This is a genomic window from Rhizobium ruizarguesonis (genome assembly GCF_012349115.1).
Taxonomy (GTDB): Bacteria; Pseudomonadota; Alphaproteobacteria; order Rhizobiales; family Rhizobiaceae; genus Rhizobium; species Rhizobium ruizarguesonis.
On sequence record NZ_PQIG01000071.1, the window covers coordinates 1 to 52,090 of the forward strand.

Consider the following 52,090-nt stretch of genomic DNA (forward strand, 5'->3'; position numbering starts at 1 on the left):
GCTGCTCGGCCGCGGCATCGAACGCTTCAGGGAAAAGCGATGGTTTCCGATCGGCCCCGCAGCGCTCGACCGTGCGCAGGGCTGGTATCGCCGCTTCGGCAAGTGGTCGCTGCTCGCAAGCTGGCTGCCGATCGTCGGCGATCCGATCACTGTGATGGCCGGCGTCCTGCGGGAGCCGCTGCCGACCTTCCTGGTGCTGGTGGCGATCGCCAAGGTGGGGCGATATCTCGTGCTTGCAGCAGCGACGACGGGGCTTGCGTAATGTTCCAGCAGATCGTCGACGTCCAGCGTGAGATCTACCTCGCCTTCGCCGGCCACATAAAGGAATTTGCTGCGGGCGGCGGCTGGGCCTCGTTCCTCGCCTTCCTGCCGATGGGCATCGTTTTCGGCGCCGTCCATGCAATGACGCCCGGCCACAGCAAGTCCGTTCTTGCCACCTACCTTGCCGGATCCTCTACCAGGGCGCACGGGGCGCTCCTTGTATCGCTCGCGCTTTCCTTCACGCACGTGACGATGGCAGTCCTCATAGCGCTTCTTGCCCTGCCGCTGGTGTCACATTCCTTCGTCGACGCCGGATCGTCTCCGACCCTTGAAGTCGTCAGCCGGGCCCTGCTGGGCGTCATCGGCCTCTGGATGCTGGCATCGGCTCTGTTCCGGCACGATCACTCGCATGCGGAGGGCGAAGGGCCGTTGATGGGGGTAGCAGCCGGGCTGGTGCCGTGCCCGCTCACCCTGTTCGTGATGACCTTCGCCATGATCCATCAGGTCGTCGTCACCGGCCTGCTGTTCGCCTTCACTATGATGATAGGAGTCGGGCTGACGCTCTCCGTGGTCGCCCTCCTGACCGTGGTTTTCCGCGACCGCATCGCCTATCTGATGAGGACGTGGCCGCGGCTGCTCGGTTTTGTATCCCGCGCGACGGGTGCACTCGCGGGGCTGGTGCTGGTTGCCGTCGCTGCGGTCGAGATAGCGAACTGGCTGGCAATTACATGAGGGCAATGATGCGTCGAACAAAAATGGTGCTGATTGGCGCGACGGCAGCGCTACTGGTATTGGCAAGCGGCGCCCAGTGCGAGGAGACGAAGTCGCCGTTCCAGCGTTTCGCCGAGCGGTGCCTCGAACTCGGGCCGCGCTACGACCAGACGGTCGCACTTGCTAGGGAAAGCGGCTGGCCGGATCTGGCGGACGACATGACGATGGGCATTCAGCCTCTCGGGGTACCAGCGACCTTTCAAGGCTGGCTGGTGAATTCGGATGGCGCTTCTCCTTTCGAGGCGGTGGTGGTCGCACGTGGGGCGGTTGGTCCAAAGACTGTCGAGAGTTGCACCATGGCGTTCGCCGGGACCGACGCGGCCGCATTCGAGCGGAGTTTCGCCTCGACAGAAGCAGCGCGGCCTTCTGGAGAGCAAAAGGGACAAGGCCGGGTGCGGAAGTTCTTTGCGATCGAGCGCGAGGGCGTGAAGGAAGCGCTAACGCTCGACCTTCCAATCTATCCGAACGGCGCCGACGAGGTTGTGGCGAGCGTCGTCTCCGAGCAGCGGATTGAAAACTGAAGCCGCTTGACAGGGCGATCCTGCTTTGAGAGTTTCGGGACATGGGGCAGCGATCGCCCCACGAGGCTACGGCCGAAGAATCGCGTCCTTGAACCCGCACCAACGGAGGACGCGCCGCGATGTCGTCATTTCTTGAAATCACACCTGACAAGCTGAATCGGATCATCGGCACCTCAGGCGCCCAGATGCTGATAGACGTCCGCTGCCAGCAGGGACGCAAGCTCAGTCAAGGCGTCTTCGCCTATCGCCTGTCGTTCGAGTTGCACCCATGAAGAACTCGCCCCCACGAATTGCGATCGTCTGGCGCGGTGACCGGCAAGCCCGGCGAGCGGCGACGCCACAGAACAACCGCTTCCACCGGATCTTCGAAGAACTCGCGGCAGTCGGCCTTGCGCCGGAGCCCGCCGTCTTCGACGAAGAATTCGCCGACGATGTTCTCGAACAGCTCCTTGCAGTCGACGCCGTGCTTGTCTGGGTGAACCCGCTCGACGACGGAAAGACGAGAAAGATCCTCGATCCGCTTCTGCGACAGGTGGCGGAAGCCGGCCGATTTGTAAGTGCGCATCCGGACGTCATCCTCAAGATGGGCGTCAAGGAGGTGCTCTACGAGACCAGGCATATAGGCTGGGGCGTCGACACACGGCTCTATCGCACCGCCGCGGACTTCCGCCAGGCGTTCGTTCCAACGTTCCTAGCCGCCGGGCCGCGCGTGTTGAAGCAGAACCGTGGCAACGGCGGACAAGGTATCTGGAAGGTCGAACTCGCTGGAGCGCCTGCCGGCGGTGCGACCTCGATCAGTGTGCTGGAAGCGAAATCAGGCAGTGTCCCTGAAACGATTGACCTGTCCGACTTCATTTCCCGCTGCGAGAGCTACTTCACCGAAGGTGGCTGCATCGTCGATCAGCCGTTTCAGTCCCGTCTGCCCGAGGGCATGATCCGCTGCTACATGTCTGGAAGCAGGGTCGTGGGCTTCGGACAACAGTTGGTCAAGGCGCTGGTGACGCCGCCGTCGGGACCTGGCCGGGAACCACTTCAGCCTGGTCCACGGATCATGCATCCGGCATCCGCAGAACCGTTCCATACTTTGAGGACAAGAATGGAAAGTGAGTGGACGCCGCAAATGATGTCGACGCTTGGGATCGAAGCAACGTCGTTGCCGATCATCTGGGACGCCGATTTCCTTTACGGGCCACCAGACGCTTCAGGCAACGACACCTACGTTCTCTGCGAGATCAACGTCAGCTCCGTCTTCGCCATTCCTGACGAAGCCCCTGCGGAGATTGCACGCGCAATGGCGTCGCGGCTGCGCGGGTCCGCAGTGTAACTCTGTCGCCGGCGCATTGATCCCGGATATCAACTCATGTATATTATGAGGTACGTACATCATATCCGTGGCTTGCGGACGGAGACGCGCGAGGTCAGGGTTCCAGACCTGCAGTTCGGCCATGCGATGAGAGGGATTTCGGGAGGGGATTATGACGGCCTTGCAACTCAATCCAGATTTTGCCATCGCGGATGAGCAGTCGCTTCGGGCGCTGTTCGAGCCGACCCACGCTCTGGCAATCGTGAAGTGTCAGAATTCTCTTGGCGAGCACGCGCAGGAATTCATTCGGCGCTCGCCGTTCTTCTGCATCGGCACGCAGAGCTCGGAGGGAAAGGCCGACGTCAGTCCTCGCGGCGACCCTCCGGGGTTCGTCAAGGTTCTTGACGAGCGCACCCTGGCGATCCCGGATCGACCTGGCAACAATCGTCTTGATACCCTCAGCAACATCATCGCCAACCCGAACGTTGGGCTATTATTTCTTGTCCCCGGTTTCGACGACACATTGCGCGTCAACGGGCGGGCAAGTCTGAGCAATGATCCTCAACTGCTGACGAGCATGAGCGTCGCTGATCGTCTCCCGAAACTCGCTATCATCGTCAATATAAGCGAAGTTTTCATGTATTGCGCCAAGGCGTTCAGACGGTCCCGCCTGTGGAGCCCGGATCATTTCCAGGACCGCACGGAGATGCCCTCGCTCATGAAGATCATTCTGGATGAGACGACAGGGGCGCCGAAGGACGGGGATGAAATGCGAAAGATGGACGAAGACCTGGAACAAGCCTACCGAAGGACACTTTATTAGCTGCCCGGCGCGGGCCGAAGACGGTCGAGCCCAAACCGTCATCAGCGGAATTTGGCTCAGCCCGTCGACACGACACCCAAGCTGAGAACCCACATTTCGCGATAGCAGAAGTCGGGATCGGAAATCAGACGCTCTGGCTCTTCGCCGATCGCCTTCCATTGGTGATGGTCCGCCTCCGCCAAGTCGCACCTTTGGGCAAGTCCGGATAAAAATTCGAGATTGTTGCGAATATATTCGCGCTCCACGGGCCTGAGTGGTTGACGGCGCTCCGCGAGCGTGGTGATGGCAGAGACCTTCTCAAGGCCGGCTGCTCGAAACCACGCCGTTACGCGCGTTCCCCTCATCGCCCCGGACATCTGCACGTCATCAGACAGCGCGTCGAGCAGACGCCACGTCAGTTTAGGATCTTGGGGCTGATACTGCCAGACCGAGATATCAACCTCCTTGACAGCAACAAGTCCGCCGGGTTTTACGACGCGGCGGAACTCGCCGATTGCTTGGGTCAGCTCTTCGTCATTCAGATACTGGACGACGTTTGCGCTCCAGACTGCGTCGAACGTGCCGGTTTCATACGGCAGCGCAGCAATGTCTCCGATCCGCGTGCTTATCGGACAGACAAACCGTTGGTTTGCGATCAAGGTTTCGATTGCCTCGACATTTTCCCGTGCCAAATCAAAGGCCTCGATATGTCCCTCGCTGCCCAGCAACTCCGCCATCAAAGGCAGGAAGACCCCATTGCCAGCACCTGCGTCAAGCACTGACCATCCGGGTCGAATACCGGCGGCGCGAAGAGTGGCATCGTACTCGTCCTTTAATGCCAGGTAGTGAACGTCAAGATGTCCGCCAGCGCTGAGCTTATGCCCAGTCGATGTAATCTGTTCGGAGTTTGATGCGGTGTTCATTTTGTCTGCCCGTCCTGGTTCCGAACGACGGCGTTCATAGGCATGGACTTATGCACAGGTTCGTCAGCCTTGCGCCCTAGCCATGATATAAAATCCGGCTCGCAGCTCTCATCATCCTATTGACGCAGCGAAAAGATACCGCTTTTCGAGGACTGTCAACGGCCATCCAACCGACAGCCTCGCTTCCCCATTCCTGTGCCCTGCGTATTCCGCCATCAGCCAGATGTGGCGGACGATCGCAAAGAGATGGGTGGCTTCGACGTCGTCTAAAGCACGTCGCGCAAAAGTGTGCAGCGGTTTTGCGATAACGACATGCGTAAAAACAAGGACCTAAAGCGCGACGCGCTTTAGCGTTCAGGGATTGACCCAGCGGGAGGAGGTCAGCGCGCCCAGTTTGTCGTAGGCAAAGACTGCGCGTCGGTTGTCGGCGTGGCGCAGCTGGAACCAGTCCAGCGTCTCGGCCCGGAATATCAGCAGTCCGAAGAAGGCCCGTCCATCGGCGTCTGCGACCGCTGCCTCACTCGCCGGCCGCTCGCCGATGTCGTCGCCCGGCGGCCCGCCCATATAGGTACTGCGCGTCGATCGCGGCAGCAGGCTCCAGGCCTCGGCCGCAAGTTCGCTGGCCGGTCCATGGAGTTCGGCCGATCCCTGAAGGCGAAGCTGCACTCTCGGCTGCGGGCCAAAGCCGAGGATGGTGACCAAAGGATTGGCCGATATTTCCTGCCATTTCGGGCTTCTGACATCCGTATGGATTTCCAGGACGCGTCGCGCCACATCCACGCGCCTCAGCACCACCATGCGGGCCTGCGGCCGCCCGCCGGCGTCGACCGAACAGAGGTTCAGGTAGCGGAAGGCCGACTGCGGATCGGCGGCAGCACCTTCCAGCTCTGCCCAGGCCGATGCATCGACCTCGGCGAGGTTCACTGTGTCGCCTCAGCGTTCTTTATCTCGCCGGCCTTGACGTAGTCGCAGCGCATCGCTGTTCTCCCTGGCGTTGAGAGCGATCCCATCAGACGGACCGGGTAAGGCCACCGTCGATCTTGAGGCTCTGGCCGGTGATATAACCCGCCCCTTCGGAAACCAGGAAGGAAATCGTCGCGGCCACTTCGGCGCTGGTGCCGTAGCGCTTCATCGGCACGCTGTCGCGGCGCTCCTCCGTCGCCGGCAGGCTGTCGATCCAGCCCGGCAGCACATTGTTGATGCGGATGCCGTCGCCCGCATAGGTATCGGCATAGATCTTCGTGTAGGCGGCGAGCCCTGCACGGAACACCGCCGAGGTCGGGAACATCGCCGACGGTTCGGACACCCAGGCGGTGGAGATATTGACGATTGCACCCGACTTCTGCGCCAGCATGATCGGCGTGACCAGCCGCACGGGACGAACCACGTTCATGAAATAAATGTCCATGCCCGCGTGCCACTGTTCGTCGGTGACCTCGGTGATCGGCGCACGGGGACCGTGGCCGGCGCTGTTGACGAGAGCGTCGACGCGGCCCCATTTCTCCATCGTGGCGTCGACCAGGCGCTTGAGGTCGTCGTTCGACTGGTTCGAGCCGGTGACGCCGATGCCGCCCAGTTCGGCGGCAAGCGCTTCGCCTTTGCCTGACGAAGACAGGATGGCGACCTTGAAGCCATCGGCCGCCAGCCGCCTCGCGGCTTCCGCACCCATGCCACTGCCGCCAGCCGTAATGATCGCTACCTTTTCTACTGCCATCGTCGCTCTCCCTGTTCGATTTGCACCCATTGCCGGGCGTTGATCCCCGGAATATCATGGGCTCCAAGCGAGAGCGAACCAGTTTTCGTGACATATCCCAGTAGAAAAACTATCGAATGTCCATGCTGATCGGCAATCTTCCATCCCTCAACGGCCTCAAGGCCTTCGACGTGGCGGCGCGTCATCTGAACTTCCGGCTCGCCGCCGAAGAGCTCGGCGTCACCCAAGGTGCTGTCGCCCAGCACGTGCGCGGGCTTGAGGCGGAACTCGGGGTGACATTGTTCGAGCGCCTGCCGAAGTCATTGGCGCTGACGGGCGAGGGGCGAAGCTACGTCGCCGACGTCAGGCGCGCCTTCGAACTGCTCGCAAACGCGACGGCGAACCTGAAGCCTCAGCCGGTCAAACTGGTGGTCAGCACGACACCAACCTTCGCCTCGAGATGGCTGATCCCGCGTCTTCCTGATTTCACCTCGAGACATCCCGATCTCGATCTCCACATCCTGGCGACGGACCGTATTTCCGTCTTCCAGACAGACGGCGTCGATCTCGCCGTCCGATATGGCAGCCCTCCCTTCGGTCCCGGCCTTGCCGCCGAACTGCTGTTCGAGCAGGAGATCATCGCCATCTGCAATCCGAACCTCGTCGCCGTGGGAGCCGAGCCCAACAACGCAGAAGAACTCTCGCACTATACGCTGCTTCACGATGCCCATAATTCCTGGCCCGAATATATCGATCGCTTCCTCGGCGGCGGCGATGCCACGCTGTTTCGGGGCATCAGCTTCTCGCAGACATCGCACGCGATCGAAGCTGCAATCGCCGGACAGGGCATCGCCGTGGCGACCCGCGCTTTCGTCTCGACCGACATCGAGGCGGGCAGGCTGAGGCAGGTCTTCGACGGCGCCCTCAAAACGCGGTCGCACTTCTATCTGGTGAAGCCGCGATATCGGAAGTCCGAAGCGGTGGACAAGCTTCAGGACTGGCTGCGGTCAGAGGTGCAGAGCTGATGGTCGTACAGCCATCGCTCAAGGAATGGACCAACTGCGGCAGGTTTGCGCCAACAGCAGACCAAGGCCAAACAGCTTTGGTCGGTTCGAAACGATGGTATGATGTGTTTCGTTCATTTAAGGTTTGGGCTCGCTTTATGGATCCGTTGCCGGATTTTCAAGATTTATTGGATCGCATGACAGCCTCTTATCGGGCAGGGGACGCGGCTGCTTGCGCCGCAATGTTCACTCTCGATGCTCAGTTGTATTCGCCCTACGCGGCTCCTGCTTTTGGCCGCGAAGCGATAGAGGCGCTTCACCATGAGTGGACCCATGGGGGAGTGCCGGACAAGAAGTTGCAAGTTCTCCAGTCGGGAGGATCGAATGACACAGCGTGGACCCTCAATGCATACTCCGAGGACGGGGGGAAAGTTCGAGGAAATTCCCTGGCCGTCTGGCAGCGGGGTCGTGACAGAGTGTGGCGCATCCGAATTTGCTCTCTAAACGACGACCAGCGCGAAGTTAACCATGGGCCTACCAAATCTTAAGGCTTGTTGGGGATGGAACAGTGAGCGGCATGCTTCGGGCACGACAGCCGAGCGATTAAGACCGGATCGCGCCACAAGCGATCATTGCCCCAGGACGAGTTTTGCTTAGACTGGCCAAACTGATCATTTTGAAGTTGGACGGCATCTATGATTTCTCTGAAAGGTGCTGGGGTGCGATTGAGACCCGCTTCGCCTGATGATGCCGAGGCTCGGTTTTCGTTGGGAACGGACGCCGACATTTCGAGAATGTTCGGAGTGAGCCAGTCAGATGTAAAACCAATCACGAGAGATGCAGCCGAAGAATGGGCCCAAGGCCAAGCCCAAAATCCCTACGCCTGGATGATCGAACTCGAACAGCGCCTAATCGGGGAAATCAAACTTCATAGCCTAAATTTCCAGGATCGGCGGGCATCAATGGCGGTTGCCATTTATGACCCAGCACTCCTTGGAAAAGGACTTGGGAGCGAGGCGATCCGTCTGCTTTTGCAACATGCCTTCACAGAGCTCAAACTCCATCGCATAGGAATTAGGGTGCTTGCCTACAATGAACGCGCAATCCGAGCCTATCAGAAATGTGGTTTCGTGGTGGAGGGACGAGAGCGCGAAACCGCCTTCGTGGACGGCAAATGGCATGACGACCTTATGATGGGTTTGCTTTCCACGGAATTTCAGGGCTGGCTGCGGTCAAAGGTGCGGAGCTGACGGCCTGCCACGATCACCTCATCATCAAATGATGGGCACCTATCGGCGCTTTCCGAAGTCGGTAGTCCTGAGCCGACTTTGCAATCCAGCCTTATCTTGGTGAATTCGATTATGTCAGTTAGGGATAGCGATATCTTCAACGGACTATATCGATGTCTCAGGATTTGCCCGCCTCGTCCCCCAAGTCTCAAAATCTCCCCGTGGCCTTTACAGGCGGGGGAATTATCGGTGTCCTTGGTGGGTTGATTGGTCTTGGAGGAGCGGAATTCCGGCTACCTCTCCTGATCGGCTTGTTCAATTTTGCGGCTCTTGAGGCGGTCATCCTCAACAAGGCCATGAGCCTGGTCGTTGTTGCCACCGCGCTCCCGTTCCGTGCTGCGACTGTGCCTTTCAGCACGATCGCCGAGAACTGGCCGATTGTCGTCAACCTGCTCGCTGGGAGTCTGCTCGGCGCATGGTTTGGCGCGGGATGGGCAACCCGCCTGAAGTCGGAATCCCTCTACAAGGTGATTGCCGCCATGCTGGTCGCGATCGCCGTCGTCCTGGTCGTAGGCCACGACGCGACAGCCGGCCAGGCGCTTCTAACGGGCGTGGCCCAGATGATCGCAGGCGTGGTGGCGGGTTTCATCATCGGGATTGTGGCATCCCTGCTCGGTGTGGCGGGTGGAGAGCTATTGATCCCGACGCTGGTCCTGCTTTTCGGGGCGGATATCAAACTGGCCGGAAGCCTCTCCCTCGCCGTAAGCCTGCCCACGATGCTGGTCGGGTTCACCCGTTACAGCCGCGATCAGAGCTTTTCGGTCCTTGGCCGCAACAAGACCTTCCTGCTGGTCATGGCGGGGGGCTCGATCGTCGGCACCTTTGTCGGCGGCCTCTTGCTTGGCATGGTGCTAAACGCCTTCCTCCTGCCAGCCCTGGCCGCAATCCTGCTGATCTCAGCCGTAAAGGTTTGGCGACACAACTAACTCAATGACGAGCGCGAAAATAATGACTCTTTTCAGCTCATTCGAACGTCCTTGTTGCGACTGCCTTTGTGCGGTTTGGATCGAATGAGGAAAAGAACATGGATTTGGATGGAAAACGGATCGTTGTCGTCGGTGGTAGCCGCGGGTTGGGCTTCGGAATGGCCGAGGCGTTTGTCGCGCGCGCAGCTAAAGTGACCGTCGTGGCTCGCGACGCGACGACTTTGCGAGCGCTGGGAGAGCAACTCGCCGTCACGACTGTGTCTGCTGACGCGACCAGCGCCGACGCCGCAAAGAGGATCATGTCAGAGACACGACCTGATGTCGTCATCATGAACGCCGGCGCGGAACCGCCCATGGAACGGATCGACCGTGTTGGCTGGGAGGCGTTCACGACCAACTGGAACGTCGATGTGAAGGCCGCCCTGCATTGGGTCCAGGCCGCTCTGACGTTGCCGATGGCGTCGGGCGGGCTGGTCGTTCTCGTTTCCAGCGGAGCCGCGGTGCAAGGCTCGCCGCTATCGGGAGGCTATGCAGGAGCAAAACGGGCGCAGTGGTTCATTGCAAAATATGCTGAGGGCTTGTCGACCCAGCTCGGCCTGGGCCTGCGTTTCCGGGTCATTGTTCCCCGGCAGATGTTTGCAGGAACCGGCGTGGGCAACGCCGGAATCTCCGGCTATGCTGCGGCGGCGGGCCGGACATTCGCCGAACAGGCCGCTACCTGGCCGGACATGACACCGCGTGGCTTTGGCGATACGGTAGCCGAACTGATCGGCAACACGGCGCTGGAAGAGGCTATGATCTACGCCGTGCGTGGAGATACAGGCGTGACGGTCATCGAATGATGGATGAAGCTCCCCTCGAAGCAGAAGCGAAGAACACGCTCTACGCGGCGCTGGCCAAGGAGGCGGATGCAGTTCGCCCGGAACTGCATCGCTATGCCGCCCGATTGGTCGGCTCGGTGATCGACGGCGAGGACGTGATACAGGACGCTTTGGTCAGTGCGTTCGCGATGGTCGGCTCGATCTCGTCCGGCACGCCGCTGCGACCCTGGCTGTTTCGCATTGTTCACAATCGCGCCATTGATGCGCTGCGCCAGCGAAGTACCCGTCCGTCAGAGCCGCTGGAGACGGCCTTTGATCTAGCTGATGTCAGTGCTGTTGATCCAGAGGATGCGCTGATTCGGCAGGACACGGTGCGGATTGCCTTGGCTCACTTTGCCAAATTGCCGGTGCCGCAGCGTAGCGCGGTGATCCTCAAGGATGTGCTGGGAGAGCCGATCGCAGACATCGCCGCGCTATTGGGCCTGAGTATCGATGCTGTCAAAGCTCATCTCTCACGTGGTCGGGCAGGATTGCGATCCATCTCCGAGTCGGGGTCCGAAGTTCCGCTGCCCCCAAGTGCCGAGGTTCTGAATTTCGCAGCGCTCTTCAATGCGAGGGATTGGACGGCCCTGCGCAGGCTGCTTGCCAAGGATGTTCGGCTTCGTCAGGCACGACGGCCACAGGTCTCCGGTGCGGCGAACGTTGGCCGATTCTTTTCCTATTATGCGGACTATCCGCGGGTTTGGATCGAACCGGCTTGTCTGGAGGGCAGGGAAATATTGCTGGTTTCGGCTGCGCCGTCCGCTACTCCTGCTTACTTCATGCTGCTTGAATGGAGGGACCAAAAGATAACACTGATCCGCGACCATCGATATGCGACCTACGTCATGGAGGATGCGGCTGTGACGCGGGCCGCATCGCAACGCGAATATTAGGCCTGGCGCTCTCACGGCTCGTTGGCATAGATCGTCGCGTCAAAGCAATGTACCGCACCAGGAGTGGGCGAAGGTGGAAGCTTGCCCATCTTCGGGGCTGCTGGTCCGATCCTCGGAGCTGAGCAGAACTGTATTCAGAACAGGCGATCGACGCATCGCTCGGACTCCCACTGCCTGAGGAAATTCGCTTCCCGGGCAATCCAACCGACGGTCTCGCTTCCCCATTCTTGTACCCGGCTGGCGTATTCGCCCATCAGCCAGATGTGGCGGACGATCACGAAGCCGTGGGCGGCTTCGAAGTCGTCTGGCGTGATCGGCCGGACGGCCCGATAGGCATCGACGAATGCGTCCCACATGGCGGTCGACCTCCGGCCGAAGGATGTTTGCGCCCACAAAAACACCGACAGGTCGTAAGCGAGATATCCCGGACCGCCGTCATCGAAGTCGAAAAATACGGCTTCGCCGGCGTCGTTGATCCGCGCATTGAAGCCGTGACAGTCACCATGGCAATAAGTCGACGTCAAATCGCCGAAGGCTTCGATCGCCTTTGCGGCCCGTGCAGCGATGTCTTCAAGATCGCTGCTGACCTTGGCGTCTTCCACGATGCCGCTATCGCATATGCGGGCGAGGGGTCGGTGCAGCAAGTGTTCGAGGTCGAGCCGATAGAGGGATCCGTCCGGCTGGAATGTCTCGGCGGCGTTGTGCAGCAAAGCAAGAGTCGTCCCGTTGGCCCGCGCATCGCCGGCATCCGTCGCATCCGGCTTGCGGCCGTCGATCGCCCGGAAGAGCACTGCCTGGCGCACGCCCTCCGGCGCATCTCCCTCAACGAACAAGCTGCCCTCGCGTGTCGCGATGGGGGCTGCGACCGGAACGCCTGATTGCGAGAGATGCGCCAAGAACGCCGTTTCGGTCCTGACGTCGGCCGGACCGCGGGCGCGGCGATGAGAAAGCCGGAACACATAACGCTCGCCGTTGCTCCCGAGAGCGAGATAGACATCATTCAAGCCGCGTTGCAGCATCCGGCAGGAAACCGGTCCTGCAGACGGATAATGCCGATGGATGAACTGTTCGATAGCCGCAACCTGCGGGGTCGAATAGAGCGGATTAAAATCGAGCATGGGCGCTGTACCATCGGGCTTTGCTGGCAGGCTGCTTCCGCGGTGAAAAGACCATGAAGGCGGTGGCGGCCGCAGGCACGTATGATTGCAATGAGCTGCTGCTTGGATAAGCTGAATGGCGCTATTAATAAAACCAAGAGATGAAAAACAAAATGCCGGTTTCGCGATTTTTGAAAGAAAACTCTATTTCGATTTCTGTCCTTTCCATCATTTTCGGTCTGTCTGGATGCCGGCAAAGCCCAGGCCAGCTCCGTCGTCCTCGAGCTTGACCGGAGGATACTCTCGTCTCCAGCGGTTCAAATCGCCTTGGAGAAGCCGAAGAATCCGATAGCCGGCGCTCCGGGACGAGCGCCAGGTGAGGTCGCCGACGATGCCCACAATCATCAGTAGGGCGAGACGCACGCCCGCCGCGGACCGTAATAGGGCTGGAACGTGTCGTCGTAAGCCCGGTAAGACCGATAGCGCGCATAGCACCAGCTCGTATGTCCGTTGCCGCCATTATAGACCTGGCGGTAATAGCGCGGCGCGTAGTAGCGCGGACGGTAAAGGGTCGACCCGTAGTAGCTCAAACCGGAATAGGGCGATCCGTAATAGCCCTGGCCGTAGTAGCCCTGATTGTAGTAGCCTTGGCCGTAGTAGCCCTGACCGTAGTAGCTTCCGCCATAATAGGGCTGCGCCAGCATTCCGCCGATGATTGCGCCGGCCGCGAGCCCGCCGAGTCCCCAGGCCCAGCCGTTGTTACTACCGTGGTGTCCATGCCCGTAGTAGCCGCCATGCCCGTAGTAGCCGCCATGGCCGTGGCCGCCGCCGTGATGTCTGTACTGGACCGGCTGCGCCTCTGCGGCTTCGATCTTAGGCATGGCAATGGTGGGAAACGCCATGGCCGGCGGGACGCTCGTCAGCGCCGTCACCAGCGACAGGGTAACGATTGCTAACCTTTTCATTGGCTCATCTTTCCTTCTACAGCACCGCGCGTCGAAGTCGACGCGCAAGGGCGTTTCAGCCCTCTAGGTAAACTGTCGAATTATACTCTAAAATCGGCTTTGATTCGAGGAATTATGCAGGAAAGCTTTTTCTTCGACGGTGGGTTTCCCCCGAAAGCACGCGCCCACCCTCCGTCATCTCATTTGAGCCGCGGCGCGCTCCACGAATCGTGTGCCGCGGGGCTCATCCATGAGGCCGGCAAAGCGCGGTCATCACCTGCCGATGAAGGCGGCCAGCTCATTCGCCGTGCCATTGGGGAAGGCCTGTTATTTTGGAATCGAAATGCCGCTCAGCCTGCGCCTTTCCGGCGTAATTGCATAAGGCCGTGAACTCATAAATCTGCTGGACTGACAGCCTGACAGAGTCCGCTATACCCCCAATGGCCGACGCGTTGCTGCGTGGCAGCGAAACGACGCTATGTGCCAAAGCGGAGTTGCCGATCAAGCAGGTTTGCCGCTGCCGGCTTACCAGTCGAGATCATCACCAAAACTGAAAGCATCACCGATCATGGCATCCTGCCGTTCATATGACCATTATGCCGATTCGGTCTTGCCGCGTTCCCCTGCAGAGAACATCCTAACCCTGACAAAGCGGTATTTCCAACGGATATCGGATTAGAGGAGCCATGAAATGGATCTGCATCTCACTGGCAAAAAGGCACTGGTAACCGGCTCGACTCGGGGGATTGGGCTTGCCATCGCTGAGCGTCTTGCGTTGGAGGGAGCCGACGTCGCGATTTGTGCCCGCAGCGGCGACGCCGTTGAGGACGTGGTCAAGGCGCTAGAATCCAAGGGAGGCAAGGCCTGGGGCCGGTCCGTGGACGTCAAAGACCCAGCAGCACTTCGGAGCTGGGTTGAAAGCGCTGCGGCGGCGCTTGGCGGTGTCGACATTTTGGTGGCAAATGCCAGCGCCCTATCTTTCGGCCTTAGTATCGAGGCGTTCCAGTCGGCCTTCGACGTCGATCTGATCCACACTGTGACGGCAGTTGAGGCGGTTATGCCGCACCTTGAGCGATCACGGGCGGGGAGCATCGTCGCCATTGGCTCGATTGGGGGAGTCGAGGATTCAGAACTCAATGCTTACACAGAGGTGTCCTATGGCGCCATAAAGGCTGCGCTGCACTTTTACATCAAGTCGCTCGCCCGGACCGTCGCACCCAAGGGTATCCGAGCCAATGTCGTCAGCCCCGGTTCGACGTTCTTTGACGGTGGTGCCTGGGATCAAATCAAGAGCGAGCAACCCGAACATTTTCGCAATGCGGTTGCCATGATCCCGATGGGCCGCATGGCGAGGCCGGAGGAGATCGCCAACGTCGTCGCATTCACGGCGAGCCCAGCGGCGAGCTATATCACCGGCGCCAATCTGGTGGTTGACGGCGCCTTCACGCGACGCATCTAAGCTAACGTGTCGGACGTGGAATTGGAGGCCGGTGGCCATGGACCGCCACGCTGCCGCTAGGGCCAATGTCGCTGTTGGGTCATTCGTGACCGGGTCGAACCGGCAACAAGTCTGGCCATGTCCGTTATTGCGCCGAAACCGGAAGCAGATTCAGAGCGTTAGGGACTCCGCCGCGAACCACTACCTGTTGATAGTGCTGCCCGAGCCGTGATTCAAGCTCGGAAACCGGAGCCTCGAATCATGCGCTACGAACTCAGCGATTCTGAATGGACCGCCATCAAGCCGATGCTGCCCAACAAGCCGCGCGGCGTTCGGCGGGTAAATAACCGCTGCGTGCTCGTCGCGAAACGTTCTTTTGACGTCGAAAGCGATGACCCCGGTCTTTGCGGCTCATGCTGGTGGTTAGTGATATAAGCCCCACAAGATCATCCGATTAGGCGGGAATATCTGCATGGGTGTAGAAATGGAGCTTCTGAATTCGGATGATTGCTCAGCGCTCGACAAATCCCGCTAGGCGTATTGTCGATCGGTCCTAGGCCAGACCCGCCACACCGGCAAAGCGCCGTCATCACCTGCCAATATAGGCGGCTAATTCGTCAGCCGTCCCATTGGGGAAGGCCTGTTTGAGAAAATCCAGGAACGCCGACACGCGCGCGCTGAGCAGCCGCCGGGAGGGGTAGAGCGTCCAGAGAGCGGTCTCGGGGCCGTCGATATCCCCCCAATTGACCAATGTGCCGTCAGCCAGGTCATGGCTCACCAGCGAAATGGGAAGGCGTCCTGCACCGACGCCGGCGCGCACCGCATCCCGGACCATGATGAGCGTCGCCAAGCTGAGCACAGGTTCGATCCTGATGGTTGACAGGCCGCCGGGTGTCTTCACGTGCCATGTTTGGGCTTCGCCGGCGCCGCGCGCAACGCCGGGAGCGGCAAGCCCGCCGGTCGGGCGGGGAAGATCGGGGCTTGCCACCACCACCAGCCGGTCGCGGAGAAACACCCGCCCGACCAGGCTTTCGTCGGGATCTGGATTGACCCGGATGACCAGATCGTAGCCTTCCTCGATCATATCCACGGGCCGGTCCTCACTCGTCACCTCAAGCCTCACCTCCGGATATTGGAGGGCAAAGCCGGCGGCAATCCTCCCCATGGCGGTCTGGGAGAAATGCAAGGGTGCGCTGATCCGCAATCTTCCCTTAGGTTTTTGACCGCCGGAGGCAATCGCTGACGCCGTCTCGTCCAGTTCGGCAAGCAGCGCCCCCGTCCGCTCGAACAGCGCCCGTCCTTCTTCGGTAAGCTTCAGGTTACGCGCGCCCCGTTCAAACAGCCGCAAAGCGAGACCGCTTTCCAGCTCGGCGACACGCCGTGACAACGTCGCCTTCGGCCGGCCTGTCGCCCGTGCCGCTTTGCCGAAACCACCATGGCGGGCAACGAGATTAAAATCGGCAAGCGCAAGAAGGTCCATGTCTGTTCCACCAGCGAGACGGTCTGTCTAAAATCGCCGTCTATCGGGCTGCCAGTGAACCACACATATTCGACGTGTCAAGCAAACCCAACACGGAGAAAGATCATGACCATTCTCGTCACCGGCGCCACAGGCAATGTTGGCCGCCAAGTCGTCGAACACCTCGTCAAGCGCGGCGCCGATGTCCGCGCTCTTGTCCGCGACCCATCGAAAGCGGATTTCCCGGCAGATGTCAGCGTCGTGCAGGGTGACTTCCTCGACGTCGACTCGCTACGCAACGCCATGTCAGGCGTATCGACGCTGTTCCTGCTCAACGCCGTGGTGCCGGACGAATTCACCCAGGCGTTGATTGCGCTGAACGTCGCCCGATCGGCCGGCATCGAGCGGATCGTCTATCTCTCGGTGATCCACGCCGACCTCTATGTGAACGTGCCGCACTTCGCCGGCAAGTTCGGCGTCGAGCGGATGATCGAGCAGATGGGTTTCAAGGCGACCATCCTGCGCCCGGCCTACTTCATCCAGAACGATCTGACGGTCAAAGACGTCATCACCGGCTACGGCGCCTACCCGATGCCGATCGGGCCGAAGGGTCTCGCCATGATCGACGTTCGCGATATCGCCGAGATCGCCGCGATTGAGTTGTTGCGCCGCGAACAGGCTACAGAGCCGCTGGCGCTCGACCGGATCAACCTCGTCGGTCCGCAGACACTGACCGGAACCGATATCGCTGCCATCTGGTCAGATGTGCTCGCCCGCCCGATCCACTACGGCGGCGACAATACCGAGGGCTTCGAGCAGAACCTCAAGCAGTTCATGCCCGCCTGGATGGCCTACGACATGCGCCTGATGGGCGAGCGGTTCCTGACTGACGGCATGCTGCCTGAGGCGGGCGACGTCGACCGCCTGACAAAGCTGCTCGGACGCCCGCTGCGCTCCTATCGCGCCTTCGCCGCGGAAACGGTTGCTTCCGCCTGACGCAGGCGACAGATCTCGAAAGGACGATCACCATGATCTATTCCACAGCCACCGTTCCGGTGAACCCGGAAGGCGAAACCCCTTTGACGCGCGCTGAGGCCTGGCAAGGTCTCGAACTCAAGGCACGCGACGCCCGGCTCTTTCTTCCCGCCGGTCTCTGCACCCGCTGCGATGTCGTGGAGGAAAGCCCGACCCACTTTGTGCGCGAGGCGACGATCGGCGGGCAGGATCTGCGCGAGATCATCACCCTGGAACGGCAAAGCAAGGTCACCTTCTTTCAGGCAACGGGGCCACGCGAGGGAGCGATCATCAACCAGCTCTTCGAGGATGAAGAAGGTCAGCTGCAGCTGCGCTTCTACTGCTATCTCGGCCTGCGCGGCAAACAGCCGAACGGCCCGGAAGAGCAGGCCGAGCAGGCGCAATTCGATAGCGAAATGGGCTACAAGGCCGCCCTGCTGTCGACGCTGAAGCGGACCCGCGAACTGCTGGCAGAGGGAAAACTCTAAACATCAAAAGAAACAAACAACAGGGCGGCCTCTTAACGAGGCGCCCTGCCTTGCGGGGGCACAAGTGACAAGGTGTCGAATACCGGACAGAGCCCGAGGCCCGACGCTCGCGAAGGCGCGAAAACCGGTTCAGGGAGGATTATCGCGAGTTTCCAGATGGCGATCGCCGCGCAGAAGGTTCGTCCAGGCCCGCGACACTTTCTCCGCGCCTGTGCCCCCGATATGGCAATCGTCGTAGCGGTCTTCTGCATCGAGTAACGCGTCAGAATTTACGCCCTCTCGGATACCATGGCCGCTTTTTGACAGGGCCAGTTGCGCCCGTACTACCGCATTGTCTGGAATATGCTCCTTGAAGCCGCCGTTGCTCGGTTCGAGGCATTTCGATGCGATCGAAATGTAAACGGGTGCTTCGACGCCGTGCTGACGCAACGTGTCAACCATCGACATGAAATGTTCCTGATAGGTCTCCGCAGTGGTGCCGATAACGAGGTCCTTCTCTCCTTGCACCCAGAGGACGCTCGTTATCCGGTAATCGGAACCCTGAAGCTGTTTCATTGTATCGACCAGCACAGGATTGAGGTCACCGCCTGTTGCCCATCGTGCGACCTCAGATCCGGAATAGGCGAGAGCTGCGAGGATGACGCTGTCATTTTGTCCGGACGCGATCAAATTGTTCCCAAGAAGCGTCCAGTACTCTCCCTTGGTATCGGTCGATCCAAGAAGTGGCGACGCCGCGATGAAGCACCGTTTCTCAAAGACGTTTACAACGCGCGCGCCATATTTTGACCTGTACCGTTGTCCACCGTCGTTGGCCGCGTTCGATTGGCCAAGAATGAGTAAGACAGCAGTTCGGTCAGTCTGAATCGGGCAGGTCACAGGCGTTTTTGATTCATCCCCGGTGAGTCTTCCCTTGTCGTCGAAAGTATAACGACTTGGAGCCGCCGCCTTCTCTCCGCCAACCATTTTCCTCAGCGCGGAAAGTTGTGGCCAAGGAAAGATCTCATGTCTCGCGCTCATGCCGCCGAGAAAGTACATGGCGATCATGGCGGCCAGACCGGCTGCCATTGTGTTGCGCATGTCGTTATCTTTCAAACATCATCCGATGCCATGGAGCCTATCGGACCGCTCAAGGCTGCTTCAGCCATGAGCGTTCCTTTGCGCCAGCCACATCTGCTTGCTTCGGGCATGATCTTTAAGAGAACGGGTCGTCGCGAAGATCGAGCCCCAATCGACGACTATTTAGCGTGGAGTCGCCGGAAACCTGTAAACTATAAGCCGGACCAGGGATTGCAATCATCCGGTTGGGTTAGAGATCGTGCCTGCTATGCAGCATGCAGTTCCATGGACAACACTCCCGATGTTCGTCACGCTTCTGCGGGGCGGGGCGGGCCAGGGCGTCGGGTTCCCCCAGGCGCCCTTGGCTTTATCACAAGGAATGGTGATCAAGCGGCCTTTGCCGCCGTCACGGCGGCGAGCAGAATGCCGGCGGTCTTAACCGATGAACCGGGGTTCTGCCCGGTAATCAGCAGGCCGTCCTTCACAGCATAGGACGACCAGTCGTCGCCGCTGGAATAGATGCCGCCGTTCTCCTTCAACATGTCCTCGACGAGGAACGGCACCACCTGGGTCAGACCGACGCCGTCTTCCTCGGAGTTCTTGAAGCCGGTGACTTGTCTGCCCTGGACCAGCGGCGTACCGTCGGCAGCCTTGACGTGGCGCAGCACACCCGGGGCATGGCAGACAAAGGCGACGGGCTTGCCGGCCTGATAGAGCGATTGGATGAGGGCGATCGAATTCTTGTCTTCCGCCAGATCCCAAAGCGGGCCATGGCCGCCCGGATAAAACACGGCGTCGTAATCTTCGGGAGAGACCGAAGCGAGCTTCACGGTCGAGGCGAGCACGGCCTGGGCATCCGGGTCGGCATGGAAGCGGCGGGTCTGGTCGGTCTGGAAGCTCGGTTCGTCGCTCTTCGGGTCGAGCGGCGGCTGTCCGCCCTTCGGCGATGCGACGGTGATGTCGGCGCCGGCTTCGAGGAAGGCATAATAGGGGGCGGCAAATTCTTCGAGCCAGAAGCCGGTCTTCCGGCCGGTATTGCCCAGTTGGTCGTGCGAGGTGAGAACCATGAGGATTTTCATCTGGAGATCCTTTCGAGACAGATGTGATCGGTTGATTTCGATGAGGGGATCATGCCTCGGCGGCTCTCATTCCGGAAATTTATTTCTTTGATTTCAGTTATGCGTTCAGCAATATATCTGGATGAAGTACGACCTCAACCTCCTGCCTGTTTTCGTGGCGCTCATGGAAGAGCGCAATGTCACGCGTGCGGCCGAACAACTGGGCATGACGCAGCCGGCCGTCTCCAACGCCTTGAACCGCCTTCGCGAGACATTGCGCGATCCGCTCTTCATCCGCGAGCGCTACGGCATGAGGCCGACTGAGATGGCAGAGACACTTGCTCCGGTGATCCGCGGGGCCTTGGCGAGCCTCGATGACGGCATTCTCGGCCAGCAGGCGTTCGATCCGGCGCGGGCGACACGGCAGTTCACCATCGCCCCGAACAGTTACGTCGAGTTTGTCTTGATGCCGGTGATCGTGGCGCGGCTGCGCGAATGCGCTCCCGGGATCAGGCTGCGCCTGACACCCTTCGGCAATGATCTGGCCGAGACCGGCGCGATATCCGGGGCGACCGAAATGGTGATCGGCCGGATCGTCGAGCCGCCTGATAACATGGTCGTGCAGCATCTCATGGATGATGGATTGGCCTGTGTCGTGCGCAAAGATCATCCCGAGATCGCCGAAAGCATCTCCGAGGAACAGTATCAGCGGCTGCGGCATGTGAACGTGCTTCCGCCCGGCCGGATGCGCGTCGGCCTGTTCCAGATGCTGCAGCAGGCCGGTCTCAGGCGCGACGTCTCGGTCTCCGTCACCCATTTCCTGGCGGTCCCGGAAATGGTGGCCGTCACCGACTATTGCGCGACGCTGCCCCGGCTGATCTGCCATCGCCTTGCCCGCGACCCGCGTCTCAAAGTCCTGCCCGCGCCGGTCGATCTCGGCAGCTTCCCGGTAGAGCTGGCATGGCATGTCCGTTATCGAAACGATCCGGCTCATCGGTGGTTGAGGTCATTGATATCAGAGGTGGCAAAGGAAATCTCCGACGCTGCGGTGGCAGAAGCGATGGCTGGAAATTGAGAGCGCGAGTTCGAACCTCGGCGAGGCTTTCATGGGCGAAATCGTGGGGGCAAAAGTCGGTGTTGATGGGCGCCCAGTCATGTCAGGATACGTCGCTGTTCGGGCGACATCGTCTACATGCCGAAGGGCGAGAGCGTGACGATCCGCTCGCATGAGGATGGCGCGCTCACCGCCTATGTCACCTATCCTCATTGGCGTCCGGCGCATGCTTGAGGCGACGGTGCATTGCTGATTGCCGGTCGCGGCCGAACCTCAGGGCATCGGCGGCATCTTTTCGAAGTTCGCCACATCCGGGTCGAGCCGCTCCCGGGCATTGCCTCCCACTGCGACCGGGAAACCGCTCCGGTCCGTGACGGGATTTAGGGCCGGTTTCCTTTCAGCGCTTCCACAAAACGGATGACGTCACCGACCATTCTATCATTCAAGATATCGTTGTGACCCGCACCGTCATAGATCAACATCCGCTTGGGCTCGGGTGCGATGCGGTACAACGCCTGCCCTGAAGAAAGCGGGATGCTATCATCAAGCCGGCCGTGGAGGAACAACTTCGGTTGTCTTACTTTGCCTATGTTGAGGTCCGAGCGAAAGGGATCCTTGAGAAGAACCTCGACCGGGAGGAGCGGATAATGCGTCTGCGCAACCGACAGTACCGACAGGTACGGAGACACAAGAATGACGCCCGCGGCCGGCCTCTTCGCGGCGGTATTCACGGCGACGCCAGTGCCAAGTGACCGGCCCAGCACAATGATCTCGCTTCCGCCGTGTGCCGAAAGCCAGTCGAACGCGGCGATCCCGTCTGTCAGCAGGCCCTGCTCGCTGGGGGAGCCGGTCGATCCGGGATAGCCGCGATAGGAAATCGCCAGCAATCCAATCCTCCGCGTGGTCAGCGCCTGGGCGAGAAACGCGTAATTGCCGAGGCGGTCACCGTTTCCGAAAAAGAGGAGCACGCAGGGCTTGTCGCTGTCGCCCTGGCTGTACAGTCCCTGAAGCATCTCTCCGTCGGGCGTCTTGATGTGGACCGTCTCGCCCCAACTCGCGTGCTCCGGAGCAGGTGTGGCGCCGGCTCCGGGGTAAAGCAGGGCTCGCTGAGACAGATAGATCAAACCCACGAGCGCCACGTAGGCGACGACCGCCATCAGCGGCAAGATCAGCAAATACCGTGTAGCGCTCACGACAGACTGTACCCACCGGTTTGGCAATGACCAGAACGCTTGCGGCAACCGCGGGCCGTTGCGGCGTGGTGTGCTCAGCGCAGCGCCAATATAGGCACAAAGCGTTCCTATGGAGAAGAGGCTCGAGAAACGAGGATCGTGCTCGTCCTGTTGATCGCCAACTGTTCGCCGTAACCTAGCAGCGCCTTTCCGGCAGTGCTCAAGATGAGATCGCGGCAACAGCAATCAGGGTGACAAAGACGCTGAGCGGCGCAAGATGTGCATGGTCGCGGTGGCGGAGAACAGTGAAAACCGCAGCCGCGATGATGACCGCCCCAAGCGCCACGCCGACAAAGCGGCTGACAGGAAGCGCAATCAGGACGGCGCTCAAAATTTCCAGTCCACCCGTCACGATACCCCACCAGCGCGGATAGCCCCACCGGGCGAAATCGCTTCGCGTCCCCGACGTGCCGATCGTGTTGACAAGGCCTGCGCCGGAGAATGCGACAACCAGGAACCAGATTGAAAGAACGTGAACCATCTTAGTGCGCCCCGATCATCATGGGGATGGCGACCAGGACCATGATCACCGCCGTGAGGCCGTGAATGCCGAAGGCGCTTTTGGTGGAACCTTTCGCTGCGAGAATGAGCAGCATGTCGCCCACAGGGATCATCGCTTCGATCAAAAGCACGATGCCGGCCTCGCGTTCTGCACCCCACATCATGAACGCCAGCACGAGCAATCCCGCGACGATATCGCGAACGCCCTTGAGGCGGAGCCACCAAGCGACGTTTGGGCCATCTTCGGGAAGCGGCAGGCCGAAACTGCGCATCATGGTCGTCGGGCTGGCAATATAGCCAGTGCCGATTGCGATAATAGCGAGGGCGAGCAGCAACCCGGCCCCGTTGGCAAACCAAAGCATGAGACGATCCTTCTATCGTGGATACAAAAACTAGCACTGCTAGGTAAAATGCATTAGCATTGCTAGTTAGTCAAGCATTGGTATAATCTTTGATGTGCTGGGCCTGCAGGGGAATGGGGATTGAGCAATGGGGATCGCAGAGCGAAAAAGCCGGGAAAGGGCAGGGCGCGAAGAGCGCATTGTCGCGGCAGCACGTGCCGTCGCGGAGAGCGAAGGATGGGATGCCGTGACGATCCGCCGCCTGGCCAAGGAGATCGAATACAGCCAGCCAATCCTCTATTCGCATTTCGCGAACAGGGACGCCATCGTTGCCGCGGTTGCAGTCGAGGGCTTCAAGGAGCTCGCAACCGTTCTTCGGGAAGCGGCAGGCGGGGCGAACGGGCAACGAGAGTCCCTCATGGATGTCGCCATGGCCTATTTTGCCTTCGCACTCAGTCGCCCGGCACTCTACGAGGCCATGTTTATCCTGCCGACCCAACTGCAGTTCGCCGAGGCTGAAACGAGATCGGAACTTCGGGCCGGTTTCGACGCCATTGCAGCAGCCGTGTCGCCGTTCTGTGCCGATGTGGAGATCGTGACCGAGACCTTCTGGGCAGCCCTGCATGGGCTTGCCGAGCTCGAACGTTCAGGCCGCATTCGGCCCGGCATGCGCGACAAACGCATCGCGCTTGTTGTTCAGGCGATCGTGGATGCAGGAGGAAACGCGCCTGGCCGTGGCGAATGACATTCCGTCGGATGACGCAACGGCTACCGGATGTGGACCGCGCATCTTTAACGGAGAGCCGTCGCCGATCATGACCGGATACATCGCTGCCCTTGTCCAGACGCCACCCCACGCTCCGTCCTCCTCGGGCTTGACCCGAGTATCCACTCTCGTCTCGATCAGCCGCCGGCATGGATCCCAGGCTCAAGGCCTGGAATCACGGAGTGGGCCGTCTTGGCCGGATCCCCAGGATTTCGTTTCAGCCTCACGCAATCGAGACGAAATAGACACGCCTATGCATAAGGAAAGACACCGATGCCGAAAGCGTTCCTGAACCCGCATATGCGACTGAGCTTCATAGCAATTCTTGCTTTATTGGTTATGGGTCTAAGGCCAGCAGCCGGATTGCCGCGATGCCCTCCTCAGGATGAACTGCTGGCGAAAGCGGAGATCGTGGTTGAGGCGCGCGTGAAATCGCTCTCGATCGGCGAATCCGGCTTGCTGCTGACAGAAAATTTTCCGTCGCGGATGGTGAGGGCAGATTTGGAGATCAAGAGAGTTATCAAAGGCAAATTCCTGGGAAATGAGGCGACAGTGTACGGCACCCTGTATCCCCCAGGGCCTTTCATGGAGTTGACCGCGATGGCGTTATCTTACGGTTTCGATGACCGTGACACCTTCGAATGGGAGCTTTCGCGCCACGAAATCGGTGATGATGTGGCGTTGTTTTCAATGAACGCCTGCAACTATCGCAAATTCCCCGACTGGGCAGTTGGTCCCCGCTGATCGACGGTGCCACATCGCAATTGGCGCATGTCGGCTCAGAGTCGCTTTCGCCGCATCTGCGTGACGCTTCGCCAGACGGCCGACACGAGGAAGTAGAAGGCGCCGAGGCCGGCATAGCCGGCGATGTTGGCGATGGAGGGTGGCTCCGGTATTTGCGCCTGGGCGATGAAGAACGCGCCTGCCACGGCGGATTGGCCGCCGCTGAGGATCATCGCCCACTGGCCGCCATTGGTCCTCCAGCGCCGGACAGCGGTTCCAAGCTGCAGCAGGCCGGAAAAGATGGCCCAGAGGCCAAAGACGCCGAGAACCCAGTTCATGCTCATCGTCAGGGCGACGATCACGGCAGCGGTCGTCACCGCGCTGACGGCGACGTTGATCGCCTGGCTGCGGTTGTTTGCCAAGCCGTCACTGCGCGCTGCGTCGATGAGGTTGGCGGCGGCATCCCACGCCGGGTAGAGGATCAGCAAGGCCGCGGCGACGGCAAGAGACTGGCGGCCGGCCGTCAAGGCTGCGGCGACCCAGATGGCGGAAAAGGCTGCCCGCGTGAAGTAATAGCGCGTCAGCCACTCTTCCCTGTCGCCAGACGCGACGGTGGTTTGATCGGTAGTTATCATGATCTCTTTCCTGTGTGTGATGGTGTTGGTCTGATAGGGGCGGCTCACCGTCATCTGCGGCGGCGTCCGTCATCGCGATTGGATTTCCAGGGCTTTCGGAACCGCCCCGGCACCGCCGGGCTGCTGTCGAGACGACGTTCTCCGTCGTTCGGGTCGATCGCCTGCAGGTCAGGCGGTATTCGCTGGTAAATCGCCGGTCGAACCGGGGGCGGCCCGGACGACCGGCGACGACGTGGTCACATGGGCGGGACCACGCCATTCTTTCCGACAAGCACCTGATGGGCGAGGGGGCCTGAGGCAGCCTTTTCGGCGGGGATGAAGACGACGGCGCCGGGAATGAGATCGTCATTGGTGGCCGGAGCGATGGTCACGACCGGCGTGCCGTCCGGAATGGCGATCTTCTTTTCCTTGCCGTGATAGGAGACGGTGACGGTGCGGCCGTCGACGCCCTTGACGGCGTCGGCGACGGTCGCATTGGTCATACTGCTGTTGGGCTTGAGGTCCCAGCCGTAGCTGCCTTCACCCGCACCCTTCATCGCCGGCGGGAAGATCAGCACTTCAAGCGCGCCGTCGCCGCCGCCTGCGCTCGGCAGCGATGCGATGCCGACGAAGTCGCCCGGCTTGATGTCGGTGACCGCAGCATTTGCGACGCTCGCCAGTTTCCAGCCATCGGCAAGCGTCACATCCACGGTCTCTCCCTCGCGGGTCTTCACCTTGAGAGCGGAGCCGCTGTAGCTGACGATGCTGCCCCTGACATGGATCTGCTCGGGTTTCTGGTCTTCGGCATGGACAGGCGCCGCCGGAACGGCCGCCGACGCGACGGCGGTGAGCCCCAGGAGGAGGGCGGGGAGGATGTTCTTGATCATGTCGTTCTTCCTACTAGTTGGTAGTTTCGCTGAACGTCGTTGTCGCTCCGGGCTTTTATTCCGCCCGGAACTTTATCGAGCGGCGGTCGGAGTGAGCCGCTGCAAGGTGGGGGCCAGAATGGTGGCGAAGACCTCCGGGGTCCCGTAAGCACGGGCTGAAAGCATGGCGCCGTGGACGGAGGCCATGAAGGCTTCAGCCTCGACGCGCGGTTCGCTCGACAGTTTCAACCTGCCGTCCTTCAAGCCTCGCTCCATCACCGAGGTCAGCCATGTCGAAGCAAAGCGGAAGAAAGCCTTGACCTCGGCTGCGACCTCCGGCGGCAGCGCCGGCAGTTCGCTTGCCAGAAGGGCGCAGACGCAAAACGGCCGGCTGGCGTCCTCGATGCACTGGGCCCAGTGGCCCGCATAGGCTTGGAGGAGTGCCAGAGGATCCCGCACCTGTCGCTCCAGGCCGGCGATACCCGCCTCCGCATCTTCGCGATATCGCACGACAAGCGTGCGGACCAGGTCGGTCTTGCTGGGAAAATGGTGATGGATGCTGGCCTTGCGGATGCCGACGACGGCAGCAATATCGGCATAGCTGAAGCCGTTATAGCCTCCGGTCATGATCAATGCTCGGGCAGAAGTCAGGATCTCGTCGGACGTCGTCGAAAGATTGCTCATGGCTCTTATCTACCTTCCAGTAGGAAGGCTGTCAAGCGGAATGCAGTTTTCTGCCATCGGCCGTCGTCGAGGCGGTGACCGGCTTCACCTTGACGCGGGCGAAAGCGATGATGGCGTCGGTTGTAGCGACTGGCCTTGACTCGCCTCGAACCACCAGAACATAATCGGAACATCTAATATGCAGGATGGAGTTCTGGATGTGCGGCCGCGTCTATATCAAGACCTCGCTTGAGGAACTGGTGCGCAATTTCGCCTTCGCGGAGCGTGGTGCGATCGATGCGCTCGGGAACCGATTTCCGCGCTACAACGGCGCGCCGACGCTGGATTATCCCATCATCATTCGCGACACGGTCCGCGAACCTGATATTATGGGGCCGGTATTCGCCAGCGCTCGCTGGGGTCTAATGCCGGCATGGATGAAGCCGGGAGGGCGCCCGCCGCCGATCAATGCGCGCTGCGAGGGCATCGGTACCAACGGCCTGTTCCGCTCGGCCTACAGGTCGCGCCGTTGCCTGGTGCCGATCAACGGCTTCTTCGAGTGGAAGGATATCTTCGGCACCGGCAAGAACAAGCAGCCCTATGCGATCGCCATGGCTGACGGCTCGCCCTTTGCGCTCGCCGGCATCTGGGAGATTTGGCGTAGCCCGGAAGGCGTAGACATCAGAAACTTCGCAATCGTGACCTGTGAGCCGAATGCGATGATGGCGCAGATCCATGACCGCATGCCGGTCGTCCTGCACCGCGAAGATTACGAGCGCTGGCTATCGCCGGAGCCTGATCCGGCCGATTTGATGAAGCCGTTCCCGGCGGAACTGATGACGATGTGGCCGATCGGCCGCAATGTGGGTTCGCCCAAGAATGACACGGCTGACATCATCGATCCGATCGACCCCGATCCGGAACCGACGCTGATCTGAATTCACCGGCTCGGGCGGGAGCCATCCATCAACCATGCGGTCAAAGAGATACCTCGCGAGAGGACAGGACGACGCATGCCAGAACAAATCACATGGAAATCGTGGGAATATGTCAGCGGCCGGGAAATCAAATACAAATGGCGGCACGCCTGGAGGGAGAAACCCGGCGACGATTATGTCGCTTTTGACGGCGATACCCAGATCGGAAGGATATTCCGGTCACAGGCAGGCGGAGTGGTCGATAATCGATGGTTCTGGATCGTGGCGACAGACGGCAGCCATCGACTGGATTGGCCATCGGCCGGATACGAGGACAGTGCCTACGTCGCCTCAAGGCGGCTCGAAATGATCTATGAGAGCATCAAGAGCGGGAAACGGAGGACGGCGCACCCATGAGCATCGAAGGCCATTCGAGTGCACCGGGCGCCAATGTGATTGTTGAGCATTATTGCGAGCACCGGCATGCTGACGGCATACGCTGCAAGGAATGGGGAGGCTGGGGCAATAGCCCATCCCCGGCCGTGCCTACGCGCTGGTGGTGTTGGGAACAGTTCCCGCACAAGACATTTGAACAGGAACAGGCGCTCAGGCGGAAACTGGAGACGGCCGAGGGTGGGAAAATCATCCAATGAGGGCTGGCTGATTGATGTTCCGCCGTCAGCCGTCGGTCGAAACGGTGACAGGCTTCCACGTCTCGATCTCCTGCTGCAGGCGAACGATCCTCTCCGACACATGCTTGAGGGCGTCGCTGCCGAGCAGAAGCTGCGGTGGAGGATTGTCGGATTCGATGAGCTCTAGAACCGCTGCGGCCAGTTTGGCGGGATCACCGCGCTGCTTGCCGCTGACGGCCTGTCGCGCCTCGCGGATCGGATCGAAAAGGGCATCATAATCGGCGATCGACCGCTCGGTGCGGACCATCGATCGTCCGGCCCAGTCCGTCCGGAACGAGCCCGGGCAAAGGGTCGTCACATGCACCCCGAACGGCGCCATTTCCGCCCGCATCACCTCCGATATGCCTTGAAGCGCAAACTTGCTGCCGCAGTAATAGCCGATGCCGGGCATGGTGATCATGCCGCCCATCGAGGTGACGTTGACGATGAACCCTTGGCGTCGCTTACGAAACCGCGGCAGAAATGCCTTGGCAACGGCGACGGCGCCGAAGACGTTGACGTCGAACTGCCGCCGCATCTCTTCGATCGGCGACTCCTCGAGCACGCCTTCATAGCCGTAGCCGGCATTGTTGATCAGCACGTCGACCGGCCCATGCTCGTCTTCCGCGTGGCCGACGACATCATCGATCCGGTCGAACTCGGTGACGTCGCAGAGGGCCGGCCGCAGGCCAGGCAGGGTTTTGGCGAGCGCTGTCAGCGACGCCTGCGAGCGCACGGTGCCAATCACCCTGTGACCGGCCTGAAGAGCCGCAGCAGCGATGGCGAGCCCGAAGCCGGAATTCGATCCGGTGATGAAGAAGGTCTTTCGTGACATCAGCGATATTCCTTGATTGAGGATAGGATTTGACAAATAGTATGAAGAACCACGTGCTTCGATGGCGGATTCTCTCAATATGTTGCCAAATCCTATGCAAGGTGATCACGGCCCATCCAGGCGAGGGGAGATGGTCGAGCTGGCCGGACGTCTCGCCCCTCGTCACGGATACAATCCGACGGCGCTTAGCTCCGTCCGCATATTGCGCACGGAAGCCGTGCTCCAAGACATCCCGGTGCTCTACAAGCCGGGCGCGGTTTTCGTCCTGCAGGGCAGCAAGCAGGGCATCCTCGAAGGCGAAGTCTTCCTCTATGATGAGGAGCATTATCTGGCGGTGTCGCTGCCCGTCCCGTTCCGGATGACGTCGACCGCCAGTCCCGAGCGGCCCTTGCTTGCGGTCTATGTCGAGTTCGATATGCAGATGGCAGCCGAGATCGCACTGCAGGTGGAAAAACATGCCGACCTGCCAGGCGACGAGCCGAGAAGTCTCGTCTCGAGCAGGATGTCTGGTGATATCGAGGATGTCCTGCTGCGCCTGCTGACGGCGCTACGCAGCAGCGTCGAGACGGATGTGCTCGGCGCCGGCATTCTGCGCGAACTGCATTACCGCGTCCTGGTCGGTCCGCAAGGCGGCGCGATGATCGCCGCCCTCCAGCAGAAAGGCAGATCCGGAAAGATCATTCAGAGCCTGGCCTGGTTGCGGGAAAACTATGGCCTGGAGATCGCGGTCGCCGATCTGGCAAGAGACGTCGGCATGAGCGTTCCGTCCTACCATGTCCATTTCAAGGGTCTGACCGGCAGCAGTCCGATGCAATACGTCAAGGCCATGCGGCTTCACGAAGCAAGATTGATGATCGCCCGCCGGACGAGAACGATCGCCGAGGTCGCGGCTTCGGTCGGCTACGCAAGTCCGGCGCAGTTCAGCCGCGACTTCAAACGGCATTTCGGGCGCACGGCATCGGAAGAGATCAAGTGGGTCCAGCGCCACCTCGGCGAAACAGCCTGAGGCAATTCCTCCCCTTTCTGCCGCATCGCCTGGAGCGCGCAGCCGGGACAGGCTAGAGTCCGGGCCACATTCCGCCATCCAGTCTCAAATTTGCGCCGGTGATGTAGCTGGCTCGCGGGCTGACCAGGAAGCAGATGGCATCAGCAATCTCTTCGAGCGTTCCAACCCGTCCCATCGGAACCTGCGCAAACATCGGCAGGACCATCTGCTCGACCTCCGCCCAGGGAGCGCGCGCCGCCAGTCCGCGATCGACCGCCACCTTTCGGAAGGCTTCGTCGAGGCTGACGCTGTGGATCGTGCCCGGGGATACGGTATTCGCGGTGATTCCATCCATGGCGACAGCCTTTGCCAGGGAGGCGGTCATCGCGATCATCGCCGCCTTTGCGGCTGCATAATCAGGTCTCCTGGAGGCAGGCATCAATGCCGCGAGACTGGAAATATTGATGATCCTTCCCCATTTCGCCTCCCGCATGCCGGGCAGTAGACGCGAGGTGACGCGAACGGCCGCGAGGACATTGCGGTCATATCCCGCCGCCCAGGTCTCGGGCCGGGTCGTGCTCCAGTCCTCGGTTTCGCCGGAGCCGCCCGCATTGTTGATAACGATCTCGACCGGCCCGGCCAACCGCTGCGCCTCATCGACGAGGCCTTGTACCTCGTCGTCATTGGTCAGGTCGCCGATGACGACATGGGCACTTCCGCCCTGAGCGGCAATGTCGTGCGCGACCGCCTCGGCCTTGGCCTTGTTGCGACCGTGGATGATGACGATCGCGCCCTCGCGGGCAAGCCCGCGCGCCACCTCTTCGCCAATCCCTTTGCTGCTGCCGGTGATCAATGCCACCCGTTCCTCAAGTTTCAGATCCATTCCGTCACTCCCGTGCTAGTGTTTGATTGTTATGAGGACAGGATGATGAGTGACGCAATTACGCACTTAAAAGTGCCCATTGACCGTGATGAACGGGAAATCTGCCTTGGTCCGGATGGCTCGGTCGCACATGTGAACAGGGTGCTTCGGATGATCAGCGGACGATGGAAGCTGCCGATCCTGTTCCGCCTTTTCGCCGAGCCGACGATGCGGACGTCGCAATTGTTGCGAGACATTCCAAACATTTCGCAGAAAATGCTGACGCAGCATCTGAGGGAGCTCGAGGACGACGGACTTGTCGCCAGGCGGAACTTCGGCGAGCAGCCGCCGCATGTCGAATATCGTCTGACGGAGCCCGGTCGCGGCCTCTTGCCGATGCTGATCTCGGTAAGGGAGTTCTCCCGCCTCCATCCCGATCTGAAGCCGGCCGGCTCGGCTCTTGCGCGGTGATCCCTGGCTGAATGAGGGGGCTGCGCTTCCCGTCGAACCAGGCTGCAACCTCTCTCCAGCCTCATCCTGAGACGCCTCCGCAGGGGCGTCGAAGGACGGGGCCGGCCGCTCGCGGCCTCGATACGCCAATGCTGTGATTGGCGTCCTGCCATCCGTCTTTGCCACTATCCGACTGCCTTTTGGGGGGCGGTTTTGTCGCATCCGAGGGCCTTGGCAAATTGATGATAGACCTTATCGATTCCGGCGCCGTAGGATCGACTAGCGTCAGTCAACACGGAATTTGCCCCTATGCCCATCTTTCATGCGAAGTGTACCTGTGGCGCCCTGTCCCTGGAGGTCGATGGCGATCCTGTGCACAACCACGTCTGTACGTGCACGCGTTGTCAGCGTGCATCCGGCAGTGCGCTTGCGCACAATGTCTGGTTCCCCGAGGAAAATGTCCGGATCGTTTCCGGAGAATATTCCGTCTGGTTTCCGCAAGGCGAAACCACGCCGGATGTGATGAAAGCCTTTTGCCGGATCTGCGGTGGGGGCGGATTTTCGAAATCCGGAACATATTTTCCCGGCACCGTCATCATCGCCGGCGGCACATTCGCCGATCCGTCCTTTCCTGCGCCGGATCATGTTCATTGGTGGGACAATCGCCCGCATTGGCTCAACCTCGCCGAGCCGATCGAGCGTCTTGCCGGAAATTGAACTCTGCGGGTATCGCCTGCATCACCAGTTGAGCGGGCGCTCGAAATCGCCCGCGCGCCGCAGCCGCCCTTCTGAGTTTCGAGCGGCCGCGAACCGGCATCACATTCGGCGGCATCGTCTCGAATTTCGGCACCGCCGGATCGACCCGGTCCCAGGCGACGCCGAGAACGGCGTTCTCACCTTCATGCGCGGCGGTGAGCAGGCAGGCGGGATGTCGGCTTCGCCCATCGCGACGGGAGGGGGTCTCACGCGTCCGACGGTGCAACGGCCCGCAACGCGGTCCTGACGATCGCATCGCCGAACTCCGGCGAGACCGGGCGATGGCCGACCAGCAGCCGGAAGAAGACCGGTCCGTAGATCATGTCGAGCAGCGCCTCCATATCAGGCGGCGGAACGATCTCTCCGCGAGCCAGAGCCTCCTCCAGGATGACACGACCCGCGTTGCGGCTCGACAGGATCACCTGATTGCGGAAGGCCTTGGTGAATTCGCTTTCCGGGTCGGCGGCCGCAAGTGCCATCGTGATCTGCCGCCCGCGCGTGCTCGCAAAGGCAGTCACCAGTCCGCTCATCTGCGCGCCGAGAGCCGCCTGCGCCGTGCCCCCTCCAACCTCCGCTTCCGGTAGCCGGTTGACCAGAAGAGCGGCCATCGCCAGTTCCTGTGCGTTGGCCCAGGAGCGGTAGATCGTCGGCTTGCCGACACCGGACCGCGCCGCCACGGCTTCGATCGTCATGCGGCCAAAACCTTCGGCCATCAGGATTTCATGGGCGGCCTCCAAGGCACGCCTCTGCGCGGCAGCGCTTGGCGGCCGCCCTCGTTTCTTCGGTATTGCATTACTCTCTTGACTCATATCTTTACGATACGTAACGTTAATAAAGGAACCAGTCAAGGAGGATCATCCATGCCGAGTTTTGCCCGAAAAGTGAGCGCCTACTTCATCGTCAAGGATGCGGCACGGGCCATCGACTTCTACAAGGAGGCCTTCGGCGCCACGGAAGTCTTCCGCATGACCGATCCTTCGGACGGGCGGATCGGCCATGCCGAGCTGCGTTTCGGAGAGACACTGATGATGTTGGCAGACGAATATCCGGACTTCGGCGCCCTGTCTCCCGATGCCGTCGGAGGCTCGCCGGTGACCTTCCACATGGACACGGTGTCGACCGACGAAGCACTGGCGCAGGCGCTGTCGGCCGGGGCGACGATGTTGCGCCCGGCGACCGACCAGAGTTTTGGCGAGCGGGTGGCGCAGGTGCTTGATCCCTTCGGTCATCGCTGGATGTTGTCGCAAACCATCGAGCAGGTCACGCCTGAGGAGATGCAACGCCGCTGGAACGAGGACATGTCGGCGTGAGTGCCGCAGCCCTTGAAGCGCTGGATTTCCGCGCTACCTCTGCACGCGGCGATGGAGGAAGACGATGAAAATCCGTAAGTTCGCGGTTACCGACGTGGCGTTGGAGCGTTCCCCCGGGCAGGAGGCGGACATCTTCGTCGGCAATCTGGTCGATGAGCGGCAGGGAGGGCCGATCACCATCGGCTATGGACGCTACGCGCCCGGCCAGAGCCTGACCGAGACGATTGAAGTCGACGACGTCATGATCGTTCTGGAAGGGCAGCTATCGGTCTCGACGGACTTGGGAACAGTCACCGCCGGGCCAGGCGAGATCGTCTACATGCCCAAGGGTGAAGCGGTGACCATCCGCTCGCATGACGAAGGCGCGCTCACCGCCTATGTCACCTATCCGCATTGGCGGCAGGCGCACGCGTAAGCCGGGGCTCAGCGCTTGTATTCGGGCTCGCTGCGATCGAGCGCGCGTTTCACGGACTCCAGATGGAGCCGGGCCGACTCCGGGTCTCCTTCGCGCATTTGCCGGTACGCCGCCTCGGCGATCTCAGGCGCGACGGCAAGGACCTGGCGTCCGGTCGACAGGGCGAGCGTCTGCACTTCGCAGGCACGCTCGAGATAATAGAGGTCGTCCCAGGCCTCGGCGATATTGGGTGCGCAGACCATCACGCCGTGGTGCTTCATGAAAACGATGTCGGCATCGCCGATCGCGGCCGCGATCCGATCGCCCTCGCGCGCGTCGAGCGCCAGGCCGTTATAGTTGCGGTCGACGGCCGTGCGTCCATAGAATTTCAATGCGGTCTGCCCGGCAAAGATGAGGGGATCGCCCTCCGTCATCGACAGAGCGGTGGCATAAGGCATATGGGTGTGGAACGCCGCCTTGGCGCGGGGAACGTTTTTATGAATCCTGGCGTGGATGTAAAAAGCGGTGGCCTCAGGCTGCCCGCTGCCCGACACGACGTTGCCGTGAAAATCGCAGATCAACAGCATCGAGGCCGTCAGTTCGGCGAAAGCGTAGCCATAAGGGTTGACGATGAACAGGTCGTCATAGCCGGGAACGACGGCCGAGAAGTGGTTGCAGATCCCTTCCTCCATGCCGAGCCTTGCCGCCATCCGGAAGCAGGCCGCAAGATCGACGCGGGCCTGCCAGATGTCGTCCGTATCAAGTTTCGGCTGGTTGGGGCCGCCGGCGGGCGATGGGGCTGTGTTGAGAGAGTGCGCCATGGGGTCGTTTCAGATTGGTGTCGAAGGAGAGGGTGGCTGTGTTCTGGATTACCCCCGGATCAGCCTCGCATCAAGCCGGCTGGAGACAAACATGGTTCGGTTCATTTGCCTATTTGGGGTGAGTACGCTGCTCGACGGCTGTGTCTTTCCGTATCCGCGAGCCTGGGATGACGGAGGTTGGGGACGCGCTTTGCATTTTTACGCACCGCTCTCCGGCGATTGCACTGGAAGGTAGTTCATAGGAACGAGGCGGCTCTGTAGATCGGGGCCATCGGGTTGCCCCGGATCATAGAAGACGCCGTTATCGGCGTCATAGAGGATGAAGTGGTCTCCTTCGACATGGACGACCGCGACGCCGCAAACATCGTCCCAGCTCTCTGCCTTGCGTAATCCGCCAGTCTGCCAGCCCAACGCGGTCAGGACGCCGCGCAGTTCCTTCCACGTTGTGTAATGATTGGTCTGAACGCCCCAATCGATCATGCCGGCAATCTGGTCGTAGGGTTTGCCCGTCAGCGTCTGCAAGACGAAAACGCCGCAGCCATCATCCCTTGGACATTGCGTAACAAAGTTGAAGCGGACCTTATCGGCTGCGGGTTGTGTCAATGTTCAGTTCCTGCGGTTAGGTTTCGGGCGGCGCGGCGTACTCCTTGAGAAAGACGCTACGCGCCCAGAGCCCCACTGTCGAAAAACACCTAACTTACCAGCTCAGTCGTGTTCCCGATCGACAGCAGATGAGCCATCGCATCGGTAATTGCGTGGTTGTCGTAGGGTTTCGAGAAGGCCCTGCTTCCCGTGGGGAGATCGCTCTCTTCGAGGATTGCCGCGCCGGAGGCAATGATCAGCCTGACGGGTGGCCACCGATCCCGGATGTAATGCGATACTTTGATGCCGTCCATCGTGCCGGGCATCTGAACGTCGGTGAAAACCAGATCGATGTCGTTTCGCGCCTCGAGGATGCGAATTGCCTCGTCCGCATCGCACGCCTCAAGCGCTTCGTAGCCCGCAGAGAGCACCAGATCGACGGCACTCATCCGAATGATCATGCTGTCTTCGACGACCAGGACGACCGCTTTGCCATATTTCATCGCTCACTCGGTCAATTTGGAGGTGTGAGCCGCGTGGGCTCCGATGGGATAGCGTTTCGCAAGCCATTCGGTTCCTAAGCGGCCGTAGAAAGGTCGGTTCGCAAACCGGCGCTTTCCCGGTGGTTGATTGTGACGGCGGCGCCGGGACCCGCATCGCTCAACTGAATGTCGCCATTCAGGCTCTTGGCGAGCGCCTCCACAATGCCGGTCCCCAGTCCGGCCTTTGGTGCATCGCGACCTGCAGGCATGCCGATGCCGTTGTCAGTAACGGACAGGGTCCAGTCCCTGCCGGATGAGTGATAGTAGATGACGATTGCGCCCGTTCGTTCATCGGGAAAGGCGTGTTTGAGGGCGTTGATCACAAGCTCGGTCACAACAAGCCCCAGGCGAACGGAAACATCCGCTGCCACGGCGCTATCGTCGACCGCCACCTGAATCGAAAGCCTGTCAGGGTCTGCGATCATCGACGCGCCGAGGCTTTGGCAAAGCTGAGTGAAATAGGTCCGGAGTTCAACCTTGCCGCCATGGGACGTAGAGAGTTGCCGTTGCAGGGCCGCAATCGACATGACCCGGTGATGGGCGTTGTGGAGATGCCCGCGCGCTTCCTCCGACTGGACCCGCCGGGCGCTCTGCATGAGAACGCTGGCAATGATCTGGAGGCTGTTTGCGACCCTGTGCTGGACCTCCTGCAGCAGGATGGCATTATCGCGAACGAGATCATCTTTCAGCCGAGCCTCGGCGCGCGCATCGGTCACGTCGGTGATGGCCAGAAGCAGGCGAATATGATCGATGTCGCCGTCATCGAGCGTCCGTGCATTGACGACCAGGTGCCGTGTTTTCTGGTTTGGCCGTTGAAAGTCGATTTCGTAAGCCTCGATGGTGGCACTTCCCGAGGCGGTGGCCGTCAGCAGTGACGCAAGCTGGGGCATCGCCCATTCGCCGTTGCCAACGTCGCTGAGGCTCTGGCCGCAAACCGTCTTGGGGTCGATGTCGAAGGCCCGGCAGAAGGATGCGCTCGCCGCGATGATCTTCTGGTCGTCGGACAGGAAAAGCAGCGGTTCATTGGACGATACCACCACGGCAAGAGTGCTCGCCGCTTCGAAATGCGCTGTGGGAATCTTTTGCATGGAGAGGCCCTCATGGGCCGGAGACTCACGGAGCAAGTCATCACTCGGCAACAATGCCAACCGGCCAGAAGGCTCAGCCCGACAAGGGACCCTAACACGCCTGACGCGCAATCTCTTCATGCTAAATATCGCGGCTATACCGTGCGATGAGCCGATGCCGAATGCATGCCCGCCCAAAAGTGTGCAGCGGTTTTGGGACAACGACATGCATCAAATAACAGACGTAAAGCCAATCGGCTGAATCCAATTCGATGTGACGCGCGACTGCAATTGGCCCGTTCCGGACGAGGACGGTCTTCCGCACTCGGCTTCGACCAGGAGGTTCGCAATCAAGGCGGAAAGCCGTTCGGCATCGCAAGTCGTGGACCTGGCTTGGTCGGCCGACAGTTCGCTAACTCCGTTAGTCCGCTTCGGCCAATCCTGGCCTTACGCTTGGCGCCTGTCGACCCGAAGTGGTCGTTACATCGTTTGCGCTTATGTCGACCATTGATGCGTTAGACCACGTCATCGGCAGAGATGTGCTTAACTTCGGTAATTCTCACCAGCGGGATCTCTGCGCGTTCGTTTGCCTCCATCACATCTTGTTCCGACGAAGCGTCGAATAGACAGAATGATCGTTCCTCGGACGGTACGAATGTCGAGCGAAGATAGCGCACAGGCTTGCCCTGGCTGGTCATCTCTGCGGTGACGTTCTTCGCGCGGGACGCCGCCGCACTGAGTTGATCGGGAGTGATTCCCGGCAGGTGTCTTTCGACCATGTACTGTGGCATGATGGTTGTCCTTGGGTTGAGCGACGACAGCAAGCGTTTGAACATGGTGCACGATCGCTTTGAACTTCCGGCCGTTGCGAATGGACATCTACTTTGCCGCCGTATTCACAGACCTCGTCCGACACTCAGCGGTTTGGAACAGGGTTTCGCGCGACACGATCACGAGCGCAATTGCGGAATATCGATACCTGTCTCAGACGCTTGCCAGCCAATACGGGCGACGGCACGAGAACTTTACAGGCGACGGGCATCTTTATCTATTCGAATCTGCTGATGTAGCCGTCCATTTCTCGTTGAAGCTAATCGCCTATTGGAAGCAACGGCGACGTCACTTGACATCCGACCAGGCGCACGACCTTCCAATCCGGGTGGGTTGTCACTTCGGTGAGTGCTCCCGAATGCACGATGACGACGCCTGGATCGGTCGTGCCTTAAACATCGCGAAGCGAGTGGAAACATGTGCCGAGCCCGATACCCTCTTCGTCACGCAGACCGTACTCGATCTCATCGATCTGCCGGTCTATCTCTTCCACGAGGTTGACGTCTTCGAGCTCAAAGGCGACTACCTACCGAGGCGGCATCTCTATCGGGTCGTATCAGTGAACCACAGGGCACTTGCTGCACGGTCCGAAGAGCGGATGACGGCCGAGGACTGGTTCTTAAAAGGGGCCGGGATCGCCGGCACGGATGCGCGGGAGCTGGCAGAGGAACTGCTTTGCTACGAAAAAGCATTGGAGCTCCGTGCCGACTATCCGGAAGCGCACAACAACTTCGGTGTGATCTTGAAAGCCGCTGGTGACAGTACCGCCGCCGAAGCCCGCTACCTGGATGCCGTTCGCCTCTGGCCGCAATATCCGGAAGCTCACTACAACTTGGCGATACTTCTCGAGGAAACCGACCGCCCTGATGAAGCTGCAGCACAATATCGGCAGGCTCTGAAGTGCCGACCAGACTACGTGGACGCCCTTCTGCGTCTCGCTGGTCTTTTCGACAAATGGGGGGATCGGTTCGAAGCGCATCGTCACTTCCAAGAGGCGCTGCGACTTCGACCGGGCTTTGCCGAAGCCCACAACAATTTCGGAGTCTTCCTCGAGAAACACGGCGATGCGGAAGAGGCTGAATCGCAGTACAGACAGGCGCTGCAGGTCAGGTCGGATTACGCTGAGGCTCACTACAACTATGCGATGCTTCTCGAAGGGCGAGACGTGGAGGCGGCAGAATCACACTATCGCGCAGCACTGAGGTCGGCGCCGGAATACGCGGAAGCCCACAATAATCTGGCGGTGCTTCTTCACGAGAAAGGCGCTTTGTCGGATGCAAAGTCACATTATCTCACCGCCATAAGATTGCGTCCTGTTGACCCGCAGACGTATCGGAATCTCTCCCTTCTGCTGGCAGCGATGGGCGAGGAAGAGCAGGCTGATCGATATGCGCAGAAAGCAAGCGAGCTCTCTTCAGGTTGAACTTATGCGGTGGCCGAGGGAGGCTACATCAAATCAATCATGGCAACCGGTTTGTCCGGTCGGGCGTTTTGCGCGCGTCAGAATACCTGTGGCGAGCGCAGGACGAGAAAATCGATGAAGGTGCGGACTTTGGCGGAAAGGTATTTCCGGCTCGGGTAAACGGCATGGAGCGTGTTGCTGATGCCGAGCGTCTCCGGGAACACCACTTCGAGCCGGCCTGCTTTCAAATCCTCCTCCACCAGCCATTCCGGCAGGAAGACCAGGCCCATTCCCCGCAAGGCCGCCAGGTGCAGCAGCGTCTCGTTGCTACTTAGCAGCACATTGCGGAAGGTGACCTTATGCCGGTCGTTGTGACCACCCAAGAGAAGGCTTTCGCTGATATTGATGCCATTATAGCGAAGCAGCGCGTGGCCGTTCAGCTCGGCGATGCTCTGGGGTCGCCCGGAGCGCCTGAGATAATCCGGCGATGCCATCAGGCGGAACTCTATCGTTGCCAAGGGGCGCGCGACGAGGCCCGGATCGAGCCGTTCGGACGACATGGCCCGCAGGGCAAGGTCAAAGCCCTCATCGACCAGATTGGTGATCCGGCCGCTCAGATCCATATCCAGGCTGACATCCGGATAACGCTGGTTGTATTCGGCCAGAATATCGACAAAGCCTGAACTGGCTGCCCACACCGGAGCACTGAATTTGAGCGTTCCGCGCGGCGCAACCGTGACATTGCCGATCGACGCTTCCAGTTCGTCGAGCCCTTCGAGCATCTGCCGTGTCTGGTTGAAATAAAGCGCGCCGGGTTCGGTAAGGGTGACACTCCGGCTGGTCCGGTTCAGCAGCCGGCTTCCCAGGCGCGTCTCCAGATGCATCACATGTTTGCTCACCATCGCCGGCGACAGGTTCAAACGGCGTGCCGCCGCGGTGAAGCTCTTGAGCTCGGCAACCAGGCAAAACACCCGCAGGCTGATCATCGTGTCCATGATCATCAACCTAGAGGAAATGATGCATGTTCGCAAAGCCAATTGATCAATCCAGGGAAAATCAAGACAGTCTGTGACACGGCTGGCGGACTGAGGCGATCGATCCTGTCCAGACGCAGCGGCGGTGCCGAAAAGGAATGGCGACGTGAGGACATCAAGACTGCCCACCTATTTCCTCAGCCATGGCGGCGGCCCCTGGCCCTATATGACCGGTGGCTTTCGCAGCAATTTCGACAAGCTCGAGCAATCCCTGATCGAGATGCGGGCCGAACTTCAGGATCTGCCCAAGGCGGTGCTGGTCGTTTCGGGCCACTGGGAGGAGAGGGGCTTTGCCGTCTCTTCGGGCAGCAACCCGGGCATGGTCTACGACTACAGCGGCTTCCCCGACTATCTCTATCAGATCAAATATGGCGCGCCGGGCTCCCCCGAGCTGGCGCGTCAAGTGCAGGATCTGCTGCACTCCGCCGGCATCGACGCCAGGCCCGACCCCACCCGCGGCTTCGATCACGGCACCTTCAGCCTGATGAAGCCGCTCTATCCGAACGAGGACATCCCCGTGGTCCAGCTCTCGCTGGATGCCGGCTACGATCCGGCGCTGCATCTCAAGGTCGGTCGGGCGCTCGCGTCGCTGCGTGACGAAGGCGTGCTGATCATCGGCAGCGGCCTCAGCTACCACAACCTGTCGGCGATACAGGGCACGGCCGGACACGGCCCGTCCCGTCTTTTTGACGCCTGGCTGCAGGAGACGCTGATCCGCTCGCCGTTCGACCGGCGCACCGAACGGCTTGTCGCATGGGAGAAGGCGCCCGCCGCCCGCGCGGCGCATCCGCGTGAGGACCACCTGATCCCCTTGATGGTGGCGGTGGGGGCGGCCGAGGACGAGCCGGGCGCCGTCACCTATCACCAGAAAGACTTCGCCGGCGGCCTGACCGCATCGAGCTTCCGCTTCGGCGATGTTCCCTCCGCCCCTCAATCAAAAGGAGATGCGCAATGACCAGCGCAACGTTCAAGCCGATCGTCTATCTCAAGGAAAACTGCCCCTTCTGCCTCAAGGTTCGCCTGTTTCTTCTGGAATCGGGACTGGCCCCGGACGTCGAAACCCGCGACTTCGTTTCCGACAGCGAGCACGAGAAGAAGATCCGCGCCGAGCTTCAGCCGCATCTCGACAAGGTGAGCTTTCCCGCCGCGCAGCTTGAGCCCGGCCGATACGTCACCGAATCCGACGACATCGTTGCGTTCTTTGCAGCCAAGGCAGGCCGCGATCCGGCCGGCATGACCGTCTACCGGAACTATGTCGACGGCGTCTTCGCCATGTCGATGAAGCTCTGGAAAGAAAACCAGGAACTGAAGAAGGCGGCATCCGTCGCCTGAGCCCTCCCATCAACCCTCTTTGGAAAATCCCGATGACCGATACCAGCAAATGGACGCCATATGTCCTCGCCATCCTGCGCATCATCACCGCGCTTCTCTTCCTCGAACACGCGACCATGAAATTCCTGCAATTTCCGGGTCCGATTCAGGGCGTGCCCTATCCGCTTCCCACCATCATGATCATTGCCGGCGCCATCGAGGTGATCACCTCGGCCCTGATGCTCGTCGGATTTCAAACGCGCATCGCCGCTTTCATCGCTTCGGGCGAAATGGCAGCCGCCTACTTCATGGGCCACATGCCCTATGGCTTCTGGCCGGCGCTGAACATGGGCGAAGTCGCCATCCTGTTCTGCTTCATCTTCCTCTACATCGCCTTTGCCGGTGGTGGCGCATGGACGCTCGACAGCGCGCGTCGTCCGGCCACGGCTTAAGACGGCAGGAACCTGCCTATACCAGGCTGCCGGCCGGCGGCCTGGTCTCACGCCCAAACGCGACGACAGTTCTGGAGATCCACGATGAAAGCGGCCCTTCTCAAATCCTACGGCGATGTCGATCAGTTCGAAATCGGCGATATCCCGACGCCGAAGCCCGGACCGGGCGAGATCCTGATCAAGATCGAAGCCTCCGCCGTCAATCCTTTCGACCTCATTCTCCGCCAGGGTTTCATGGCCAAGTTCATCCCGCTGCCGCTGCCGGCCGTGATCGGCGGCGACGCGGCCGGCACCATCTTGGCACTCGGCGACGGCGTCACCGGCTTTGCGGTCGGTGACCGGGTCGTTGCCGATTTCGCGGCAAACGGCAAAGGCGCCCATGCCGAATATGGCGTGCTTCCCGCCACATCCGCTGCCAAGCTGCCGGCTGGCCTGAGCTTCGAAGACGGGGCGTCGCTGGTCAAGGCCGGGTTGACCGGACGCCAGGCCGTCGAGGCGCTTGATGTCAAGGCCGGCGACCGGGTTCTGGTCTCCGGCGGCCTCGGCACCGTCGGCCGTTCGGCCATCCAATATCTCAAGCAGATCGGCGCCAAGCCGGTGGCCGGCGTTCGTCCCGAGCGGCTGGGCGAAGGCCGGGAACTGGCCGGCGAAGCGCTCGACATCACGCTCCCCGCCGCAAGCCCGGACTTTGCCTATGCGATCAGCGCGGCCGGCCCGGTGGCCGGCAACCTCATCGGCAATGTCCGCGATGGCGGTACGGTCGCCAGCATCGTTCCGGTGCCGGAAGGCGCCAATGCCGGAGACCGCGTCACCATCCATGAACTCTTCCACCGCACCGACGCGGCGACGCTCGACGCCGTGCTGGATGCTGCCGTGCGCGGCCTCCTGGTCATCCCGATTTCCCATACCTTCACCCTGGAGGAGATCGGTGCGGCGCAGAATGCGGTCGCAGCCGGAGCCCGGGGCAAGGTCGTGCTCAAGCATTGAGGGTTGAAGACAGGGCCGGAGCGGGGTGCAGATCTCTTGATCCTGCACCACGCTCCGGTGGTTGCACTGGAAGGACACTCACAGCAAAACACCCGTCTTGACTCTCTTGGTTATCAGAACATAATAAGAACATCGGCGCGGCGGCCGCCATCTGAAAACCGAAGATATGGAGAGCGGATATGCGTGAGCAGCCGATCGGCGAAGCCGTGGAAGATGAGGCGTGGCCTGCAAGTGATGTAATGTGGCCGCCGGAGAAGGAGATTGGGGTCTCCGAGGCGCATGCAAGCCTGGCCAAGGCCGTGGCGGGAAGTCGCGGCGTGCGATATTTCACGGCCTTCATCATCGACGTCCCCAGCGATGCCTATCTTGGCGACGTCCAGATGGCGATCGACGAGGCTGCCGGCGCGGCCTGCGGCATCCTGCTGACGACGCATGTCACCGGCCGTGACGCCGCAACGGGCGAGCCGATTCTGACTCAGGAAGCCACGCGACCATTCAAGTTTCCCTGCAGCCAAGGCGTCGCGAAAGCCATAGCGAGCTTCTGCGACAAGCTCAAAATGGCGGGCATCTTCCCTTGACGCCGCCATGCAGCGCTTCTAAAGCGCGTCGCAATCTTTCAGATTCGCTCCTTGCGCTTTAGGTCCTTGTTTTTACGCATGTCGTTATCGCAAAACCGCTGCACACTTTTGCGCGACTGCGTGAGCCGGATCTCTCGAAAACGCCGATGCGTCGTCGCCGCGACGACGGCGCTTCCATCCGGTGACGCTTGGTCGCATTCGAAAGCGTGGGTAAATTGATGATCGACCTTGTCGATTCCTGCGTCGTAGGATCGATTGCCGTCAGGAAGCACGGAATTTGCCCCTATGCCCATCTTTCATGCGAAGTGTACCTGTGGCGCCCTGTCCCTGGAGGTCGATGGCGATCCTGTGCACAACCACGTCTGCACCTGCACGCGTTGTCAGCGTGCATCCGGCAGTGCGCTTGCGCACAATGTGTGGTTCCCCGAGGAAAATGTCCGGGTCGTCTCCGGAGAATATTCCGTGTGGTATCCGCAAGGCGAAACCACACCGGATGTGATGAAAGCCTTTTGCCGGATCTGCGGCGGGGGCGGATTTTCGAAATCCGGAACATATTTTCCCGGCACCGTCGTCATCGCCGGCGGCACATTCGCCGATCCGTCCTTTCCCGCGCCGGATCATGTTCATTGGTGGGACAATCGCCCGCATTGGATCGACTTGGCCGAACCAATCGAGCGTCTTGCCGGAAATTGACTCTCCTGGCATCGCCGGCATCACCAGCTTGAGCGGGCGCTCGAAATCGCCCGCGCGCAGCAGCCGCTCTTGTGCGTTTCGAGCGGCCGCGAACCGGCGTCACATCGGCGGCATCGTCTCGAATTTCGGCACCGCCGGATCGACCCGGTCCCAGGCGAGGCCGCGCACGGTGTAAGTCACCATCTGCGGCTGGTATCGGGTGGGATCGTCGAGGCTGGCGGCGTGAATGGTAAAGAGATCGGGCATGGCAGAGAAGGTGAGGTAGACCGGCGTGCCGCAGGCGGGGCAGAAGCCGCGCGTCTTGACGTTGCCGCTGTCGGCGACCATGTCCCAATGCGTCGCCTTGCCGTCGAGCTTCACCGCCTGCCGGCTTGGGAAGGTCAGATAGGATCCGTGCCCGGTGCCGCTGGTCGCCTGGCAGTCGCGGCACTGGCAGTCGTTCATCGCAATCGGCTCGGCCGCGATTTCATAGTGGATCGCACCGCAGGCGCATCCGCCGGTGTAAGGCTTGCTCATATCTTTCTCCTGATGAAGCGCTGCTCAATAAAATGTTGCGTCGGCAAGCGCGATGTCGGTCGCCTCAGTCCGTCTCGTCGACGATGGCGCCGATATTCTTCACGACCTTCTTCCAGCCTTCGCCCATCTTCTGGAAGGCGGTTTCATTCCTGGGCAGGACGAAGCCGGAATGGATGAGGCGAAGCCGGGTGCCGGCTTCGACCTCGGACAGGATGAAGGTGACGACAGTGTTGAGCGGGGAGCCGTAGCCGGTATTTCCCTCATGCCCGCCTTTCCAGGCATAGGAGAGACGCTCGTTCGGCTTCACCTCCAGCACCTGGCAGTGAATTGTGCCGTCCCAGGCGCCGGCCGGCGTCGTCCGGTAGGTGAAGCGTTTGCCTTCCACCGGCTCGAAGCCCGCCGGCATCATCAGCCAGCGGCCCATCAGATTGGCCGTGGTCAGTGTTTTCCAGATCGTCTCCGGCCGATGCGGGAAAACCTCGTCAACCACGATCTCTTGCGTGTCGGGCTTCAATGCGGCGTCGCTCATGGATCGATTTCCTTCAGCAAAGTTCTGAGATTGGCAAAACGGTCGCGCCAGAAGACGCCGTAATGGCTCATCCAGTCCACAAGTGGCTCCAGGCCTTCCGGCTCGGCGCGGTAATAGACCTTCCGGCCCTCGGGGCGCTCAGTGACGAGGCCCGCCTGTTTCAGCGCCTTGAGGTGCTGCGAAACCGCGCCCTGCGTGACGCTGCTTGCCCGCGTCAGTTCGACGACGGTGATCTCATCGGCGTTGACGATCTGCTCAAACACGGCCCGACGTGTGGGATCGGCAAGCGCGCGCATGACGACGGTGATGGAAACGGCTTCGGTCATGGAGAAATCAATAGCGTATGCTAATTGATGAGTCAATACTAATTGGTTTTTATCGACGGCCAGTCGCTGCGCCGCTCAGGTGGCGGCGCGTTCGGCTGTTCTTGCGGAGTGATTCAACGCCCTCTTGCCTTGAGGAACAAAACGCGCCTGGCGATGTTGCTACTCCGATGGTGATAGCACCGTGGGAGGAAGTTATGCGTCAATCTCTTCAGTTTGTCCTAGTCGGCTTGGCCGCGATAACCGGGCTGACGATCTCGCCGACGATCGCCGCCGCGCAGGACTTGGAATTGCGTATTGGCCCCGGCGGACTCGGCGTTTACGATCGTGATCGCGACCCTGACCGATATGACCGATATGACCGGCGCGGACGGCGACGCTGCGATCCGGACGATGCCCTCGACATCGCACGCAGCGAAGGACTTCGCAGGGCGCAGATCATACGCATGTCTTCCCGCAGCATCGTTGTCCAGGGGATGACGCGCCGTGGACCGGAGCGAATGACCTTCGCCAACCAGCGAGGCTGCCCGGAAATCTGAGCCGTGGCGTGAGTAATAAAATCGGCCGGCCTTCGCGATCGTCGACCGAATGCGGCCGGCGCGGAACCTTTGGGCAATCCGAACATTGCTGCCCATGCAGCGCTCTGCTTTGGGCCGCCTGCACTGTTGAAGCACCATTGGAGGATTCATCATGATGAGCGGTCAATTGAAGGCGCTTCTCGCCGTCCTTGCCGTTGCCGGCTACCAGAACAGGGACAAGATCGGGGAGCTCCTGCGGGGCATCCAGAACCCTCAACAGTCTGGCGGGGGAAACCAGCAGCCGGGCGGGCTTGGGGGCATCCTTGGCGGACTGGGTGGTTCGGGCGGTCTCGGCGGCCTGCTCGGCGGGCTGACATCCGGCGGCATCGTCAGCGGCGGTCTGGGCGATCTCCTGAAGACGTTTCAGCAGAACGGTCACGGTGACAAGATCGACTCATGGGTACAGCCGGGCCAGAATGCCGACATCAATGACGGCCAGCTCGCCGAAGCACTAGGCCCGGACGTTCTGAACGAGATCGCTTCGAATACCGGCCTTTCACATCAGCAGATTCTGGATCGGCTGAGCCGCGATCTTCCCAAGGCCGTCGACGACCTGACCCCACAGGGAAAACTGCCGACCGCCGAAGAGTTTATGTCTTCCGCCAGCCAATCCACCACCTCCGCGCGGCCGAGCACCATCTGATATCGGGACGAACGGGCACACAACCAGCAGGCCGCCGCCGCGCGTGATGACGTCTTCGCGGACGACACGGGCGGCGAGGCCGGCATCAGACAGACGGCGCGCTTCGAGTTCGCGCGTTAGTTCGAGAGGTATTTCTGAAGGAATGTGTGAACGCTGCTGATGGACTTTTCGGCGGCGTCTGGATTGTATTTTTCGATATGGCCAAACACCCTCCGCCCCACCTTAAACTCCGGGGCATCAAAATCGTGGTAGGTACCCTTGTAGATATTGAGCTCGATGGGCGGGCTATTGTCACTCAGACCGGCAAGCCTCTTCCGGCATCGGTCGGCCGGGCTCCAATTGTCTCGGTCGCCACTCAAGATCAAGGTCGGCACTGTCGCATCGCCCTGACTTGCCGCACAGAGGGGATAGTAGGCAACCGCTGCCCTGAATTTGCGGTCCATCAGCTGTTCGTTGCCTTCGATTTTTGTTCCCTCCAGCGTCGCCGTGCCGCCCGCTGAAAAGCCCATCAGGGCGACGCGGCTGATATCGACAAAGCTCGATTTCGATAAAAAATCCAAAGCGCCATAGGCGTCGAAGACGCGATCGGGGAGATAGCTTTGGCACGTGTCCTGGATGTTGCGGGTGGTGAAGCTGTCGACAACCAACACGACATAACCCCATGAGACCAGCCGTTTCGGCCATAGGTCTTTGACGCTCAAACGCATGCCGCCGCATCCATGCATGACGACGACCGCCGGGAAGGGACCATCACCCTGGGGGCGGGACACATATCCCAGTAATGGCGTGCCTTGCGGTTGAGGGAGGTTCTCTCCCTGTTCATTGGCCTTACGAATTCGAAACGGGCTGAGCTTGATGGGCGCGCTTTCGAAGTGAACCAGCTCGTCGGCATCAGCCGGGTTTCTAGCGAACGTGGCGCCGAGAAAAGCGACAAGGCAAAGAAAAAGTCTGGTGGTTTTCACTGAACTTCTCCACCGTTTGTTCAACAGCCTGCTCATTGTACGCCGGAGCTGAAGGCTCGCAAAGCGGTGAGGCGTTCTGCCGCCGATTGGGTCGGGTTGGGTCGATTTCAAACCGGCGCATGACCCGTGATCAAAAGCCCTTGATCACCCCCCGGCGGATCATTTATCACTACCGCAAATCCAAGCTGCGAAATTTGAATCAAGAGGGAATGTCGACCAAGTCGGCGCCGCCCTCCGATCGTACGGTGACATGCCGAACCAGATCGCGAGGCGGGCCAAGACCGCGCTGATCGGTCAATAACATCCGTCAGCGTCAGTGAGCCACCACCGCAGATTTTCCACAGCGCCCACCCCTTGCTCCGTCATCCTCGGGCTTTACACCTGAGCCGAGGATGACGGAGTATGGGGCGGTGTTCCGACAAATCTGCCGCCGGCGCGGGGTAGAGCAATCTGGCACCATCGGGTCGAGCAGGCTCGGTTTCGAACTGACGCGAGACTCACGATTAGCCGTTGATCACCCCCCGGCAAATCAGTTATGACTACCGTAAATCCAAGCTGCGAAATTTGAATCCAGAAGGTGATGTCGACCAAGTCGGCGCCGCCCTCCGATCGGTGTGTCTGTCACCGTCCGGCCGGCGTCCCCAGATCATCATTGACCCTCATCCTCTTCCGCCTGACCTTTCATGTTCGATCACATTGGGGATCGGGCCGGGTAGCGCTCGCCTCTTCCAAGGAGAACTGCAATGGACGCTTCGATTGCTCCGGCCTCGCGGGCTGCAGTGGTAACGCCGAGCGATACCGCCATCGTCGGTGCGCGCGCGCTTTATATCGGCACGACGGGTGACGTTGCCATTGCGCCGCGCCGGGACATGGATCCTGTGATCTTCAGGAGCGTGCCTGCCGGGACGATCCTGCCGGTTCACGCCGCCATCGTGGCGCTGACCGGGACCACGGCCTCCAACATCGTCGCGCTGTTCTAGAACCCTCCAGAAGCGGCGCCTCATGGGCAGACCCATCAAGTTCACCCAGGCGATTGCCGACAGGATTTGCGAGCGCATCGCCGACAGGGAAAGCCTCCGGTCGATCTGCCGGGATGAAGCGATGCCGGCGATGTCGAGCGTGCTGTCCTGGCTCGCCGATGACGACAAGGCCGGTTTTCGGGCCAAATACGCCCTGGCGCGCGAGATTCAGGCGGATGGCTTTGTCGATGAGATGGTCGAGATTGCCGATGATCGTGCAGACGACTGGATCGAAAAGAAGAACGCGAGCGGCGAGACCACCGGCTGGCAGGAGAATGGCGAAGCCATCCGCCGGTCGCAGCTTCGCATCGCCACCCGTCAGTGGGTCGCCGAGAAACTGAAGCCGAAGAAATACGGTTCCAAAGTCGAGCCCGACCATGGCGTCGTCACCGGCGAGGTTTCGCAGTTGCTGGAAGATATCAATGGCAAGACGCGCGGACTTCCAAACGGCCGTTGACCAGTTTTCCGACTGGCGCTGGCGTCTGAACAACCTCTATTGGATCACCGACAAATCGGGCAAACGCGTCAGGTTTGAGATGAACTGGACGCAGATGACCTTTTTCGAGCAGATGCATTACCTCAATGTGCTGCTGAAAGCCCGCCAGCTGGGTCTCACGACCTTCATTCAGATCTTCATGCTCGATGCCTGCGTCTTCAACCGGGATATCCGCGCCGGCACCATCGCCCATACGCTGGGCGACGTGCAGACGATCTTCCGGGACAAGATCAAATATCCCTATGACAATCTGCCCGACGGCATTCGTAACGCCGTGCCTGTCGTCAGGGCCAACCAGACCGAACTGCTGCTTGGCAATAATTCGAGCATCCGTGTCGGCACCTCACTGCGCTCGGGAACGCTGCAATATCTTCATATTTCCGAATATGGGAAGCTTTGCGCGAAATATCCCGACAAGGCGAGGGAAGTCCGCACCGGCGCTTTGAATACCGTGCAGGCCGGCCAGCTGGTCTTCGTCGAAAGCACGGCGGAGGGCCAGGAAGGGCATTTCTACACGCTCTGCGAGGATGGCCAGGTCAAGCAGCGCCAGGCGGCGAAGCTGACCGAACTGGACTTCAAATTCCATTTCTTCCCCTGGTGGAAGGAGCCGCAATATGCGATCGCGCCTGAAGGCGTCATCATCACCGATGCTTTCGCAAAGTATTTCCGCAATCTGGCCGATCAGGGCATCACGCTGACGGACCGGCAGAAGGCCTGGTACGTCAAGAAGGCCGAAACCCAGCTCGGCGACATGAAGCGCGAATATCCCTCGACGCCGGCCGAAGCTTTCGAAGCGAGCGTCGAAGGCGCCTATTACGCCGATCAGATGGCGGTGGCCGATGCCGAAGAGCGCATCGGGGTTTATCCGCACGTGGACGGTTATCCCGTCCATACCATCTCCGACATCGGCATGGACGATACCAACAGCGTCTGGCTGTTTCAGGTGCTGCCCGGCCGTGTCCGGATGATCGGTTATTTCGAGCATACCGGCACCGGCATGGACGGCATGCTCGACGAGCTGGAGCGGCGCGGGGCCGAACATGATTATGTCTATGGCGTCCACAACATGCCGCATGACATCAAGGTCAGGGAATGGACGCGCGGCGGCATGACCCGCATCGAGGTGATGCTGAGAGAGGTCAAGGCCCGCGGCCTTGGCACGGTCCGTAAGATCGAGCGCGCCTATGTCCACGACCGCATCAACGGCACCAGGCGCATTCTGGCAAAGATCGAGTTCGACCAGGCCGGCTGCATCCAGGGCGTCAAGTGCCTGCGGAACTACCGCAAGGACTGGGACGAGGATTTGAGTGTCTTCCGCGACGAGCCTCTGCACAACTGGGCTTCGCATGGTGCGGATGCTTTCGGCGGTCTGGCGATCATCTTCACCGGCCTGGCGCCGGAACCGCTGAAGCCGCAGGCCAAGGCGCTCCCGACCTTCCAGACGATGACCTTCAACGAATTTGCCGATACCACCCCTACCTACAGCGAGCGTGTTTGATGGAAGACGAAACAACGGCTTTGGAGGGTGGGCAGCAATGGGACCTGGCAAAGGTCGGCACCCGTTGGCAGCAGGAGCTCGAGCGCGCGCAACGTTATTTCAGATCCTGGCACGACCGCTGCGTCAAGATCGAGAAGATCTATCTCGACCAGCAGTCGGACCAGACGAATGCGGCCAAGCGAAGGTTTCCGATGCTGTGGGCCAACACCTCGGTGCTGCAGCCGGCCGTCTATGCCCGGGTGCCGCAGCCGGTCGTCGAGCGTCGCTTCAAGGACGCCCAGCCGGTGGCGCGCATGGCCTCGGAGCTCGTCGAACGCAACCTCGCCTATATGGGCGACGAAGCCGATATCGATTCGATCATGCGGGCGGTGCGCGACGATTTCCTGCTCTGCGCCCGCGGCACGGTGTGGCTGCGTTACGAGGCCGATTTCGAGCCGCTCGACATGGGCGTCCAGCCTTCCGACCCGCCTGCGAATGGGGGCTTGCCCGAAGGTCTCCTCGGCGGCATGGGCGAGGATGACGGAGCGCCGCCCGAGGCGATCAGCGACGAGCGCGTCTGCATCGATTATGTCCACTGGTCCGACTTCCTGCACTCGCCGGCCCGCCGCTGGAAGGATGTGACATGGGTGGCGCGCCGCGTGCCGATGACCGACGAGGAGCTGGAGAAACGCTTCGGCCCTGACGCCATGACATCGCTCCAGGCGCAAGGCGCCGGCAGCAACAAGGGCAGCAATCAGACGGAGCGCGCCGAGAACGAAGGCAAGACCCATGTCTGGGAGATCTGGTGCAAGAGCGAGAACTATACCGTCTGGATCGCCGATGGCGCGCCGGTGGCGCTGGAAGTGTCGGAGCCGCCGCTGGATCTGACACACTTCTGGCCTTGCCCGCGCCCGGCCTACGGCACGATGTCGACCAGCTCGCTGATCCCGGTTCCCGACTATGTCTATTATCAGCAGCAATGCGACGAGATCGATCTCTTGACGAAGCGCGTCAACAAGCTGACGGACCAGCTGCGGCTGAAAGTGTTCTATCCCTCCGGCGACGGTGCGATCTCGCCGGCGATCGAGAAGGCGATGCGGCCGGAAAATGATACCGTGATGGTGCCGATCCCGGAATGGGCGGCCTTCACCGACAAGGGCGGCTCGAAAGCCATCGTGACGCTGCCGATCGATGAGGTGCAGAAGGTGATCATCGCCTGCATCCAGGCCCGCAAGCAGCTGATCGAGGAAGTCTACCAGATCACCGGCATCTCCGACATCGTCCGCGGCGATACCCAGGCGTCCGAGACGGCAACGGCGCAGCGCATCAAGAGCCAGTGGGGCTCGATCCGCATCCGCGACCGCCAGTCCGAACTTGCCCGCTTCGCCCGCGACATCATCCGCCTTGCCGGCGAAATCATCTGCGACCAGTTCCAGCCGGAAACGCTGATGCTCGTCAGCGGCATCAAGCTGCCGACCATGGCCGAGAAGCAGCAGGTTCAAAT

Annotated in this window: 67 protein-coding genes and 2 pseudogenes (1 of these 69 cut by a window edge); 41 read left to right on the top strand and 28 right to left on the bottom strand. The window is 60.7% G+C overall.

Annotated elements, in window-relative coordinates; genetic code table 11:
* From C3Y91_RS12485 to C3Y91_RS12510, 6 genes and pseudogenes are all read left to right on the top strand, one after another.
* Positions 1-262, top strand: a 262-nt coding sequence (locus C3Y91_RS12485) for a YqaA family protein (RefSeq protein ID WP_168575381.1), incomplete at its 5' end; no start/stop codon positions are given.
* Complete coding sequence (locus C3Y91_RS12490; protein ID WP_075225333.1) at positions 262-993, top strand: HoxN/HupN/NixA family nickel/cobalt transporter; 732 nt, start codon at positions 262-264, stop codon at positions 991-993. The genes C3Y91_RS12485 and C3Y91_RS12490, both read left to right, overlap by 1 nt.
* 8 nt (positions 994-1,001) lie before the next feature.
* Complete coding sequence (locus C3Y91_RS12495; protein ID WP_226532137.1) at positions 1,002-1,553, top strand: hypothetical protein; 552 nt, start codon at positions 1,002-1,004, stop codon at positions 1,551-1,553.
* Between the two features lie 119 nt (positions 1,554-1,672).
* A pseudogene (locus tag C3Y91_RS12500) lies at positions 1,673-1,765 on the top strand (sulfurtransferase); the annotation flags it as partial.
* Between the two features lie 56 nt (positions 1,766-1,821).
* Positions 1,822-2,877, top strand: coding sequence for a Cj0069 family protein (locus C3Y91_RS12505; RefSeq protein WP_130771196.1), 1,056 nt, complete (start codon positions 1,822-1,824; stop codon positions 2,875-2,877).
* Between the two features lie 151 nt (positions 2,878-3,028).
* A complete protein-coding gene (locus C3Y91_RS12510) occupies positions 3,029-3,679 on the top strand; it encodes a pyridoxamine 5'-phosphate oxidase family protein (protein ID WP_168575382.1) in 651 nt (216 codons plus the stop codon).
* 56 nt (positions 3,680-3,735) lie between these two features.
* Here the strand turns inward: C3Y91_RS12510 and C3Y91_RS12515 are convergent, their stop codons facing one another.
* From C3Y91_RS12515 to C3Y91_RS12530, 3 genes are all read right to left on the bottom strand, one after another.
* The gene (locus tag C3Y91_RS12515; RefSeq protein ID WP_168575383.1) at positions 3,736-4,581 is read right to left on the bottom strand and encodes a class I SAM-dependent methyltransferase; all 846 of its coding nucleotides are present in this window, start codon (positions 4,579-4,581) and stop codon (positions 3,736-3,738) included.
* Between the two features lie 354 nt (positions 4,582-4,935).
* The gene (locus C3Y91_RS12525; protein ID WP_018068102.1) at positions 4,936-5,505 is read right to left on the bottom strand and encodes a pyridoxamine 5'-phosphate oxidase family protein; all 570 of its coding nucleotides are present in this window, start codon (positions 5,503-5,505) and stop codon (positions 4,936-4,938) included.
* A gap of 85 nt (positions 5,506-5,590) precedes the next feature.
* Entirely contained in the window at positions 5,591-6,295 is a 705-nt protein-coding gene (locus C3Y91_RS12530) for an SDR family oxidoreductase (RefSeq protein WP_168575384.1), read from the bottom strand.
* A 116-nt stretch (positions 6,296-6,411) separates the two neighbouring features.
* On the opposite strand from C3Y91_RS12530, the gene C3Y91_RS12535 reads away from it, so the two are divergent.
* From C3Y91_RS12535 to C3Y91_RS12555, 6 genes are all read left to right on the top strand, one after another.
* Entirely contained in the window at positions 6,412-7,299 is an 888-nt protein-coding gene (locus C3Y91_RS12535; protein WP_168575385.1) for a LysR substrate-binding domain-containing protein, read from the top strand.
* Positions 7,300-7,475: 176 nt separating this feature from the next.
* On the top strand, positions 7,476-7,826 hold the full coding sequence (locus tag C3Y91_RS38695; protein ID WP_226307052.1) for a DUF4440 domain-containing protein: 351 nt from the start codon (positions 7,476-7,478) through the stop codon (positions 7,824-7,826).
* 147 nt (positions 7,827-7,973) lie between these two features.
* Positions 7,974-8,528, top strand: coding sequence for a GNAT family N-acetyltransferase (locus C3Y91_RS12540; protein ID WP_018068107.1), 555 nt, complete (start codon positions 7,974-7,976; stop codon positions 8,526-8,528).
* A gap of 152 nt (positions 8,529-8,680) precedes the next feature.
* Positions 8,681-9,493: a sulfite exporter TauE/SafE family protein gene (locus tag C3Y91_RS12545; RefSeq protein ID WP_130686091.1), complete on the top strand. Its 813-nt coding sequence runs from the start codon at positions 8,681-8,683 to the stop codon at positions 9,491-9,493.
* Positions 9,494-9,591: 98 nt separating this feature from the next.
* Entirely contained in the window at positions 9,592-10,335 is a 744-nt protein-coding gene (locus C3Y91_RS12550; RefSeq protein ID WP_130686092.1) for an SDR family NAD(P)-dependent oxidoreductase, read from the top strand.
* The gene (locus tag C3Y91_RS12555; RefSeq protein ID WP_168575386.1) at positions 10,332-11,249 is read left to right on the top strand and encodes an RNA polymerase sigma factor; all 918 of its coding nucleotides are present in this window, start codon (positions 10,332-10,334) and stop codon (positions 11,247-11,249) included. The genes C3Y91_RS12550 and C3Y91_RS12555 overlap by 4 nt, the downstream gene beginning before the upstream one ends.
* A gap of 134 nt (positions 11,250-11,383) precedes the next feature.
* Here the strand turns inward: C3Y91_RS12555 and C3Y91_RS12560 are convergent, their stop codons facing one another.
* Together C3Y91_RS12560 and C3Y91_RS12565 are read right to left on the bottom strand one after the other, a co-directional pair.
* Positions 11,384-12,367, bottom strand: coding sequence for a phosphotransferase enzyme family protein (locus tag C3Y91_RS12560; protein WP_168575387.1), 984 nt, complete (start codon positions 12,365-12,367; stop codon positions 11,384-11,386).
* 383 nt (positions 12,368-12,750) lie between these two features.
* Positions 12,751-13,311 (bottom strand): BA14K family protein, encoded by a 561-nt coding sequence (locus C3Y91_RS12565; protein ID WP_168575388.1) that lies wholly within the window; start codon positions 13,309-13,311, stop codon positions 12,751-12,753.
* A gap of 670 nt (positions 13,312-13,981) precedes the next feature.
* Between C3Y91_RS12565 and C3Y91_RS12570 the strand changes: the two genes are divergently transcribed.
* Together C3Y91_RS12570 and C3Y91_RS12575 are read left to right on the top strand one after the other, a co-directional pair.
* Positions 13,982-14,749 carry an SDR family NAD(P)-dependent oxidoreductase gene (locus C3Y91_RS12570; RefSeq protein ID WP_130654909.1) on the top strand — a complete coding sequence of 256 codons (768 nt, stop codon included), beginning with the start codon at positions 13,982-13,984 and terminating at the stop codon, positions 14,747-14,749.
* 240 nt (positions 14,750-14,989) lie between these two features.
* Complete coding sequence (locus C3Y91_RS12575; protein ID WP_020397293.1) at positions 14,990-15,163, top strand: hypothetical protein; 174 nt, start codon at positions 14,990-14,992, stop codon at positions 15,161-15,163.
* A 154-nt stretch (positions 15,164-15,317) separates the two neighbouring features.
* Here C3Y91_RS12575 and C3Y91_RS12580 read toward each other — a convergent pair whose 3' ends face one another.
* Complete coding sequence (locus C3Y91_RS12580) at positions 15,318-16,208, bottom strand: LysR family transcriptional regulator (RefSeq protein ID WP_168575389.1); 891 nt, start codon at positions 16,206-16,208, stop codon at positions 15,318-15,320.
* Positions 16,209-16,313: 105 nt separating this feature from the next.
* Between C3Y91_RS12580 and C3Y91_RS12585 the strand changes: the two genes are divergently transcribed.
* The gene (locus C3Y91_RS12585; protein WP_168575390.1) at positions 16,314-17,183 is read left to right on the top strand and encodes an SDR family oxidoreductase; all 870 of its coding nucleotides are present in this window, start codon (positions 16,314-16,316) and stop codon (positions 17,181-17,183) included.
* A 32-nt stretch (positions 17,184-17,215) separates the two neighbouring features.
* Positions 17,216-17,689, top strand: coding sequence for an SRPBCC family protein (locus C3Y91_RS12590; RefSeq protein ID WP_168575391.1), 474 nt, complete (start codon positions 17,216-17,218; stop codon positions 17,687-17,689).
* A gap of 129 nt (positions 17,690-17,818) precedes the next feature.
* On the opposite strand, the gene C3Y91_RS12595 is transcribed toward C3Y91_RS12590, so the two are convergent.
* Both C3Y91_RS12595 and C3Y91_RS12600 read right to left on the bottom strand, forming a co-directional pair.
* Positions 17,819-18,766, bottom strand: a complete 948-nt coding sequence (locus C3Y91_RS12595) for a sialate O-acetylesterase (protein WP_168575412.1) — start codon at positions 18,764-18,766, stop codon at positions 17,819-17,821.
* Positions 18,767-19,131: 365 nt separating this feature from the next.
* Complete coding sequence (locus tag C3Y91_RS12600; protein ID WP_168575392.1) at positions 19,132-19,824, bottom strand: type 1 glutamine amidotransferase domain-containing protein; 693 nt, start codon at positions 19,822-19,824, stop codon at positions 19,132-19,134.
* 121 nt (positions 19,825-19,945) lie between these two features.
* On the opposite strand from C3Y91_RS12600, the gene C3Y91_RS12605 reads away from it, so the two are divergent.
* Positions 19,946-20,878: a LysR family transcriptional regulator gene (locus C3Y91_RS12605; RefSeq protein ID WP_168575393.1), complete on the top strand. Its 933-nt coding sequence runs from the start codon at positions 19,946-19,948 to the stop codon at positions 20,876-20,878.
* Between the two features lie 102 nt (positions 20,879-20,980).
* Positions 20,981-21,091 (top strand): annotated as a pseudogene (locus C3Y91_RS38865) (ethanolamine utilization protein); the annotation flags it as partial.
* A gap of 146 nt (positions 21,092-21,237) precedes the next feature.
* Here C3Y91_RS38865 and C3Y91_RS12615 read toward each other — a convergent pair.
* From C3Y91_RS12615 to C3Y91_RS12625, 3 genes are all read right to left on the bottom strand, one after another.
* Positions 21,238-22,050 carry an alpha/beta hydrolase gene (locus C3Y91_RS12615; RefSeq protein ID WP_026170589.1) on the bottom strand — a complete coding sequence of 271 codons (813 nt, stop codon included), beginning with the start codon at positions 22,048-22,050 and terminating at the stop codon, positions 21,238-21,240.
* Between the two features lie 199 nt (positions 22,051-22,249).
* Entirely contained in the window at positions 22,250-22,570 is a 321-nt protein-coding gene (locus C3Y91_RS12620) for a DoxX family protein (RefSeq protein WP_130687806.1), read from the bottom strand.
* 1 nt (position 22,571) lies between these two features.
* On the bottom strand, positions 22,572-22,952 hold the full coding sequence (locus tag C3Y91_RS12625; protein ID WP_168575394.1) for a DUF4267 domain-containing protein: 381 nt from the start codon (positions 22,950-22,952) through the stop codon (positions 22,572-22,574).
* A gap of 127 nt (positions 22,953-23,079) precedes the next feature.
* Between C3Y91_RS12625 and C3Y91_RS12630 the strand changes: the two genes are divergently transcribed.
* Together C3Y91_RS12630 and C3Y91_RS12635 are read left to right on the top strand one after the other, a co-directional pair.
* Complete coding sequence (locus C3Y91_RS12630) at positions 23,080-23,676, top strand: TetR/AcrR family transcriptional regulator (RefSeq protein WP_130765062.1); 597 nt, start codon at positions 23,080-23,082, stop codon at positions 23,674-23,676.
* A gap of 294 nt (positions 23,677-23,970) precedes the next feature.
* Positions 23,971-24,441: a hypothetical protein gene (locus C3Y91_RS12635; RefSeq protein WP_174827019.1), complete on the top strand. Its 471-nt coding sequence runs from the start codon at positions 23,971-23,973 to the stop codon at positions 24,439-24,441.
* A gap of 35 nt (positions 24,442-24,476) precedes the next feature.
* On the opposite strand, the gene C3Y91_RS12640 is transcribed toward C3Y91_RS12635, so the two are convergent.
* From C3Y91_RS12640 to C3Y91_RS12650, 3 genes are all read right to left on the bottom strand, one after another.
* On the bottom strand, positions 24,477-25,055 hold the full coding sequence (locus C3Y91_RS12640) for a DUF308 domain-containing protein (protein ID WP_246780192.1): 579 nt from the start codon (positions 25,053-25,055) through the stop codon (positions 24,477-24,479).
* Positions 25,056-25,291: 236 nt separating this feature from the next.
* A complete protein-coding gene (locus tag C3Y91_RS12645; protein WP_168575396.1) occupies positions 25,292-25,921 on the bottom strand; it encodes a hypothetical protein in 630 nt (209 codons plus the stop codon).
* 72 nt (positions 25,922-25,993) lie between these two features.
* On the bottom strand, positions 25,994-26,584 hold the full coding sequence (locus C3Y91_RS12650; protein ID WP_164021485.1) for a TetR/AcrR family transcriptional regulator: 591 nt from the start codon (positions 26,582-26,584) through the stop codon (positions 25,994-25,996).
* Between the two features lie 197 nt (positions 26,585-26,781).
* Here C3Y91_RS12650 and C3Y91_RS12655 point away from each other — a divergent pair, with 197 nt between their 5' ends.
* The 3 genes from C3Y91_RS12655 (at position 26,782) to C3Y91_RS12665 (ending at position 28,133) form a co-directional block, all read left to right on the top strand.
* Positions 26,782-27,501, top strand: a complete 720-nt coding sequence (locus C3Y91_RS12655; protein WP_024322793.1) for an SOS response-associated peptidase — start codon at positions 26,782-26,784, stop codon at positions 27,499-27,501.
* Between the two features lie 75 nt (positions 27,502-27,576).
* On the top strand, positions 27,577-27,897 hold the full coding sequence (locus C3Y91_RS12660; protein ID WP_018067968.1) for a hypothetical protein: 321 nt from the start codon (positions 27,577-27,579) through the stop codon (positions 27,895-27,897).
* Positions 27,894-28,133 carry a hypothetical protein gene (locus C3Y91_RS12665; RefSeq protein WP_130765066.1) on the top strand — a complete coding sequence of 80 codons (240 nt, stop codon included), beginning with the start codon at positions 27,894-27,896 and terminating at the stop codon, positions 28,131-28,133. Before C3Y91_RS12660 ends, C3Y91_RS12665 begins: the two co-directional genes overlap by 4 nt.
* 25 nt (positions 28,134-28,158) lie before the next feature.
* Here C3Y91_RS12665 and C3Y91_RS12670 read toward each other — a convergent pair whose 3' ends face one another.
* The gene (locus C3Y91_RS12670) at positions 28,159-28,986 is read right to left on the bottom strand and encodes an oxidoreductase (RefSeq protein ID WP_075225310.1); all 828 of its coding nucleotides are present in this window, start codon (positions 28,984-28,986) and stop codon (positions 28,159-28,161) included.
* Positions 28,987-29,065: 79 nt separating this feature from the next.
* On the opposite strand from C3Y91_RS12670, the gene C3Y91_RS12675 reads away from it, so the two are divergent.
* Positions 29,066-29,992 (top strand): AraC family transcriptional regulator, encoded by a 927-nt coding sequence (locus C3Y91_RS12675; protein WP_168575397.1) that lies wholly within the window; start codon positions 29,066-29,068, stop codon positions 29,990-29,992.
* A gap of 52 nt (positions 29,993-30,044) precedes the next feature.
* On the opposite strand, the gene C3Y91_RS12680 is transcribed toward C3Y91_RS12675, so the two are convergent.
* Entirely contained in the window at positions 30,045-30,854 is an 810-nt protein-coding gene (locus C3Y91_RS12680; protein ID WP_130689521.1) for an SDR family NAD(P)-dependent oxidoreductase, read from the bottom strand.
* A 45-nt stretch (positions 30,855-30,899) separates the two neighbouring features.
* Here C3Y91_RS12680 and C3Y91_RS12685 point away from each other — a divergent pair, with 45 nt between their 5' ends.
* Both C3Y91_RS12685 and C3Y91_RS12690 read left to right on the top strand, forming a co-directional pair.
* Complete coding sequence (locus C3Y91_RS12685; protein WP_130686110.1) at positions 30,900-31,304, top strand: winged helix-turn-helix transcriptional regulator; 405 nt, start codon at positions 30,900-30,902, stop codon at positions 31,302-31,304.
* 288 nt (positions 31,305-31,592) lie between these two features.
* A complete protein-coding gene (locus C3Y91_RS12690; RefSeq protein WP_130686111.1) occupies positions 31,593-32,000 on the top strand; it encodes a GFA family protein in 408 nt (135 codons plus the stop codon).
* 245 nt (positions 32,001-32,245) lie between these two features.
* Here C3Y91_RS12690 and C3Y91_RS12695 read toward each other — a convergent pair whose 3' ends face one another.
* Positions 32,246-32,848 (bottom strand): TetR/AcrR family transcriptional regulator, encoded by a 603-nt coding sequence (locus C3Y91_RS12695; RefSeq protein ID WP_075225309.1) that lies wholly within the window; start codon positions 32,846-32,848, stop codon positions 32,246-32,248.
* A gap of 51 nt (positions 32,849-32,899) precedes the next feature.
* Between C3Y91_RS12695 and C3Y91_RS12700 the strand changes: the two genes are divergently transcribed.
* Both C3Y91_RS12700 and C3Y91_RS12705 read left to right on the top strand, forming a co-directional pair.
* Positions 32,900-33,349 (top strand): VOC family protein, encoded by a 450-nt coding sequence (locus C3Y91_RS12700; RefSeq protein WP_018068872.1) that lies wholly within the window; start codon positions 32,900-32,902, stop codon positions 33,347-33,349.
* Between the two features lie 64 nt (positions 33,350-33,413).
* Positions 33,414-33,764, top strand: coding sequence for a EutQ-related cupin domain-containing protein (locus C3Y91_RS12705; protein ID WP_130654928.1), 351 nt, complete (start codon positions 33,414-33,416; stop codon positions 33,762-33,764).
* A gap of 8 nt (positions 33,765-33,772) precedes the next feature.
* Here C3Y91_RS12705 and C3Y91_RS12710 read toward each other — a convergent pair whose 3' ends face one another.
* The 5 genes from C3Y91_RS12710 to C3Y91_RS12730 all read right to left on the bottom strand — a co-directional run bounded on the left by C3Y91_RS12710 (position 33,773) and on the right by C3Y91_RS12730 (position 37,546).
* Positions 33,773-34,564, bottom strand: coding sequence for an aldolase (locus C3Y91_RS12710; RefSeq protein WP_024322786.1), 792 nt, complete (start codon positions 34,562-34,564; stop codon positions 33,773-33,775).
* Between the two features lie 198 nt (positions 34,565-34,762).
* On the bottom strand, positions 34,763-35,167 hold the full coding sequence (locus C3Y91_RS12715) for a hypothetical protein (protein ID WP_174827020.1): 405 nt from the start codon (positions 35,165-35,167) through the stop codon (positions 34,763-34,765).
* A gap of 89 nt (positions 35,168-35,256) precedes the next feature.
* Entirely contained in the window at positions 35,257-35,649 is a 393-nt protein-coding gene (locus tag C3Y91_RS12720) for a response regulator (RefSeq protein ID WP_168575398.1), read from the bottom strand.
* 74 nt (positions 35,650-35,723) lie between these two features.
* Entirely contained in the window at positions 35,724-36,776 is a 1,053-nt protein-coding gene (locus C3Y91_RS12725; RefSeq protein WP_130691619.1) for a sensor histidine kinase, read from the bottom strand.
* Positions 36,777-37,270: 494 nt separating this feature from the next.
* Positions 37,271-37,546, bottom strand: a complete 276-nt coding sequence (locus C3Y91_RS12730; protein ID WP_024322782.1) for a DUF4242 domain-containing protein — start codon at positions 37,544-37,546, stop codon at positions 37,271-37,273.
* Between the two features lie 80 nt (positions 37,547-37,626).
* Between C3Y91_RS12730 and C3Y91_RS12735 the strand changes: the two genes are divergently transcribed.
* A complete protein-coding gene (locus C3Y91_RS12735) occupies positions 37,627-39,009 on the top strand; it encodes a tetratricopeptide repeat protein (RefSeq protein WP_075225303.1) in 1,383 nt (460 codons plus the stop codon).
* A gap of 77 nt (positions 39,010-39,086) precedes the next feature.
* Here C3Y91_RS12735 and C3Y91_RS12740 read toward each other — a convergent pair whose 3' ends face one another.
* Positions 39,087-39,983 carry a LysR family transcriptional regulator gene (locus C3Y91_RS12740; protein ID WP_197726765.1) on the bottom strand — a complete coding sequence of 299 codons (897 nt, stop codon included), beginning with the start codon at positions 39,981-39,983 and terminating at the stop codon, positions 39,087-39,089.
* Positions 39,984-40,128: 145 nt separating this feature from the next.
* On the opposite strand from C3Y91_RS12740, the gene C3Y91_RS12745 reads away from it, so the two are divergent.
* The 5 genes from C3Y91_RS12745 (at position 40,129) to C3Y91_RS12765 (ending at position 43,350) form a co-directional block, all read left to right on the top strand.
* Positions 40,129-40,977, top strand: a complete 849-nt coding sequence (locus C3Y91_RS12745) for a DODA-type extradiol aromatic ring-opening family dioxygenase (RefSeq protein WP_075225301.1) — start codon at positions 40,129-40,131, stop codon at positions 40,975-40,977.
* Entirely contained in the window at positions 40,974-41,354 is a 381-nt protein-coding gene (locus tag C3Y91_RS12750) for a glutathione S-transferase N-terminal domain-containing protein (protein WP_075225300.1), read from the top strand. The genes C3Y91_RS12745 and C3Y91_RS12750 overlap by 4 nt, the downstream gene beginning before the upstream one ends.
* A gap of 32 nt (positions 41,355-41,386) precedes the next feature.
* Positions 41,387-41,785 (top strand): DoxX family protein, encoded by a 399-nt coding sequence (locus C3Y91_RS12755; RefSeq protein WP_024322777.1) that lies wholly within the window; start codon positions 41,387-41,389, stop codon positions 41,783-41,785.
* 84 nt (positions 41,786-41,869) lie between these two features.
* Complete coding sequence (locus tag C3Y91_RS12760; RefSeq protein WP_168575399.1) at positions 41,870-42,772, top strand: NADP-dependent oxidoreductase; 903 nt, start codon at positions 41,870-41,872, stop codon at positions 42,770-42,772.
* A gap of 179 nt (positions 42,773-42,951) precedes the next feature.
* Complete coding sequence (locus C3Y91_RS12765) at positions 42,952-43,350, top strand: hypothetical protein (protein WP_130681324.1); 399 nt, start codon at positions 42,952-42,954, stop codon at positions 43,348-43,350.
* A gap of 38 nt (positions 43,351-43,388) precedes the next feature.
* Here the strand turns inward: C3Y91_RS12765 and C3Y91_RS12770 are convergent, their stop codons facing one another.
* Positions 43,389-43,622 (bottom strand): hypothetical protein, encoded by a 234-nt coding sequence (locus tag C3Y91_RS12770; RefSeq protein ID WP_164021463.1) that lies wholly within the window; start codon positions 43,620-43,622, stop codon positions 43,389-43,391.
* A 13-nt stretch (positions 43,623-43,635) separates the two neighbouring features.
* On the opposite strand from C3Y91_RS12770, the gene C3Y91_RS12775 reads away from it, so the two are divergent.
* Entirely contained in the window at positions 43,636-44,043 is a 408-nt protein-coding gene (locus C3Y91_RS12775) for a GFA family protein (protein WP_130681327.1), read from the top strand.
* A gap of 99 nt (positions 44,044-44,142) precedes the next feature.
* Here C3Y91_RS12775 and C3Y91_RS12780 read toward each other — a convergent pair whose 3' ends face one another.
* The 3 genes from C3Y91_RS12780 to C3Y91_RS12790 all read right to left on the bottom strand — a co-directional run bounded on the left by C3Y91_RS12780 (position 44,143) and on the right by C3Y91_RS12790 (position 45,414).
* A complete protein-coding gene (locus C3Y91_RS12780) occupies positions 44,143-44,559 on the bottom strand; it encodes a GFA family protein (RefSeq protein WP_018068861.1) in 417 nt (138 codons plus the stop codon).
* Positions 44,560-44,623: 64 nt separating this feature from the next.
* Entirely contained in the window at positions 44,624-45,088 is a 465-nt protein-coding gene (locus tag C3Y91_RS12785; RefSeq protein WP_164021487.1) for an SRPBCC family protein, read from the bottom strand.
* Positions 45,085-45,414, bottom strand: a complete 330-nt coding sequence (locus C3Y91_RS12790; protein ID WP_018068859.1) for an ArsR/SmtB family transcription factor — start codon at positions 45,412-45,414, stop codon at positions 45,085-45,087. The genes C3Y91_RS12785 and C3Y91_RS12790 overlap by 4 nt, the downstream gene beginning before the upstream one ends.
* A 194-nt stretch (positions 45,415-45,608) precedes the next feature.
* Here C3Y91_RS12790 and C3Y91_RS12795 point away from each other — a divergent pair, with 194 nt between their 5' ends.
* Both C3Y91_RS12795 and C3Y91_RS12800 read left to right on the top strand, forming a co-directional pair.
* Entirely contained in the window at positions 45,609-45,950 is a 342-nt protein-coding gene (locus C3Y91_RS12795; protein ID WP_164021489.1) for a hypothetical protein, read from the top strand.
* Positions 45,951-46,101: 151 nt separating this feature from the next.
* Positions 46,102-46,632, top strand: a complete 531-nt coding sequence (locus C3Y91_RS12800; protein WP_130717022.1) for a YidB family protein — start codon at positions 46,102-46,104, stop codon at positions 46,630-46,632.
* Between the two features lie 116 nt (positions 46,633-46,748).
* Here the strand turns inward: C3Y91_RS12800 and C3Y91_RS12805 are convergent, their stop codons facing one another.
* Entirely contained in the window at positions 46,749-47,630 is an 882-nt protein-coding gene (locus C3Y91_RS12805) for a dienelactone hydrolase family protein (RefSeq protein ID WP_075225293.1), read from the bottom strand.
* Positions 47,631-48,337: 707 nt separating this feature from the next.
* Between C3Y91_RS12805 and C3Y91_RS12810 the strand changes: the two genes are divergently transcribed.
* The 4 genes in view from C3Y91_RS12810 to C3Y91_RS12825 are tightly spaced (at most 22 nt apart) and all read left to right on the top strand, a layout consistent with a single transcriptional unit that may run on beyond the window.
* The gene (locus tag C3Y91_RS12810) at positions 48,338-48,574 is read left to right on the top strand and encodes a spike base protein, RCAP_Rcc01079 family (protein ID WP_024322771.1); all 237 of its coding nucleotides are present in this window, start codon (positions 48,338-48,340) and stop codon (positions 48,572-48,574) included.
* A 22-nt stretch (positions 48,575-48,596) separates the two neighbouring features.
* Complete coding sequence (locus tag C3Y91_RS12815; protein ID WP_075225292.1) at positions 48,597-49,070, top strand: terminase small subunit-like protein; 474 nt, start codon at positions 48,597-48,599, stop codon at positions 49,068-49,070.
* On the top strand, positions 49,036-50,607 hold the full coding sequence (locus C3Y91_RS12820) for a terminase (protein ID WP_075225291.1): 1,572 nt from the start codon (positions 49,036-49,038) through the stop codon (positions 50,605-50,607). Before C3Y91_RS12815 ends, C3Y91_RS12820 begins: the two co-directional genes overlap by 35 nt.
* On the top strand, positions 50,607-52,090 hold the 5' portion of the coding sequence (locus tag C3Y91_RS12825; protein ID WP_075225290.1) for a hypothetical protein. The gene runs 625 nt beyond the window's last position; the window shows 1,484 of its 2,109 coding nt (coding positions 1-1,484); it begins with the start codon at positions 50,607-50,609; the stop codon falls past the right edge of the window. Before C3Y91_RS12820 ends, C3Y91_RS12825 begins: the two co-directional genes overlap by 1 nt.

Excerpts from the sequence above, each read along its gene's own strand:
- C3Y91_RS12710 (WP_024322786.1), bottom strand. The coding sequence starts at position 34,564 with ATGGCGCACTCTCTCAACACAGCCCCATCGCCCGCCGGCGGCCCCAAC.
- C3Y91_RS12660 (WP_018067968.1), top strand. The coding sequence starts at position 27,577 with ATGCCAGAACAAATCACATGGAAATCGTGGGAATATGTCAGCGGCCGG.
- C3Y91_RS12735 (WP_075225303.1), top strand. The coding sequence starts at position 37,627 with ATGGACATCTACTTTGCCGCCGTATTCACAGACCTCGTCCGACACTCA.
- C3Y91_RS12730 (WP_024322782.1), bottom strand. The coding sequence starts at position 37,546 with ATGCCACAGTACATGGTCGAAAGACACCTGCCGGGAATCACTCCCGAT.
- C3Y91_RS12790 (WP_018068859.1), bottom strand. The coding sequence starts at position 45,414 with ATGACCGAAGCCGTTTCCATCACCGTCGTCATGCGCGCGCTTGCCGAT.
- C3Y91_RS12815 (WP_075225292.1), top strand. The coding sequence starts at position 48,597 with ATGGGCAGACCCATCAAGTTCACCCAGGCGATTGCCGACAGGATTTGC.
- C3Y91_RS12630 (WP_130765062.1), top strand. The coding sequence starts at position 23,080 with ATGGGGATCGCAGAGCGAAAAAGCCGGGAAAGGGCAGGGCGCGAAGAG.
- C3Y91_RS12750 (WP_075225300.1), top strand. The coding sequence starts at position 40,974 with ATGACCAGCGCAACGTTCAAGCCGATCGTCTATCTCAAGGAAAACTGC.
- C3Y91_RS12600 (WP_168575392.1), bottom strand. The coding sequence starts at position 19,824 with ATGAAAATCCTCATGGTTCTCACCTCGCACGACCAACTGGGCAATACC.
- C3Y91_RS12765 (WP_130681324.1), top strand. The coding sequence starts at position 42,952 with ATGCGTGAGCAGCCGATCGGCGAAGCCGTGGAAGATGAGGCGTGGCCT.
- C3Y91_RS12590 (WP_168575391.1), top strand. The coding sequence starts at position 17,216 with ATGATCTATTCCACAGCCACCGTTCCGGTGAACCCGGAAGGCGAAACC.
- C3Y91_RS12705 (WP_130654928.1), top strand. The coding sequence starts at position 33,414 with ATGAAAATCCGTAAGTTCGCGGTTACCGACGTGGCGTTGGAGCGTTCC.
- C3Y91_RS12755 (WP_024322777.1), top strand. The coding sequence starts at position 41,387 with ATGACCGATACCAGCAAATGGACGCCATATGTCCTCGCCATCCTGCGC.
- C3Y91_RS12640 (WP_246780192.1), bottom strand. The coding sequence starts at position 25,055 with ATGATAACTACCGATCAAACCACCGTCGCGTCTGGCGACAGGGAAGAG.
- C3Y91_RS12575 (WP_020397293.1), top strand. The coding sequence starts at position 14,990 with ATGCGCTACGAACTCAGCGATTCTGAATGGACCGCCATCAAGCCGATG.
- C3Y91_RS12495 (WP_226532137.1), top strand. The coding sequence starts at position 1,002 with ATGCGTCGAACAAAAATGGTGCTGATTGGCGCGACGGCAGCGCTACTG.
- C3Y91_RS12645 (WP_168575396.1), bottom strand. The coding sequence starts at position 25,921 with ATGATCAAGAACATCCTCCCCGCCCTCCTCCTGGGGCTCACCGCCGTC.
- C3Y91_RS12570 (WP_130654909.1), top strand. The coding sequence starts at position 13,982 with ATGGATCTGCATCTCACTGGCAAAAAGGCACTGGTAACCGGCTCGACT.
- C3Y91_RS12550 (WP_130686092.1), top strand. The coding sequence starts at position 9,592 with ATGGATTTGGATGGAAAACGGATCGTTGTCGTCGGTGGTAGCCGCGGG.
- C3Y91_RS12720 (WP_168575398.1), bottom strand. The coding sequence starts at position 35,649 with ATGAAATATGGCAAAGCGGTCGTCCTGGTCGTCGAAGACAGCATGATC.
- C3Y91_RS12740 (WP_197726765.1), bottom strand. The coding sequence starts at position 39,983 with ATGGACACGATGATCAGCCTGCGGGTGTTTTGCCTGGTTGCCGAGCTC.
- C3Y91_RS12785 (WP_164021487.1), bottom strand. The coding sequence starts at position 45,088 with ATGAGCGACGCCGCATTGAAGCCCGACACGCAAGAGATCGTGGTTGAC.
- C3Y91_RS12820 (WP_075225291.1), top strand. The coding sequence starts at position 49,036 with ATGGCAAGACGCGCGGACTTCCAAACGGCCGTTGACCAGTTTTCCGAC.
- C3Y91_RS12780 (WP_018068861.1), bottom strand. The coding sequence starts at position 44,559 with ATGAGCAAGCCTTACACCGGCGGATGCGCCTGCGGTGCGATCCACTAT.
- C3Y91_RS12675 (WP_168575397.1), top strand. The coding sequence starts at position 29,066 with ATGTTGCCAAATCCTATGCAAGGTGATCACGGCCCATCCAGGCGAGGG.
- C3Y91_RS12685 (WP_130686110.1), top strand. The coding sequence starts at position 30,900 with ATGAGTGACGCAATTACGCACTTAAAAGTGCCCATTGACCGTGATGAA.
- C3Y91_RS12565 (WP_168575388.1), bottom strand. The coding sequence starts at position 13,311 with ATGAAAAGGTTAGCAATCGTTACCCTGTCGCTGGTGACGGCGCTGACG.
- C3Y91_RS12775 (WP_130681327.1), top strand. The coding sequence starts at position 43,636 with ATGCCCATCTTTCATGCGAAGTGTACCTGTGGCGCCCTGTCCCTGGAG.
- C3Y91_RS12635 (WP_174827019.1), top strand. The coding sequence starts at position 23,971 with ATGCCGAAAGCGTTCCTGAACCCGCATATGCGACTGAGCTTCATAGCA.
- C3Y91_RS12545 (WP_130686091.1), top strand. The coding sequence starts at position 8,681 with ATGTCTCAGGATTTGCCCGCCTCGTCCCCCAAGTCTCAAAATCTCCCC.
- C3Y91_RS12515 (WP_168575383.1), bottom strand. The coding sequence starts at position 4,581 with ATGAACACCGCATCAAACTCCGAACAGATTACATCGACTGGGCATAAG.
- C3Y91_RS12695 (WP_075225309.1), bottom strand. The coding sequence starts at position 32,848 with ATGAGTCAAGAGAGTAATGCAATACCGAAGAAACGAGGGCGGCCGCCA.
- C3Y91_RS12650 (WP_164021485.1), bottom strand. The coding sequence starts at position 26,584 with ATGAGCAATCTTTCGACGACGTCCGACGAGATCCTGACTTCTGCCCGA.
- C3Y91_RS12625 (WP_168575394.1), bottom strand. The coding sequence starts at position 22,952 with ATGCTTTGGTTTGCCAACGGGGCCGGGTTGCTGCTCGCCCTCGCTATT.
- C3Y91_RS12690 (WP_130686111.1), top strand. The coding sequence starts at position 31,593 with ATGCCCATCTTTCATGCGAAGTGTACCTGTGGCGCCCTGTCCCTGGAG.
- C3Y91_RS12805 (WP_075225293.1), bottom strand. The coding sequence starts at position 47,630 with ATGAGCAGGCTGTTGAACAAACGGTGGAGAAGTTCAGTGAAAACCACC.
- C3Y91_RS12540 (WP_018068107.1), top strand. The coding sequence starts at position 7,974 with ATGATTTCTCTGAAAGGTGCTGGGGTGCGATTGAGACCCGCTTCGCCT.
- C3Y91_RS12680 (WP_130689521.1), bottom strand. The coding sequence starts at position 30,854 with ATGGATCTGAAACTTGAGGAACGGGTGGCATTGATCACCGGCAGCAGC.
- C3Y91_RS38695 (WP_226307052.1), top strand. The coding sequence starts at position 7,476 with ATGACAGCCTCTTATCGGGCAGGGGACGCGGCTGCTTGCGCCGCAATG.
- C3Y91_RS12605 (WP_168575393.1), top strand. The coding sequence starts at position 19,946 with ATGAAGTACGACCTCAACCTCCTGCCTGTTTTCGTGGCGCTCATGGAA.
- C3Y91_RS12620 (WP_130687806.1), bottom strand. The coding sequence starts at position 22,570 with ATGGTTCACGTTCTTTCAATCTGGTTCCTGGTTGTCGCATTCTCCGGC.
- C3Y91_RS12655 (WP_024322793.1), top strand. The coding sequence starts at position 26,782 with ATGTGCGGCCGCGTCTATATCAAGACCTCGCTTGAGGAACTGGTGCGC.
- C3Y91_RS12725 (WP_130691619.1), bottom strand. The coding sequence starts at position 36,776 with ATGCAAAAGATTCCCACAGCGCATTTCGAAGCGGCGAGCACTCTTGCC.
- C3Y91_RS12700 (WP_018068872.1), top strand. The coding sequence starts at position 32,900 with ATGCCGAGTTTTGCCCGAAAAGTGAGCGCCTACTTCATCGTCAAGGAT.
- C3Y91_RS12555 (WP_168575386.1), top strand. The coding sequence starts at position 10,332 with ATGATGGATGAAGCTCCCCTCGAAGCAGAAGCGAAGAACACGCTCTAC.
- C3Y91_RS12560 (WP_168575387.1), bottom strand. The coding sequence starts at position 12,367 with ATGCTCGATTTTAATCCGCTCTATTCGACCCCGCAGGTTGCGGCTATC.
- C3Y91_RS12535 (WP_168575385.1), top strand. The coding sequence starts at position 6,412 with ATGTCCATGCTGATCGGCAATCTTCCATCCCTCAACGGCCTCAAGGCC.
- C3Y91_RS12795 (WP_164021489.1), top strand. The coding sequence starts at position 45,609 with ATGCGTCAATCTCTTCAGTTTGTCCTAGTCGGCTTGGCCGCGATAACC.
- C3Y91_RS12595 (WP_168575412.1), bottom strand. The coding sequence starts at position 18,766 with ATGCGCAACACAATGGCAGCCGGTCTGGCCGCCATGATCGCCATGTAC.
- C3Y91_RS12530 (WP_168575384.1), bottom strand. The coding sequence starts at position 6,295 with ATGGCAGTAGAAAAGGTAGCGATCATTACGGCTGGCGGCAGTGGCATG.
- C3Y91_RS12585 (WP_168575390.1), top strand. The coding sequence starts at position 16,314 with ATGACCATTCTCGTCACCGGCGCCACAGGCAATGTTGGCCGCCAAGTC.
- C3Y91_RS12505 (WP_130771196.1), top strand. The coding sequence starts at position 1,822 with ATGAAGAACTCGCCCCCACGAATTGCGATCGTCTGGCGCGGTGACCGG.
- C3Y91_RS12510 (WP_168575382.1), top strand. The coding sequence starts at position 3,029 with ATGACGGCCTTGCAACTCAATCCAGATTTTGCCATCGCGGATGAGCAG.
- C3Y91_RS12670 (WP_075225310.1), bottom strand. The coding sequence starts at position 28,986 with ATGTCACGAAAGACCTTCTTCATCACCGGATCGAATTCCGGCTTCGGG.
- C3Y91_RS12810 (WP_024322771.1), top strand. The coding sequence starts at position 48,338 with ATGGACGCTTCGATTGCTCCGGCCTCGCGGGCTGCAGTGGTAACGCCG.
- C3Y91_RS12760 (WP_168575399.1), top strand. The coding sequence starts at position 41,870 with ATGAAAGCGGCCCTTCTCAAATCCTACGGCGATGTCGATCAGTTCGAA.
- C3Y91_RS12490 (WP_075225333.1), top strand. The coding sequence starts at position 262 with ATGTTCCAGCAGATCGTCGACGTCCAGCGTGAGATCTACCTCGCCTTC.
- C3Y91_RS12580 (WP_168575389.1), bottom strand. The coding sequence starts at position 16,208 with ATGGACCTTCTTGCGCTTGCCGATTTTAATCTCGTTGCCCGCCATGGT.
- C3Y91_RS12800 (WP_130717022.1), top strand. The coding sequence starts at position 46,102 with ATGATGAGCGGTCAATTGAAGGCGCTTCTCGCCGTCCTTGCCGTTGCC.
- C3Y91_RS12665 (WP_130765066.1), top strand. The coding sequence starts at position 27,894 with ATGAGCATCGAAGGCCATTCGAGTGCACCGGGCGCCAATGTGATTGTT.